We start from the raw sequence: 57185 nt of genomic DNA, 5'->3' as shown, positions 1-57185 counted from the left end.
GAGATTAGTCGCCGTTTGAATTCGCACAAAGTCATCTACAGAGGAGGATGCGATGACACCGAAACAATCCGCAAAAGCCCTAAGCGCGGCGCTTGCCGTTGGGCTTGCGTTAACAGGGTCTGCCTATGCGCAGACTGATTACCAAAAACAGTTCGAGGGTATCGAACTGAATGTGATGAACCCTGCTTTCCCGCAATTTGCGGCTCTGTGGAAATTCCTGCCGGAATTTGAAGAGCAGTATGGGATCAAAGTGAACGTGGACGAGATCCCGTTTGACCAGCTCCGCCAGAAATCACTGGTTGAAATGCAGCAAGGCACTGGCCGGGTTGACGTTTTCGCCGTCGACGTGATGTGGCTGGCCGAATATGCCGCAGCAGGTTTCCTTGAGCCGGTCATGAAATACGTCGATGACCCGAACCTGACGCAGGACGGCTATGAGCTCGACGATTTCCTGCCGCGCGTACTGTCAGGTACCGGCGTTTACAATGACACGCTTTTCACCATCCCGATCGGTGCCGGCCCTGTGGGCACCACGTTCCGCTCCGACATCGCCGAAGCTGCGGGTATCAACCTGCCGGCCAAGTTCTCGGACGAATTCACCACCGACTACATGTATGATGTGGCGTCGAAAGTGCACAATCCCGAAGCAGGTATGCTCGGCTTTGCAAACGTACCGGGCCGCTGGTTCTGGGGCGTGACCTATCTGCCCTATCTCTACGCGTTCCAGACGCCCGAGACCAAAGGGGACGAATACGTTGGTGAAGATTGGAAGATCACCATCAACAACCAGCATACCATCGACTCGATCGACTACTATGTTAGCCTGAAGGACTTCATGCCTGCCGACAGCGCCAACTGGGGCATCGGTGAAGCCACTCAGCTATACCAGTCGGGCGGCGCGTTTGGCCTATGGAACTACCAGGACTTCATTCAGGGCTTTTTCGAGGACGGTTCGAACCCCACGATCAACGGCAAGAATGTGCACCTGCACACTCCGGCCGGTCCGCATGGTGTGATCGACCCCTGGTTCGGTTCCTGGGGCATGGGCATTTCGGTTGACACCGAAAAGAAAGAGGCCGCCTGGACCTTCATCCAGTGGCTGACTTCGAAAGCAATTCAGGAGCGCGCCATTGAATTCGGTGCCGGTCCGTCGCGTCACTCGACCTACAAGTCAGAAACTGTTGCCAATCTGGCGCCCTGGTGGGTCGACACGTATGAGTTCATGCTGAACGAAACCAACCCGGACGAGCGTATCCGTACGCCGGAATGGGCCGAGATTTCGGATGTCATGGGTGAAGAAGGAAACCGGGTTTGGATCGGCGAGATTGACTCCACAACCGCGGCTGCCAACATGGAAAAGCGCATGACCGACGTGATGCGCCGTGGTGGATACTATATCCCCGGTCGGGACGATCTGCCCAAACAACTGTGGCGTGATCTGACCTACTACGATCGCCTTCCTTCCGAATGGAATTGATTTGAATCGGCGACCCCCGGCTCCAATTCCCCGGGGGTCTGCCAAATTGCGACGAGCATTGTTTCTTTACCCCACAGTACACACCCATCCGGGGGTCAAGCCATCAATGCTTGGGAAGCATGAGAACAACATCCGTGGGCCGGTAATGCACCCGGCGACCACGGTGGCAGGAGGATATCATGGTTGACGCATCACTAGAACGTGCACCGGACCGCAAAAGGGGCGTCGCAGGTCGCTTCGGCCCGTCTAACAAAAAGGTTTTTCCCTGGGTTCTGATGGCACCCACACTGATCATTCTGGTCGGTATCGGGATCTATCCGTTCCTTTACGCGCTGAGTATCGCAAGCCAGAACATCATTCTGTCCAAGCCTTACATTCCGCGTTCCTTCGTCGGCCTGTATCAATACCAAAACCTCATTCAGGACCCCGAGTTCTGGCACGCGCTGAAGGTGACTCTGATCTTCACCATCGAGGCCGTATTCATCGAGTTCTGGTTGGGATTGGGGCTGGCACTTCTGTTCCAGCGTTCCATTCGCGGCAAGAACACGATCCGGATACTTGTGCTGATCCCCATGATCCTGCCGCCGCTGGTGGCCGCGCTGATCTGGCGTTACATGTTCTTCCCCGGAGCCGGGCTTGTAACCCACTACATCGGGGGGCTTTCAGAATGGCTGGGGTTCGGGCAGATTCCGTTCCTGTCCAACCCGACCATGGCGCTGCAAACGCTGATTTTCGTGGATGTGTGGCAATGGACACCGTTCATGTTCCTGATGCTGTCCGCTGGCCTGGCCTCAATTCCGCGCCAGCCGTATGAAGCCGCTGAAATTGATGGCGCCTCGGCATGGCGGGTGTTCTGGACGATCACCATGCCGTTGCTGCGCCCTGCGATCCTGATTGCTGTGGTCATCCGCACCATGGATGCTTTCCGTACCTACGAGCTTGTCGTGGTTATGACCCGCGGCGGACCCGGGAACGCGACCACCACGCTGAACGTGCTTTTGACCAAGACGGGGCTTGAGTTCTTCGACGCCTCAAAGGCGGCGGCCCTGTCACTGCTGATGATGATGGTCATCATCGTGCTCAGCTTCGTCTTTATCCGCGCATTCCGCTCGCGCACCGAAGTAGCCGAATAAAGGAGACCCTGACAATGTCGCACAGCGAAATGTACAACGTAACGTCTCCCGCAGCGCCGGAAAGACAGCGCAACTGGTGGGTCTATGGGGTCCTGGCCCTGGTCTGCTTCGTAAACTTCATGCCCTACCTGTGGGTGGTCATGACCGGGTTGATGGACCGTGAGGCGGCGACCGCACCGACACCAAGCTGGATCTTCACCCCGACGTTCGAGGCGTTCCATTTCCTGATCTTCGAAAAGGGGATCATGGCAAACTTCATGAACTCGGTGATCGTTGCGCTGGGCTCGACCTTCTTCTCGGTCACGATCGGAATGTTCTGCGCCTATGCCTTGGCGCGGTACGAGTTCACCGGGCGCGACGATGTCTCGTTCTGGGTGCTGACCAACCGGATGATGCCGCCCGTGGCGATCCTGCTGCCGATCTTCATCACCTTCCAGACACTCAAACTTCTGGATACTCTGACCGGCCTGATCCTGCTTTATACGGCGATGCAGCTGCCCTTCGTGGTCTGGATGCTGACCGGCTACTTCCGCGATATCCCCAAACGGTTCGAGGAATCGGCGATGGTGGATGGCGATACCTGGTTCCAGGCGTTCCGCAAAGTCACGCTGCCGCTGATGATGCCGTCGATCACCGCAACTTCGATCTTTGTGATGATCCTCAGCTGGAACGAGTTTGCCTTTGCGACCTTCCTGACCTCGACCGAGGCAAAGACGATGCCGCCGTCGATCATGGCCTATTCCATCGGCGCTTCCATTCAGTGGAACATTCTGGGGGCCGCCGTCATCCTGATCACCGCACCGCTGGTTCTCTTTGTTCTGATCATGCAGCGACAGTTCATCAGCGGCCTCTCGCAAGGGGTGGTGAAAGAATGACCCGGCGCGCCTACAAAGCAACTCTCACGTCAAAGGAAAACGACAATGGCTGACGTGCAAATCTCAGGTCTGTTAAAGAAGTTCGGTGCGTTTACCGCCGTGGAGGATGTGAACATCTCCGTTGAAGATGGCGAGTTCGTATTCCTGCTGGGCCCCTCGGGCTGCGGTAAGACCACGACACTGAGGATGCTGGCCGGTCTGGAGATGCCGACCGATGGTGAGATCCAGATCGGGGGGCGGAACGTCACCTATCTGCGGCCCCGCTTCCGTAATGTGGGCATGGTGTTTCAGGACTACGGTCTGTACCGGCACATGACGGTTTTTGGCAACATCGCCTATCCTTTGCAGGTGCGGAAACTCCAAAAGGCCGAGATTGAGGCCAAAGTGAACGCCGTTGCCGAAACCATGCAGATCACGGCGGTGCTCAACCGTAAGCCCGATCAACTTTCAGGCGGGCAGTTGCAGCGTGTCGCCATTGCGCGAATGCTGGTGCGCGACGCCGATATCTTCCTGATGGACGAGCCGATGTCGCATCTGGACGCGCAGTTGCGCGGCCATATGCGGGCCGAGCTTCGGCACCTGCAAAAAGAGATTGGTGTCACGACTCTGTTTGTGACGCACGACCAGCTAGAAGCGATGACGATGGCCGACCGGATCATAGTGATGAAAGATGGCCGGATGCTCCAATTCGCCACGCCGCGCGAAATCTTCGAAAGGCCGTCTACCGAGTTCGTCGCCACGTTCGTCGGGGAACCACAGATGAATGTGTTTGACTGTACTGTGACCCGCTCGGACACGGGCTATATGGCGCAATGCGCCGGGTTTGACGTGCCGCTGCCTCAAAGCTGGGTTGACTCCGTCGGCGCAGCCTCCGTTTTGGGCCGCCCGCTCCGGCTTGGCGCCCGCCCCGAGCATGTTTCCGTGCGTCAAACCGCAGATGCCGATCACCCGATTTCGGCCAAACTGTTTGCCTTTGAACCGACGGGCGCTGAAAACCTCTATGTCATGAAATGCGGTGGCACCGAGATTACCACCCGGACGTCCACAACCGAATCCTCGGGCTTCAGCAAGGAAGAAGGCGCAGGTTTTGCGTTGGGGTTCGATCCGGGTTGGCTGTACCTGTTCGACAAGTTGTCCGGTGACACAGTGGCATATGCCGCTTCCAGCGAGGAGAACTGATATGCGTTCTTGGATGGTACTACTCATTATCCTAGGTGGGCTTCTGGGTGGATGTACGGCGCTAGCCGGAAACCTGTCACATTGGCCATCGTCTCTGGCAGCGATTGCTATTCTCGTTCCGGCGAAGTGGTTGAACGACCGCTATCAGGTGCTTGCATGGCCGATGGAGTTTCTTCTGGCTTCAGGCGTAACGATGATCGTGTTCAGCCTGATCCGACTTTACTTCACACCGCTGCCATACTGAATATGCCGGGCGCATCTGACGTTTCGCTGGCGCTCGAGGCCAAGGGACTTTGCAAGTCCTTTGGCGGCGCGCGGGTCGTAGATGACGTGGATTTGGCTGTGCCCGAGGGCAGCATCGTCGGGTTTCTCGGACCCAACGGCGCAGGGAAGACGACAGTCATGTCGATCCTTGCGGGCCTGCAAAAGTCCGATTTCGGCAGTGTTTCGCTGTTTGGGGTCGCCAATGGCCAGGCGCGGCGTGCATTACGCAAGCGTCTTGGGTTTATGCAGGAAAAACCCCGCGTCTACCCCGACATGAACGCGCAGGACTATTTGCATTTCTTTGCAGGACTTTATGGGGTTCCGGACCGTCAGAAAAGGGCAGAAGAACTGCTTGAGCTTCTGGGGCTTGGCCAGGTCGGCCGCAGGCCGCTGGGAACTTTTTCGCGGGGTATGCAACAGCGTGTCTGTCTGGCACGTGTCCTGTTGCCGGACCCCGATATCCTGATGCTTGACGAACCGACCCTGGGGCTAGACCCGCTTGGGGTTCGGGAAATGCGCGAGATTTTCATCGAACTCAACGCGCGCGGGAAGACCCTGTTTTTTTCGTCGCACCAGCTGGCGGAAATGGAGCGTGTCTGCGACCGCGTTGTTATGATGCAATCGGGGCGGATAATCGCAGCAGGCCGGCAAGAGGAGTTGCTGCCGGACTGGTCAACCGCTGACGAGTTTGAGGTAGAGCTTTCTGCTTCCTCCGAAGCGATCCCGACCAAAGTCCGCGCGCTGCCAGAGGTTTCAAACGTACGGACCGGCCCGCGCGGTATGCTGTCTGTGCGTATGAAGGAAGGAACGGCAGACCGGGCAAATCTGTCCCGGGCATTGACTGCGGCGGGCTTGACTGTTCTGTCCGTCACCCAAGCCAGAAAGTCGCTGGAAGATGTTTTCTTTGACCTGACGTCGGGCCGGGTGCCCGCGTTGGAAGTATCGGACTGAAGGAAGAAAAAATGGATCTGAAATACGATGGTAAAACCTGCCTTGTGACCGCCTCGACCGGTGGGTTGGGCTATGCGATTGCAACCTCGATGGCGAAAGAGGGCGCGACCGTCGTCGTCAACGGCCGGTCGCAGGAAAAGGTCGATGCCTCGATCGAACGCCTGCAGGCCGAAGTGCCGGACGCAAAGCTGCGCGGTGCGGTCGGGAACTCGGCCACCGCAGAGGGCTGCCAGGAACTGATCGCCGCCTGCCTGGATGTCGATGTTCTGGTGCTTAACCTTGGCATCTACGAAGCCGTGGATATCTATGAGGCTGGCGATGACCGCTGGCAGGAGCTGATCGAAATCAACGTGATGAGCGGTGTGCGCCTGGCGCGGCACTACCTGCCCAAGATGCTGAAGGCCAATGCCGGCCGGGTGATCTTCATGGCCAGCGAAAGCGGCGTGAACCCGGCCCCTGAAATGCCGGCTTACAGCGCGACCAAGACGATGCAGTTGTCGGTGGCCCGTAACTTTGCGGAAACCACGAAGGGAACCAATGTCACGGTCAACTCGGTTCTGCCTGGCCCGTGCAGCACCGAAGGCGTGGCCGACCTGATCGCCGGTCTGTACCCCGGTGTGGAAACCGCCGACGCGCAGCGCCAGTTTGTGGCCGATGTGCGCCCGACCTCATTGATCCAGCGCCTGACGCGCCCCGAAGAGATCGCTGATTTCGTCACCTACCTTGGCAGCCCGCGCGCCGCGATGATCAACGGGGCCGCACTTAAAATTGATGGGGGGCTGATCCGCACAGTGGTGTGATGGATCAGAAACGGCGTATGAAAATCGAAGGTCAAATCATTGCGGGGAACGAGCGGAGTAACATCCGCGTTCCCGGGCCTTTGCATATTCTTGCGCTGCTGGTGCGTCGCGAGATCGGTGGGCGGCTGACATCCGTGTGGATGTGGGCCGTTGCCTCGATCGCGTGTTTGATTGCGGCAGTTTTCGGGGCCGGGTTTGTCCGGTCGTTTGAAACCGAAACGGTACTTGTATCGGCTGATCCGCTGCAACCGCTGAACGCCAGCATCCTTGCGTTTCTGGCGACGGTGCTGGGCCTACGGCTCAGCACGTCCCTGAGCTGGGAGCGTGAGCACAGGACCCTCGAAGTATTGATGGTCGCACCGGTGGGGCAGGGGGCATTGGTGCTTGCCAAGTTCCTGGCAGAACTGGTCGTGCTGGGCGGTTTGCTGCTGGTGTATGCTGTCTATCTGATGATTGGACAGCCCCTGGGCTTCGGCACCCTTGGCCTTGGCGATCTGATGGGCCTGATGGTGGCCGTGCCATTTGCACTGCCGATGATCGCGTTTGGGCTGCTTGTTTCCTCAGCTTTTAACTCTGTGCGGGCCAGTGTCGTGACGTTCCTGACCTGCGCCGTATTGTTGGCTTCGGCACAGATTTTGACGAGTTGGTTGGGCGCCCAGGCGCCGCAGGATCTGAGCCTGCCTCTGCTCTATGTCAGATCGGGGCTACAGGCTGCCGACGTCGTGCTCAAAGTCGTTTCGCCGCTGTCCTATCTTTCCGACCTGTTTTCATCCGCGGCTGGCGTTGCCTTCCTGTCCGCCACCCGTTGCGCGCTCGCGTTGGGCGTAAGCCTCGCGTTTCTGGCCCTGGCGGTCGGGGTTACGCGCCAAAAGGGGGCGATGTGATGATGCTGCGCGTGTTTACTCAGGTTCTGCTCGTGCTTGTCGTGATGGCAGGGCCGTCCTATGCCATCGAGCCCGAAACGCGGGAGGTTGTCGTCACCCACAACCGCGTCTGGGATGGCGACGCTTATCAGGAGAATTTCATTCCCTCGGATACGGGTGAAATGTGGCTGCTGCCCAACTATGACAATGCAATCTCTTTTGTGCGGACGCTTGAATACTACTGGCCGCTTGCCCGTCAGAAATACGTGGCGTTCGAGCGCTTGCGCGAAGAGCTGACGGGGACGTTGCAGATTTCGCAGGATGGCCGGATTTTGGCCGAGATCGAAGCGGCACCCTATGTCGTCGTTTACCCCAACGGCGCGGTCAACGGGGATGCGCGGCTATTGTGGGGTGAGGCGGCGACTGAGGCTTTCGCAGATCACCAGCAGGCGGAACGCGACTTTGTGCAGGAATTCACGGCGGCAAAAAGGGCGCATTCCCGCTATGAAAGGGCTTTGCTGGAGGCCGGGGCGGCCCGCATTGCCGGGCAGGACGTCCAGGACGTGCCACCGCCACCACCTTTGCCCGAGCCCAGCTTGCGGCTGGTCACAGAGCCCGGCATTGCCTTCCGGGTGAACCTCGAACCGGGAAAGTATCAGATGGTTGTGGTGCAGGACGGGGTTGAACTGGGTGAAACGCGGGAAACCCTGCATGTAACCGATGGCGGGATGCGGGATGTCGTGGTTGCCAATGTCATCCCCGAGGAACGCTGGACGCGCCCTCTGCCGGCCAATACCTCGCGGGACCGGGTCTTCATGCGGCCTGGTTCTGTGTTTTATGCCACTCTGGATCAGGCCAGTGAGGTGGGCGAAGCCGAATTTACGCGCATAACCCGCCCGCAAAGCGCCTTTGTCGAGGGGCGGCGGACTTATGTGACCCGGCGACCCAATCCGCAGGATGAAGCCATATTGGAATGGCGCGTCGGGACCCCGGAACCCCTGACCCGAACCGCGTTGAAAGTGGATCAGACGCGAGGGTCGGATTATGGCTATGTGGTGCGCGCGGCGACCGAAGGCGAGAGTTCGGATATTGATGCGTTCGTCGTTTCCGCCCCCAACGGCGCGCGCCGCGGCACGCTGAGCACTGAAACCGGATTTCAGCGAGAGATCGTCGTTGTCCGGCCACGTTTGGCGGGCTTAAGCTGGGGTCTGGCCTTGTTGCCGCTGGTGATTGGCCTTGGCTTATCGGTTCTGCGCCGAGGCAAATGGCAAGCCTAGGCCAATGCGCTTAGCCGCGCAGAAACCTCCCATACGGTGCTTCGCGCCACCTCATAGGCTTCCAAATAACCCAGATATGTAGCGCGGAGTCCGGGGTCGGGGTGAACCGGGCGCCGATGATGAACGATCCGCTCGACCGAAGCGCCGATATCGGCGTCTACGCCCAGGCCGGAAAACGCCAGCGCGGCACATCCCATCAGGCCGCATTCAACTTCGGAAACGGGTATGAACGGAAGGTCAAAAACGGCTGATTTCGTGGCCAGCATCAGCTCCGATCTTGCGCCGCCGCCCGCTGCAACGATGTGATCGGGGCGTGCGACGGATGCAAAGACCGGCTGCGCGGCGGAATGCAAAGCCATTGCAATCCCTTCGAAAACGGCCCGGAACATATGTGCTTTGGTATGCCCGGCTGTCATGCCGACAAAAGCGCCCCGGCTGCGGGCACCGTGGCCCAGCCGTTCGCCCGTTAGATATGGTAGAAAAATGAGGCTCTCGGCTCCCGGCGGCGCTTGGCTGGCAATGGCTTCCATTTGATGGAAGCTCAGGGTGCTATCCCCTAGTTCGCGCCGCGCCCATTGCAGCGACTCTCCGGCTGCATCGACAACACCAAAGGTCGCCCAGTAGGTTTCCGGTGCGGCGGCGTTCATGACATTCGGGGCCGACACAGGGTGGTTGCCCAGCACCGAAATCAGCGCCGAGGTGCCGCTGATGTCCGATGCATCCCCGCTTCGGTACACCCCGGACCCCAGCACCGATACCGGGAAATCACCGCCGCCGACAAAGACAGGAATGCCGCCGGGCAAGCTCGTGGCTGCGGCTGCCGCGTCGGTGACGTGTCCGAGAACCGCATTTGGGGCTAAAAGGGGCGGCAGAATCGACGGTGGGATGTCGAGCGTAGTCGCCAAGGCGGGGTTCCAATCCTCGGTCTGGGTGTTGAACAGAAATGATGACCCCGCCTCGGTCCGGTCTTGGGCTATCTGGCCTGTTAAGCGAAAGTTGATGAAATCCTTTGGCATCAGGACGACCGCGGCCTGTTCCAGGACGTCAGGCTGATTGTCGGCAAGCCATTTCAGTTTCAGACCGGGCCAGGCCGATGTCGGCGGATTCCCGGCGGCGGCAAAGCGCGGATCGCCATCAAGCCGGGCCGCGATGGAGCCTGCCCGCTTGTCATTCCAGAGCTGAACTGTTGGCGTCAGCAGAGTCTGGTTGGCATCCAGCAGAACGGGTGCGTGCATCTGGCCACATCCACATATGGCAACGATCCGGTGGCTGCGACCGAACGGGGTGTTCAGCACGTTGCCGATCGCAGTGCAAAGCCCGCGCCACCAGGTGCCGGGCTCTTGTTCGGCAAGGCCGTGGCCGGGAAAGCTGGTCCGATGGGGCTCGGCCCACTTTTCCAGCACTTTACCCTCGCGGTCGATCAGACCGACGCGCGCGCTGCCGGTGCCGATATCGAAGGCCAGAACGACGTCATTGATTCTCACGAGTTGCCCCCGGCGTCAGGTTTGGTTGCGTTTAATATCGAATTCATTTGTATAGCACTGGGTAATAAAAAGAAATAAATTTGATTATTTGTTGCGTAGTAAAAAATTTAATTTTATATTCAGAGCGACTCATGAGGGAGGGTTTCATGACCTTAGGTGGCAAACCGGATATCATCTCTGCCATTGCGCAATGTGGGGTTCTGCCCGTGGTCGTATTGCGTGACGAAGACCATGCGATTCCTCTTGCGGAGGCTTTGGTGGCTGGCAACCTTCCGGTGGCCGAAGTGACCTTTCGGACAGATGCGGCCGCAGGGTCAATCCGCCGGATCGCGCAGGACCGGCCAGATGTTCTTGTCGGGGCCGGAACGGTTCTGACCGAAGATCAGGTGGCAATGGCACATGACTCGGGTGCACGCTTTCTGGTGTCGCCGGGCTTCAATCTCAAGGTCGTGGCGAAGGCCGCCGATCTTGGCCTGCCAATCGTACCGGGTGTCAACAGCCCAACCGACATCGAGATGGCGCTGGACTTTGGCCTGAACCTTCTGAAGTTCTTTCCGGCTGAGGCCAGCGGCGGCGTTGCAATGCTGAAGGCCCTGTCCGGGCCCTACGGCAATGTGCACTTTATCCCGACGGGCGGGATCGGAATGAAGAACCTTGCAGATTACCTGGCCCTGCCGAACGTGATTGCATGCGGTGGCTCTTGGATGGTCGATGCCAAACACATGGCCGCAGGGGCCTTCGACGAAATTTCATCGCTATCGCGCGACGCAGTAGCGCTCGCGCAAGCTTTAAGAAACTGAGCCCGATTGGGCAATCAAAGGAGTGAGAGATGTCCGCGAACGGATTGAAATACGACATGTCACTTGAAGGAAAAGTCACTATTGTGACTGGCGCTGCCTCGGGCATCGGTGAAGAGGTTACCCGTGTTTATGCGGCCAATGGTGCCAAAGTCGCAATGGTCGACTTCGACAAAGAGCGTCTGGACCGGATCGCGGGAGAGATCGCCGCCGACGGTGGTGACGTGCTGCCGATTTACGCGGATGTGACCGAAGAGGACACCGTGCGCGCCTTCTTCAAGCAGGTGCATGACAAATGGGGTCGGATCGACGTTTTGGTCAACTCGGCTGGTCGCGACAGCCTGGCTCCGCCGCTGGAGAAAGTGACTCTGGCCGAATGGAACAAAACCATTGGGCCCAACCTGACGGCTGTATTCCTGTGCTGCCGCGAAGCGTTCATCTACATGGAGCCGCAGGGCGGTGGCCGCATCATCAACATGGGTTCGTCGTCGACCCGTGTCGCTTCGGGCCCGGGCCATAGCCCCTACCGTGCATCCAAGCACGGCATGATCGGTTTCTCGAAGAACATCCTTCTGGACGGCCTGCCGAAGAACATCGGCGTTACCGTTCTGAACCCGAGCCACGTCAAAACCCCGATGACCGAGATCATCGACAAAGGGCTTTATGACGGTGATCTTGAGGCCTACACCGATGGCTGGCTTGACGAAGCCGAAAAGGAAAAAGGCATTCACGCCATGTGCATCGACGTGGAAAACGTCGGCTGGCTTGCCCTTTACGTGGCGACCCGGACCCCGGATGTGACGATCCCGACGATCTCGCTCTATCCGACGCACAAAGCCCACCGCTACGGTATGGAGGTCTGAGCCAGTGAAAGCCACCGTCTTCAATGGCCCGGGCAAGCTGAGCCTTGATCAACGCGAAACGCCCACTCCGGGCGCAGAAGAACTGCTGGTCAAGGTTCATGCGGCTGCGATCTGCGGGACCGATCTGAAGATCTACCGTGGAGGGCATTTCCGTGTGGGCGAGGGCGACCGTGTCGTCCTTGGCCACGAACTGGCCGGTGAGATCGTAAAGGTCGGCACCCATGTGTCAGGCTGGTCGGTCGGTCAACGCGTATCGGTTGTCCCGAATGTCGGATGTGGCCGGTGCGATATGTGCCGGCGTGGTCTGAACAATATGTGTCCTGACTACGATGCCTTCGGCATCAATATCGACGGCGGCTTTGAGCAATACATGATTGTCACGGCCGCGGCTTTGTACGGCGGGAATCTTTTTGAGATTCCCAAGTCGATGGACTACGAAGCCGCTGCCCTGATCGAACCCCTGTCGTGCTGCTTCAACGGCTGGAAAGACCTGCACGTCACGCCAGAGGACCGTGTGCTTGTCCTGGGCACTGGCCCGATCGCGGGGTTCTTCCTGCAACTGGCCAAGGCTTACGGTGCGAAACAGGTCATTGTCGTTGGCCGCCGGGATTCGCGTCTTGATGAGATTGCGGCGCTTGGGGCCACTGACACGGTGAATTCGTCCAAGGTGGATGTCGTCGACGAAGTCATGCGCCTGACCGGCGAGGCCGGTGTTGATGTCGCGCTGACCTGCGCCCCCGCGCCAGAGCTTCAGGTGCAGGCGATGGCCTTGCTGGCCCGTTATGGCCGGATGAATTTCTTCTCGGGCCTGACCAAGGGCACCACCGTCGAGATCGACACCAACAAGGTACACTACTGGGGCCTGAAACTGCTCGGCTCCACCGGTTCAAGTGTCGAAGACTATGCCCGCTCGTTGCGTTTGGTAGAAAGCGGCCAGATTGACGTGAAACGGATTGTGACCAGCCGGTTCGGCATGGATCAGGCGCTGGACGCCTTCGATCATGCGCTGGCCGGAAAAGGGTTGAAAACCATAATTCTGCCTCAGGAGGAGGCTGCGTAATGAAAGCCGCCGTATTACATGCCCCGGCCGATCTGCGGGTCGAGGACGTTTCAGTTCCCTCGGACCTGGCGCCGGATGAAGTTCTGATCAAAGTGATTGCCTGTGGAATCTGCGGATCGGACATCGGTCGCGTGATGACCACTGGCACCTATTCCTTTCCAACAATCCCGGGCCATGAATTTGCCGGAGTTGTCGAGAAAACAGGCAGCAATGTCACCAATGTGGCCGTGGGCGATAAAGCTGCAATTGCGCCGCTGGTGCCCTGCTTTGATTGCCCCGAATGCGAGGCAGGCCGCTACTCGCTGTGCGACAACTACTGTTTCCTTGGCTCGCGTACGGACGGTGCCTTTGCGCAATACGTCAAAGCGCCGTCGATGAATGTCATGAAGGTGCCCGAGGATGTCAGCCTTGAGGTCGCCGCAACCATTGAGCCTGCAGCGATCATTCTGCACGGTATCCACAAGGTGGACCTGAGTCTGGGCGATGCGGTCGCTGTGGTGGGATGTGGCGCGTTGGGATACTTCGCGCTGCAGTTTGCCAAATTGTCCGGCGCGCAGCCGCTGATTGCGATCGATGTTGATGAAAGCAAGCTCGAGTTGGCCCGACAGGTCGGGGCGGATGTTTGCATCAATCCGATGAAGGAAGATGCCGAAGCCGCAATTCTTGCCGCAACGGGCGGTCGTGGCGTCGCCCTTTCGATTGAATGCGCCGGGAACGCGCCCGGGCGCGACTTGTCCATTCAGGCCGCCGCAAAGCAAGGCAAGGTTCTGCTGTATGGCACCGCGTATGGGGACGTAACTTTCCCGCACGCCGTCTTTGAAAAGATCGTACGGCAGGAGATCGAGGTTATCGGCTCGTGGAACTCTTACTCAGTTCCGTTTCCGGGAAAAGAGTGGTTTGACATCATCGAGTTGCTGCGCAACGGGCGGTTGCTTGTCGAACCGCTAATCACGCACCGGGCCAGCCTGGAGGAAGCGCCGGAAATCTTCAAAAAACTCAAGGATCGGTCTTTCGGTCCCTATCACAAGATCATGTTCAAGCCCAACGAAGCGGGCTGAAAGTAAGAAAAATGGGGGAGGAGCTAATGTCGCAAACTTATGTATTGGCGCTTGATGCTAGCACAACCAGCGTCCGTGCTATAATCTTTGACAGCTACGGTAATGATGTAGCTATGAGTCAGGAGGAATTCACTCAGTACTATCCCAAACCGGGTTGGGTCGAACATGACCCAAAAGAGATCTGGGAAAAGCAGCTGAAGGTTGCACGCGAAGCGATTGAAACATCGGGAATCAAACCCGAGAAAATCGCGGGCATTGGCATCACCAACCAGCGCGAGACCACTGTCATATGGGATCGTGAAACGGGTCGTCCGATCCACAAAGCGATTGTTTGGCAGGACCGGCGCACAGCCGGTGTATGTGACAAAATGCGCCCCCGTATCGAAGACTATGTGGCCGAGAATACCGGTCTTGTGGTCGATGCATACTTCTCGGGGACCAAGGCGCAGTGGCTTCTTGACAATGTTCCCGGTGCGCGTGCGCGCGCGATGAATGGTGAGCTTGCATTCGGCACGATCGACAGCTGGTTGATCTGGAACCTGACCGGCGGGAAAGTGCATGTCACGGATGTCACGAACGCCTCGCGAACCTTGTTGTTCAACATTCGCACGGTCGATTGGGACGAGAAGCTGCTGACCGAGATGAATGTGCCGCGCGAGGTACTGCCCGAGGTCAGAAACACGTCCGAGGTGTATGGCCATACCTCAACGGAACTGTTCGGGGTCGAAATACCTGTGGCTGCTGCTGCCGGGGACCAACAGGCCGCCTTGTTCGGGCAGGTTTGCTTTGAAAAAGGCATGGCCAAATGCAGCTATGGCACAGCCGCCGCGCTGATGATGAACACGGGCGACTACCTGGCCAAACCGGCGCAGGGTCTGATTTCGACAATTGCCTGCGGTATTGACGGCGAAATCCAATACGGCGTCGAAGGCGTTTTGTTCATCTGCGGCGCTGCGGTGCAGTGGCTGCGCGATGAAATGAAGATCATCAAACACGCTGATGAGGCAGTTTGCCGGGTTGATAGCACCAACGGTGTGTACTTTGTGCCTGCCTTTACCGGCATGTCGGCCCCGTTGTGGGACCAGTACGCTCGCGGCGCGATTGTGGGGCTGACCCGTGGCGCCAACCGGGAACACCTGATCCGTGCGACACTGGAATCCATGGCCTACCAGGTGCATGACGTTGTGCGTGCCATGCATGAGGTGTCGGGCTTCCCGCTGCTCGATGTCAAGGTGGACGGCGCTGCCTGCCAGAACGATTTCGTGATGCAGTTCCAGTCCGACCTTTCGAACATCCCGGTCCTGCGTCCGCGCGTCACCGAAAGCACAGCACGGGGCGCGGCCTTCCTTGCGGGTCTGGCCACCGGTGTCTGGAAGGATCGTCAGGATCTGGCGAACTCGTTTGAGCTTGAGCACAAATTCCTGCCCCGAATGGATCGGGCAAACGCAGAAAAGCTGTATGCCGGCTGGACCAGAGCCGTGCAGCGCGCCCTGGATTGGGCCGAAGAAGAGGATTGACCTTAATCATGGCGAACTATCAACCAGCCGCCCAGAAAACGATGTACTTTGTCGGGGTAACAACCGGCAAATCTTCGATCATGAGAGTGTTTCCCGCCTGGGCGGAACACCTGGGCCTGAACGCGGTACTGCGTGGGATCGACTTTCCTCCCAACAGTGATCCGGCGCAGTACCGCAAGGCGGTGGAGTTCATCAAAAAAGATCCCCTGTCTCTTGGCGGGCTGGTGACGACACACAAGGTCAACCTTCTGAAAGCCTCGAAGGATCTGTTCGAGCATCTGGATCCCTATGCCCAGACGCTGGACGAGATCAGCTCTATTTCGAAGCGCGATGGCCGTCTGATCGGGCACGCGAAAGACCCGATCTCTGTGGGTGTTTCCCTTGAGGCAATTGTCGAGGATGGGTATTGGGCCAAAAGCGGCGGCCAGATGCTGATTTTGGGCTCGGGCGGCTCGTCGCTCGCCCTGACGCTCTATCTGCACAACAAGGCCCGCGATGGCGGAGACGTGCCGTCGAAAGTCATCGTGACCGCCCGCCGCGATGCTAGCTTGGACGAAATGCGCAAGGTTCACAAAGAGATCGGGTTTGCGATCCCGGCTGAGTATCGCCTTGCCCCATCGCCGGAAGAGGCGGACGTCGTGGTGGCCGAACTCCCCAAAGGGTCGATGGTTGTGAACGCGACAGGTCTGGGCAAGGACGGTCCGGGCTCTCCTACCTCGGATGCTGTTGTCTACCCCGAGAACGGGATTGCCTGGGAGTTCAACTATCGCGGCGATCTGGTCTTCCTGGATCAGGCCAATGCACAGGCCGAGGCTCGAAATCTGAACGTTGTCGATGGGTGGGTATACTTCATCCACGGTTGGACCCGCGTTGTGGCTGAGGTCTTCGACATCGACATTCCAATGTCCGGTCCCGAATTCGACGAATTGGGCCGGATCGCAAAAGATGCCACTTCCTAAGAAGGATTACTGCCATGAATGACATGATGCCAACTCTTGTTGATTTTGACGTTGTCACCGGCGCGTCTGCCACGAAAGAACCGATCGCCCGCCCGCTGTCCACTCTCAAGGGCTACTTTGCCGATGCCGAGGCTTTTGACACAGCCGTGGCTCAGGACGATGAGATGGTCTACGAATATTTTGACATGGGCGTGCCGGAAACCAGCGGCAACGTCGCCTACGGCACCACCCGTATCCGCCCCGGCAAGATCGGTGACGAATACTACATGACCAAGGGGCATTTCCACACCGTTCTGGACACCGCAGAAGTCTATTACTGCTTGTCCGGTCACGGCGGCATGATGATGGAAACGCCCGAAGGCAAGGTCGAATGGCGCGAGATGAAAAAGGGCGATGCGGTCTATGTTCCCGGTCGTTGGGCGCACCGGTCGATCAACATCTCCGACAGCGAAGATTTTGTGATGTTCTTCGCGTTCCCCGGCCATGCCGGACACGACTATGGCACTATCGAAACCAAAGGTTTCCGCAAGCTGCTGGTTGAAAAAGACGGCAAGCCGACGCTCGTCGACAACCCTCGCTGGGGCGGCTGAAGTCTGGCCATGCAGGGTAAGATTGCAATCACGCCGCGCTCGCTTTCGGGCGCGGGCCACCCGGCGCTTTCGGCACTTACTGAAAGAGGCTATGAGCTGGTTTACCCCAATCCGGGGAAAACGCCGTCCGAGGCGGACCTGTTGGCAACCATTCCCGGCTGTGTCGGCTGGCTGGCTGGCGTAGAGCCGATCAGCGAAAAGGTGTTGGAGGCCGCGCCGGAACTGCGTGTGATCAGCCGCAATGGCGTTGGTGTGAACAATGTTCCGATGGCCGCCGAGACGCGGGGCATTGCCGTGAAAAAGGCCCTTGGTGCCAACTCGCGCGGTGTCGCCGAACTGACGATTTCACTGGCATTGTCTGCATTCCGGCATTTGCCGTGGTCGCATAAGCATCTCAGCAATGGCGACTGGCAAAGGCGGATTGGCCGAGAGGTGCAGGGTCGTACCCTGGGGCTCGTCGGGTGTGGCGCGATCGGTCGCACCGTGGCGGAACTGGCGATCGGTCTGGGAATGAAGGTCATCGGATATGACCCGTACCCGCCGAAGGGGTTCGCGCCCGAAGGGTTCAGAATGGGATCATTGGACGAGGTTTTTGAACAGTCAGATGTAATCTCGCTGCACTGCCCCCCGACGGACAAACCGCTGGTCGATGCCGCTGTCATATCCCGCCTGCTGCCCGACGCAATTATTGTCAACACGGCCCGCGCCGAACTTGTGGACGAGGCCGCGTTGCTGGACGGATACGCCTCTGGCCAGCTGGGTGTTTATGCAACGGATGTGTTCCTGAAAGAGCCCCCGGAGATGACCGAGCTTCTGCGCCACGAGCAGACCATTCTGTCCCCTCATGCGGGCGGTTTCACAACCGAAAGCGTCGATCGGGCAACGCGCGGTGCAGTGGAAAACATCCTAGAGATTCTGGAGGATTGATTGTGTTGCGAACTCTGGACGCTGTTGATTGGAACGGCGGGGTCCTGCCCGAAACGGGCGCATCTGTTTCGTGGCTGGGTCAGGCAGGATTTCTTCTGTGTATCGACAGTCAACGGGTCGTGATCGATCCATACCTGTCGGACTCGCTGGCCGAGAAGTACAGGGGTAAGAAATTTCCCCATACGCGCATGATGCAGGCCCCGGTCGCACCGGATGAATTGCGCGATATTGATTGGGTATTGTGTACCCACGGTCATACCGACCATATGGATCACGGCACCTTGCCTGCGCTGCTTGAGGCAAATCCGCAAGCCCGTGTTCTGGTGCCGCGCTCGGAACGGGCCAAGGCAATTGAGCGCGGAGTGCCCGAGGCGCGGATTGAGACGATAGATGCAGGCGAAACCCTGCGGTTTGGTCCATTGTCCTTCACCGCAACCGCGTCCGCCCATGAGGAACTGGCGCAAGACCAGAACGGTCAGTATCTGTTTTTGGGCTATGTGATTTCCGGCGGCAATGTCCGTGTCTGGCATTCCGGCGATACGATCCCGTATCCGGGTCTGGCGGAATATCTGGCCCCTCTGGCGGTTGATCTCGCCTTGTTGCCGATCAATGGGCGGGATACGGAACGGGCCGAGAATGGTGTCCCCGGCAATCTGACCATTGATGAAGCGCTGGATCTCACCGACAAAATCGGTGCCTCTGCGATGATCGGGCATCATTTTGGTATGTTCGAGTTCAATACTGCTGATCCGGTACAGGCGCAGTCCGCGATTGATCGCGTGGGGCTGGCGGCGGATGTGCGCCTTGCCCAGTTGGGCAGGACCTATCTTGTCGCCCCAGCAAGACAGGTGTCCATGCGCCGGATTCTGGCTGTCTGCCGCGGCAATATCTGCCGCTCGCCTACGGTAGAGGGCGTGTTGCGTCAAGCTCTGGACGGGTCGGACTTCGAAATCGACAGCGCGGCGATCATGGACTGGAATGTCGGAAAATCCCCTGACCCGCGCAGTGCAAAAGCCGCGCAAGCGCGTGGCGTGGACATTTCGGGGCAGGTCGCGCGGCAGATCGCGCCAGAGGATTTTGACACCTTCGACCTGATCCTGGGTATGGACGCCGCCAATATGGAAGCGCTGGTACAATTGCAGCCCGACAGCGCGCGGGCACGTGTTCTGCATCTTGGTGCATTTCTGGAACCTGGCCGGATCGAGGATATCCCCGATCCATATTATGAAGACGATGCGGCTTTTGACGCTGTTTTTGACAAGATCAAACAAGCGGTCGAAGGCTTGACGCGGCAACTGTCCTAGTGCCGCTTGACGGGAGGATAAAATGACAAAGTTTGGCGCACATGCCCTGATTTTCTCTGATGAATGGACGGCGGAATCCGCAAAGCGTGCCTGCGATACGGCGGCACGCGTCGGTTTTGACTTGATCGAGGTATTGCTGTTCGATCCGTGGTCACTGGATGTCGAGATGACGAAACGGGCCGTGGCCGATGCCGGGCTGGAGCCGCGACTGGGGATGGCTTTGGGGCCGCAAACGGATTTGTCCAACCTTGATGCGGATGTCTTCGAGGCCGGCAAGCGGGACGTTTTGCGCGGGCTGGAAATTGCCGGTGAGCTGGAAACCCCCGCGGTCAGTGGCATCACTTATGCGGCGTTCAACGCCTATACGGCGCGCAACACCCAAGAACAATATGACCAGGTGGTCGAGGCATTCTCTGCATTCGACCGCCGCGCCGGAGAGCTTGGTGTCAAGCTGGGGATCGAACCCGTAAACCGGTATGAAAGCTATATGATCCAGACACTGGATCAGGCCACACAGCTGATCCGTGACGCCGGGGCCAAGAACAGCTTTGCCCACATGGACACTTTTCACATGAACATCGAGGAAGGCAATGTGCCTGCAGCCATCGCGCGCAATGCATCGCATCTGGCCTATGCGCATGTCGCGGAAAATGACCGCGGTGTCCTTGGGGCAGGCAGCTTTGACTTCGCCGCGTTTTTCCGCGCGCTTGCTCAGGCTGGCTATACCGGTGATTTCACCGTTGAGAGCTTTTCGCCAGTGGTCATGAGTGCCGAAACAGCTGCCGCGATCCGCCTGTGGCGCGCGCCTTGGGAACAGGCCGAGGACGCGGCGCAGGTCGCTTTAGCATTCATGCGCGATCAATGGGAAAAGGCCTGCCGTTCAGTTGAAACCTGGTAGATCCGGGAACCTGACCATGCAACGGAAAGTGGGTTGAAGAATAATCGTGTAAGAAATGCCAAATCGACCAGCTGAAGGGGGAAGGCATGTCAGCGATCGCGGTTGTCGATATCGGGGCGACAAACAGCAAAGTCATAGTGTTCGATCAGGAGTTTCGCGAGCTCGACAGCCGCAAGACAGCTACCGGGCATATTGACGGGCCGCCCTACAAGCATCTTGATTCCGACCGGCTGATGGGTTTTTTGCTGGAAACGCTGACAGATTTTGATGCGCAGAACCCGATTGACACCATTGCGGTCAGTGCTTTTGGCGCGACTGTCGCGTGTCTGGACGATGCTGGGCAACTGGTCCTGCCTGTCATGGATTACCTGGCCGAGGCCCCGCCTGACGTCGACGCGGGCTATGCCGGGATCGCGCCACCCTTTTCCGAGGTCTACTCCAACGTCTCGCCCGGGGCATTGACGATCGGAAAGCAGCTCTACTGGCTGGAGACACAGTACCCCGACGCCTTCGCCCGGACCCAGGGGATTGTCCCGTTCAGCGCCTTCATCGGCCAGCAGCTTGGCGGACAACCGGCGATGGAACTTTCCAATCTGGGTGTATTCACCCATCTTCTGGATGTGAAGGCCAATGAATATTCAAGCCTGGTCAAAGCGCGGGGGTGGGAGTCGAAGTTTCCGCCGCTGAAGAACGCCTGGGATGTAATCGGTCGATTCAAGCCGGATGGCTTTCGTGGCAAAGGGGAGATTCTGTGCGGCATTCACGACAGCAATGCCAACTGGCTCAGGTATCTGGCGGGGCATGAAGGGGCGTTTACGCTGTTGTCGACTGGAACCTTCGTGATCGGGTTCGACAGCGAAACCGCACTGCATCAACTCGATCCCAACTCGGATGTGTTTTCGTTCACCGACATATTCGGAAAGCCGGTGGCCTGTTCGCGCTTTTACGGAGGGTACGAGTTCGATGCGCTCCTCGAAGGCGTATCGCCCGACCTTGCCTCGGCACCCGTTGTGGCAGAGCTGGTCAGCAACGGTGTTTTGCCCTTCCCGCGTTCTCGGATACGGGCGGGCCAATCGCCGGATGCGGCAACCGGGGAAAGATCTCGGGCCCCTTCGACGAGACACCCGAGCGCCGCGCCGCGCTGGCTACGCTTTATGTCGCCCTGATGATGGATGCTTTGCTGGACACGCTTCAGTCGCGTGTCGACATCATCATTGATGGTCCGTTTGCCCAGAACGAGCTGATTTGCAGCCTGTTGGGGCAATTGCGTCCCGATCAGCGAATCCTGACATCGCAACTGCGCGATGGCACGGTTATGGGTACGCTGGTACTTGGCGCGATAAAGGGGGGGCAGCCGGTGCCGCGCCTTCCGATTGCCATGACGGGTCGCGAAGCGGCGGCTATCCCCGATCTCAAAGCCTATAGCCGCCAGTGGCGGCAAGCAATCAAGGAGCGCGACGCCGCATGACCCTTCATTTGTCGCTTAGCACGAACCCGTTGATCAATCGCATTGCGGAACCGGAAGACATGGTACGCATATGCGCGGACGAGATTGGTATCCAGCGCCTTCAAATCAGTAATGAATTCATCAACCCCGGCTGGCCGGCAGAAGTCCGCAAAAGATTCGCCAGCCAGTTCACCAAAGCCGGTGCGCGGCATGGGCTGCGCGCGACCTCCGTCATGACAGGCGCGCAAGGCAGGCAGAATAACATGACTCATCCAGACGCCGAGGTTCGCGCATGGACCGTGGACTGGATGAGTAAGCTCGGTGAGATTGCTGCGGATCTTGGGGCTGTTTGCGTGGGATCACAATACGGGATTATGACCTGGCGCGACTACAACGATTCGACCCGCCGGGACGCCCTGATCGAAGAGGCACTGAATGGCTGGGAAGACGTCTGGAACAATGTCAGCAAACTGGGCCTGGAGTATGTCTATTGGGAGCCAATGTCGGTGGGCCGCGAACTGGGCCACACCATCGCTGCGACCGCTGCCCTGAATGAACGGGTCAAGGCGCGCGGGCTGCCTTTGAAAATAATCCTGGATGTGGACCACGGCGACCTGCAAAGCGGTAATCCCGACGACACCGATCCATACAAATGGATCGAAGCTCTGGCTGCCGATAGCCCGATGATCCATGTCAAGCAAAGCCATGCGATAAACAAAAGCGGGCACAACCCGTTCACCGAGCAATTCAACGCGGAAGGGCGCATCCACGCCACTGAGCTTGTCCCGGCCCTGCAGGAACACGGCCCGGACGGGATGGAGATTTGTCTGGAGCTTTCATTCCGCGAGCGGCAGCCCTGGGACAATCGAGACCATGTCGTCGATACAATTCGACGGTCAGTTGAATACTGGGCGCCTCACGTGTCGCGTGATTGATCAGCAGGTTGTTGAGCAATACTGGAACGCTCGCGATGACTCGGCTGCCACGGTGTATGGGACTTAGCGGCCCATCGACCGTTAAGTCCCACACGAAACACGCCGATTACGACAAGAACGGCTGTGTGGTAGCGTGCGCGAGTGGAATGTTTGCCTTCGTTGGGTTTGGAACTCTGCTGGGGTAGCCGGGCGTTTTCTGTTATTGCCTGAATCGTAAATTTCAGTATGGACTGCTGCAAAAAATGCATGAATTGGCGCAGACATGAGATCTTGCCGCCTTTGTGGCGGTCATCGAAGGTGGCGGGTTCTCGGACGCAGCGCGACGGTTGAACACGTCGCCTTCGACCCTCAGCCGTACAATTGCCAGGCTTGAGCAAACGATTGGGGTCCGGCTGATCCGCCGCACAACCCGGTCTATCGACTTGACGCCAAGGGGCGCCGAAGTCCTGAAGATCGCGCGAGACATGCTGTTGCACGCGGACCGCTTCGTATCAATGCCGCCGTACCGTTTATGCTGCATGTTCTCATTCCGGCCCTGCCGGATTTTCAAAAACTGTATCCGGAAATTGATGTCACACTGACGATGACCGATACGGTTGTCGATCTGATCGGCTCTCATGCGGATGTGGCGATCAGGTTGGGAAGCCTTGAAAACTCGGAGTTGCTGGTGCGCACGCTCGGCCTGTCTCAGTGGCGTCTGGTTGCTTCGCCCGAATATGTCGCGCGTCTGGGGATGCCCAAGTCAGACGAAGACCTCCAGCACATGCAACAGGTGCGTTTTCTGTCTCTGCATCACCTCAACGAGTTGCGGTTTCACGATAGATCGGTACCGCTCACCCTCGCAACAGCGGTTGTAGCCGATAATGGCGAGGCAGTGCGTCACCTTGTTCTGCGTGGCATGGGAATTGCTCGGCTGTCCGATTTTCTTGTGGATGCGGACATCGAGTCCGGGCGGTTGATCGAACTGTTACCGGGTCATCTGGATTGCACGCCTATGGAGGTTTCCGCAGTTTATATGGAACCAATATCGGGATCGCGCCGATTGGCGGTTTTTCTGGATTTCCTGCGGCAGCGGCTTAAAAGCTAGAACCTGACGGCTATACCGTTTTTCGTGGATTCTAAATCGAAACTATTGCCAAATTGGCACAGGTCTTTTGCACAAAGGCCGGTTTTCAGGTGCGCGAAACAGGTCCATTTATAACTCACCGTACAGAAATCAATGAGGCAACGTTTTGATCCCGAAAAAGCTAAAGCTCGTAAGCTACGCAATTTGCCCCTTCGTACAGCGTGCAACACTGCTGATGGAGTTAAAGGGGCTCGACTATGAGATCGAGTACATTGACCTGGCGGAAAAACCGGACTGGTTTCTGGAAATCTCTCCGATGGGCAAGGTTCCCTTGCTGATGGTAGGAGACACCGTACTGTTCGAGTCGCAGGCGATTCTGGAGTTTCTGGACGAGGCTTCAGGGGAAAGCCTCCACCACACTGATCTTGTTACGACAGCCCGTGATCGCGGGTTGGCGGAACTGGCATCCAACATGATCTTCAGCCAATGGGCGATGCTGACGGCCGAATCCCAGGAAGAGGTCGCAGGTAACAAGGAAAAACTGCTGGGGCAGTTGGCATATCTTGAACGCCAGCTCGGAGAAGGTCCGTTCTTTCACGGCGCGCAACCGCATCTGACCGATGTGGCATTCGCGCCGATGCTACAACGTCTGGTTTTTGCGGCCGAGGATTTTGTAGGCGACCTGTTTGTCGATACGCCAAGGGTGGCAGCCTGGGCGAAAACTCTGCTGGAACTCAAAGCCCTGGAACGTTCGGCCAAACCTGAACTGCGCCAACTGATCGCGGACCGGATCGTCGCAGAGCAGGGCTACTTCGCGGAGAAAGCTGCATGAAAAAGGCGGTCGTAACCGGTCATTCCAAAGGTCTTGGCCTTGCGATGACCAGACAATTGTTGGAGCGCGGCTATCAGGTTCTCGGCCTGTCGCGCACCGGTGTGGACGATATCGCCGGGCTGCACCAGATGTCGCTCAACTTTGCCGATACCGGCACGGTGATCGAATTCGCAGGACAGCGGCATTTGCCCAACTTTCTCGAAAACGCAACGTCCGCAGTGCTGATCAACAATGCTGGTGTCGTCAAACCCGTGGCACCGACAGGTCGGCAGGCTCCGGACGCGATAGCGGTTTCAGTGGCGGTGAACGTCACGGCGCCACTTGTTCTTTCGAACGCTTTCGTATCGGCGACCCACAACGCCGGGGACCGGCGGATCATGCACGTTTCCAGCGGCGCGGCGCGAAAGGGCTTTACCGGTTGGGGTATCTACTGCGCGACAAAGGCGGCGCTTGACCTACACACCGAGGCGACCGCGATGGACAACGTGCCGAACTTGTGCGTTTGCAGCCTAGCCCCGGGTATTGTCGACACGGATATGCAGGCGACGCTGCGCGATACGCCAAAAGAGGACTTCGCCCTATTAGAGAAGTTTCAGGGGTTCAAAGCGGATGGGGATCTGTTGACGCCGGATGCTGCCGCGTCCGCCATGGTCGGGAATCTTCATGACGCGCGGTTTGGCAGTGTGATTTGCACGGACATCCGCGAATTGTGATGACTGCGCCCGCGCAACTGTAACCTGGGCGCGGGCAAAGAAACTGTGAAAGGGCGCGTCAGACTGGTTCGCCCGCCACCGCCGCCAGCCCAAACAATTCTGCGATTTCGTCAAAGCTGCTGAGTTTCGTCACACCGTTTGGTGCCTTCGATGGTGAAGACGGCACCAGAAACGCTGTCATGCCAGCGGCAACGCCCGCTTTGGCGCCGGTCGGGCTGTCTTCCAGAACAATTGCGTCCTCGGGCTGCACATCCAAAAGCCAGGCCGCACGCAGATATGACTCGGGGTCAGGCTTGCCTTTCCGGACGTCGTTGCGGCTGACCGTGACCATGCGCGGTGCAGTCAGATCAAGGCTTTTGAGGTTTGTATCGACAAGCAGACGATCGGAGTTCGAGACAATTGCCTGCGGGACACCGGCTTTCGCCAACTCGTTCCACAATGCAAGGGCATCGGGAAATGCGGCGATTTCCTTTACCAGCCTCATGTAATTGCCGTACTTCAGCCGAAGCCATGTGTCGAAAGCCTCGGCAAGGCCAAAGTCTTTCTGTAGCCACGCGTATACATTCTCGGCGGACATGCCGGTCGCAAGCAGATAAAGGTCTTCGGGGACGGTCAGGTCGTGATGCGTCATTGCCTCGGCGAGGGCCTGAATGTGCATATGCTCGCTATCGACCAACGTGCCGTCCATGTCCCACAGCACAGCTTTTTTCGCCATTTTCGCCCCTTGATTCCGCGTGCAACTTTCAACTAGAAAAAATTAACTACTGGCGTTACTATCGTGAAAGCAAATTCCTTTCAAGCTGATAGCTTCACTTGGTAGTGAAGTAATCATTTGACAACTTGGGCTTTGCACGATTGATGGCAGGAGGTCCAATGGCATTAATGACGGAAACTTCACTACTGGACAATGGTGTCATCGATCGTATCCGGCGACAGATGCCCTACTTGAACCCGGCCCTCAAGCGGATTGCTGAACAAATTCTGAAGTCGCCAGAGGAAGTCAAATCGATTTCAATCAAGGAACTCGCCGAGAAGTGCCGGGTTTCGGAATCAACGGTTACGCGATTTGTACGTGAAATAGATGTTCACAACTTCCAGCAGCTCAAGATTTCTCTGGCCGAAGAACTGTCGCAGGCGATCGCAGGGGCCAAGCCGGTTGTCCCCAATCGAAATGTCTATGAGGACATTACCGCCGACGACGACACCAAGTCTATCCTCGAGAAGATTTCCGCGCGTTACGCTATCACCATTGATGACACCCTAAAAGGGGCCAACGCGGAAGAGATAGAACGCGCGGTCGAGGCTATCGACCAGGCCCAGACGCTTGCGTTTTTTGCCATGGGGTCGTCGATCATCTGCGTTGAGAACGCTCTGGTACGCTTTATGCGCGTCGGCAAGTCCTGCCAGTTTTTCCGCGATCAGGGGGTGCGCCATATCTCAACGGCGACTTTGGACGAAACCTGCCTTGCCATTGGTATCAGCAATTCGGGCCGGACGATCCCCACAGTTGACGCCTTGAAAGCGGCGCATGAACAGGGCGCCAAAACCATGTGCATCACCTCGTTCCCCAATTCTCCGATTACCTCAGTGTCAGATGTAAAGCTATTCACCAGTACCATAACTGCGGCGACGGGGTCCGGCGACTACAAGGAATCAATGGTGTCCAAGATCGCGCAGTTGCAGATCATTGATGTGCTTTACTCGATTTACGCGGTGCGCAACTTCGGTCACGCAATTGAGACGTTGAAGGAAACTGACGCGCTTACGCAATCGACGCGTTACTGAATGCGTTCAGGGATGGCAACGCGGCGAAGGGTGCGTCCCGGAAGCTGACGGAACCATCCGGTCAGTCGTTTAGCCGCTGGTTCGCACGCCCTCGACCACGTGGTCGATAAAGGCCCGGATGCGGTTTGAAAGATGCGCATGGTCTGCGTACAGCGCGTGGACAGGCTCGGTGTCGCCGGGATTGAAGTCTTCCAGCAGCGGCACAAGCGCGCCCGTGGCGATGTCGTTCTTGATGTGAAAATCGGATAACCGCGCAATGCCGACGCCTGCAATTGCCATCTGCCGCATCATTTCCCCGTCACTGGTGGTCAGGTTTCCATGTACGTTTTGATCATGGCGCTGTTGCTGCGGGCCTGAGAAAGGCCACAGATCCAAGCCTCTGCGAACATTCAGCCCAAGGCAGTTGTATTGCCGCAAATCTGAGGGATGGGTGGGCACACCAAAACGCTTCAGATAGCTTGGGGCAGCCACAACTTTGCGCGGCGTCTCCATAAGCTTGCGTGCTTTCAATGCGCTGTCCGGAAGATGGCCGGTGCGAATGGCGATATCCGTGCGATCATAGATCAGGTCGACCGGCAGGTCGGTCTGGATCAAATCCAGCGATACCTCGGGGTACTTTCTCAAAAACTCCGGGATCAGCGGCAGCAGATGGTGTTGGGTGAAAGGAATATTGGCATTCACACGAAGCGTGCCGCGCACGTCATCCGCTGCGGCGGCGACCGCGCGTTCCGACTGGGCGATCTCGGCCACGATGCGTTGCGCCCGCTCAAAGTAAGCCTCGCCCTCGACCGTCAGTTTCAGTCCTCGGGTCGAGCGGATGATCAGCGGAACCCCAAGTCTGTGCTCCAACCGGGACATCAGTTTGGAGATGGCGGACGGTGTCAGGTTCATCGCGCGGGCCGTCGCCGAGAACGAGCCATGCTCGACCACGCGCACAAACACCTCCATTTCACCGCCTCGATTGATCATGAAACCTCTGTATCATCCCTTCAGCCGTAACGTATCGCGGATGGACTGGCCTGTGAATTTTTTTCACATTTGATGTGATATTTTTGCTCTACAGGCATAGTGCCTTGCATGTCATTCTCGCGGCAACGCCGAACGGAAGTCATATGGGGAAAACCGATGTATAAGAAACGCGCGCTGATTGTCGGGGCAACCGGTATAGTCGGAGCGAACCTAGCCGAGCGGCTGCACGCCGAAGGCGACTGGGAGATTCACGCTCTTTCGCGCCGCCCGCCGAAGGGGTGTTCCTGGATGACATCGCACGCGGTTGATCTTCTGGATCGCGCAACTGCGCTTGAAAAACTCGTACCGCTTGCGCCGACCCATATCTTTTTTTGCGCCTGGACGCTTGGCGATACCGAAGCCGACAATATCAGGCTGAACGGCGGCATGTTGCGTACCGTGCTGGATGCCTTCACCGAGAGCCGATGCATCGAACGGCTAGCGATTGTGACCGGAACCAAGCACTACCTCGGGCCGTTTGAAGACTACGGCAAGGTAACACCTGTGACCCCGTTTGCAGAAACGGCACCCCGGCTGGAGAAAAGCAATTTCTACTATGAGCTTGAGGATATTGCGGCGGAATACGGCGCAGCGCATGATTTCGGCTGGACCATTCATCGCAGCCACACGATCATTGGCTATGCGGTCGGCAATCTGATGAATATTGGCGCCACCCTGGCCACCTATGCCTCAATCTGCAAGGAAACCGGTGAGCCTTTTATCTTTCCCGGATCACCCACTGCCTGGGCCGGGGTGAACGACATCACCGATGCCCGCCTGCTGGCTGAGCATATCGCCTGGGCCGCGACCGAACCCAATGCGCGCAACGAAGCCTTCAACGCCGCCAATGGTGATGTCTTCCGTTGGGAACAGCTCTGGCAGTTGATTGCCGACTACTTTGAGGTCGAGGTCGGCGTCTATCCGGGCGCTTACAACTCGCTGGAAGATCGCCTGAGGGAAAAAGAGGACATCTGGAATGCCATTGTCGAGAAACACGACCTTCAGCGCACCCCTTTCAGTGCGATGAATTCAGCCTGGCATACAGACCTCGATCTGGGGCGGCCGATGGAATGTTTCCACACCATGAGCAAAAGCCGCAAGCTCGGGTTCTCGGGCTATCAGGATACGCCGCAGGCGTTCATAGATACATTCGACCGGATGCGCAGAGAGCGGATCATTCCCTGATCAAAAAGTGGTTTCGGCTGATGGAGGAGGCCTGAGGATGCAGGATTTGAGGGGTAAAGTCGCAGTCGTGACCGGGGCCAGTTCTGGCATCGGCCTGGAAACGGCGCGGCAATTTCTTTTGGCGGATGTACGTGTTGTGGGTGTGGGGCTTGACATTGGTCCATTCGCCGAACTGGGCGGGGATGCGGAAGTCTGCGCTCTCGAAGTTGATCTGACCAAACCGGCTGCGGCTGACCATGTGGTTGAGGCAGCCCTCGGTGCCTTCGGGAAGCTCGACATCCTGTTCAACAATGCAGGCTCGGCGCCAGGGCGCGACAGTTTCGCCGATGTTACGGACGCCCAGTGGCAAGCGACTTTCGACCTGAACGTAATGGGCTATGTTCGTATGGCCCGCGCCGTAATCCCACCCATGCTGAAGAATGGCCAGGGGGCAATGGTGCATTGCGGTTCTGAAGCAGGGATCATGCCTCACCTCATTCTACCAGACTACAACGTTTCAAAGGCCGCAGTGCATATGCTGAGCAAAGCTATCTCGCGTGAGTATACTTCGCGGGGCATCCGCTCGAACGTGGTCGCCCCGGCACACATTCGAACGGAGCTCTGGGACACTCCAGGCGGTTTTCTGGATGCGCTGGCCGACAAATACAATGTTGCGCGTCAGGACAGGGATGCTGCCGTGGCAGCATTTCTTGCGGACAGCAAACTGCCAGCTGGACGCTTGGGGCAGCCGGAAGATGTCGCACGCGCAGTGCTGTTCCTGGCTTCCGAAGCTTCGGATTTCATCAGTGGCGATATCATCCGCGTCGACGGCGGCGTCGTTCCCACTGTGTAGTGTTTGGTTTCGGTGACTAACATGGCTAATTTGAATTGTGACACACAGATCAACGGCAACCCCGACTGGTCCGAAGAAATTCGCGCAGATTTGGCAAAGAACTTCCTAAACGGCAGAGTCGGGCATGAGCTTTTGTCCGAAACGGACGAAGTGCGGATTTGGCGTGTTAGCCTCAAGCCTGGAGAGCGCATTGGGTTCCATCGGCATGTGTTGAACTACTTCTGGGTGGCTGTGAATGCCGGTAGCTCCCAGTCCCGCTTCGCTGACGGTAGAACTCTGAAATCGGAATATGAAGCGGGCACAACCCGGCATTTTAGCTATGACCGGGGTGAGTTTATGTTGCACGATCTTGAAAACATCGGAGAGACCGAACTGATTTTCACCACGGTAGAGTTCAAAGACTCTCCCAACTCACCGCTGCCTGTTTGAACGATTCCTGATGGATTTGTTTCGTTTTGATGGCGCCAATGCCTTTGGCACCGCGGCTGCCAGCGGGTTGGGCCAAGGCTATTGGGGAACTAAACATGACGGATTACATGCCTGCTCAAGAACCTACGATGTACTTCATAGGAGTGACGACACAGAAATCGTCCATCCAGAACCGAACTCTGAAGCGGCTTGGATGCTCGGTCAAATAACAGACAGTCAGAATGAAGTTTTTGAACGATCTGTTCGAGCAGGAATGTTTTTCATTAAACGGCAATTCTCTAGCGCCAAGACGTTTGGCTTTCAGCTGTTTGCTGAGATCGCAGGATAGGTGTGTCCAGTAAGACGCTAGCTTTAATTCACTCCAAAAGTTTGCGATACATCCGGAACGGGCCTTGACCCTAGTTGTGCCATTGCATTCCAAACCCTGGCGGTCATTTTGCCATCCAACAACATCTAATAGCGGCCAACCCGAACCCAACAAGTATCAATGCGTCAATCACGATCAGTGTAGCCGCGACCGGGCGCTCAAGGAATATCCAAAAACCATCGCGGGAGATTAACAGCGATCGGCGCAGGTTTGCCTCAAGGATTGGGCCAAGGATCAAACCCAGTACGATTGGCGCGAGTGGGTATTTGGCCAGCCGAAACAAGATGCCGATCAGCCCAAATCCAAACATGACCCATAGGTCAAATACCGATCCCTGTAAGGCGAACGTTCCGATGCAACAAAGGATCAGGATTGTCGGGATCAGATACACCTTTGGAATCGACAAGACCCGTATGAACAACGGCGCCGCAAGAATACCCGCAAAGAGCAACATCACATTCGAGGCCATGTAGACAAGGAAGATTCCACCTACAAAGTCAGGTTGCGTCAGAAACATCTCTGGTCCCGGAATAAACCCGAGGATTAAAAGCGCGCCAAGAAGCATCGCAGACGACGCATCCCCTGGAATGCCGAGTGCCAGTGTCGGGACAAGCGTACCGCCAACCGTTGCATTATTGGCTGCCTCAGTGGCAATGACTCCGCCTTCGGCACCCTCGCCAAACTTCTCTTCTGGTTTGGAAAAGGATTTGGCCACTGCATATGAGCTAAACGAACTTATGTCACCGCCTGCACCTGGAAGCGAGCCAAAAAACACACCGACCAGGGATGACCGGATCAGATTCTTCCAATTTCGCAGGGTCTGTATAACTGCCCTAAGACTTGGTCTGGCGATTTCAAGCTTTGGTTCGTCCATCAAGCCCCCACCGGCCATCTGAAATGCCATCTCTGAGATCGCAAAAAGGCCAACGACCACTGCTACTATGTGAAATCCATTCAGCATATGGTGCGACCCGAAGGTGAAGCGGTAGCCGGTCGAAAACTCGTCTGTCCCGATTGTCGACAGAAGAAGGCCGAAGCAGCAGGCCAACAGGCCTTTGACAAATGTCCCTTCCGAGATCAGCGAGATCGTGAGCAAACCGGTTATGGCGAGCATGGCGTATTCAGGAGGAGCAAAGCGACTGGCGAAGCCGGCTAGGATTGGCGCGGCTACAATCAAGACGACGCCTCCGATGAGCCCACCAAGCGAAGAGGCCGCGAGCGCTAGACCGATGGCTTTGGACGCCTTGCCCTTTTGAGCCATAGGATAGCCGTCAAGTAGGGTAGCGGCCGCGATAGGTGTTCCCGGTATTCGGAGCAAGATGGCCGAGACCGCGCCGCCGCAGGAGCCGCCGACGAAGATCGAAATGAGAAACCCCATGCCCGCAAGAGGCGGCAAGCTGATCGCAACAGGCAAGAGCAAGATAATACCCATTAGGGGACCAAGACCGGGGAGCGCTCCGACAAGAAGGCCGATCAGGACGCCTGCAAGGCTCAGAAGCAAGGTAAACGGCGAAAAAAAGAGATCAAAGCCGTCGATGATGGTTTCAAACATGCGCGCCTACCACGGGATATTCAGGCCGAAAACTCCGCCCGGTAGAACGACATTCAGGATTTTTTCGAAAGCGAATGCCAAAGAAAAAGCGATGACAAGCGCAACGGCGAGGGTCTTCGGAACGTTTCGCAAACCGCATAGCCACATGACCACAGCGGCCATCCAAGTGGTTGCCAAATGATATCCAAGCCAATTCAGGCATGTGAGGTAGATCACAAAGATCACTAGGAACCAAAGGCTCCTCCGTACTCCGGACCAAGGTGGAGTTTCGCTCGTTGAGTCGCCACCGAAGACGAAGGCGCGGATAAGCTGCACGGTGAGAAGGGCGCCCATAAAGATCGCGATGCCGCGCGGATAGCTGGCCGCGTTGTCATAGGGACCGCCGGAGGCGATCCCCTGTTCGGCCATCGAAGTCGCAATCTGTTGGAATACAACGGCGACAAGCGCTCCTAAGAACGCCAGCGCTCCCCATTCTGCAAGTCTGGCTGGCACAACCGAACTCTACTGGAGTTTTTTCAACTCTTTTTCTTCCCAAGTAAGTGCATTGCCCATGGCAGATAGCTGATCTTGCACAGAGCCGACGACTTCTTCGTATTGGGTGTGATCCCACTCAAGCGGCACGAAACCGATTTTTGCGATCGCTTCCTTAACGTCATCGCGCGCCATTGCGGCACCCATAGCGGTGCGAAGCTTTTCGGTAACATCGTCTGGCGTGTCAGGGCTCACGATCCACCAGGTCCAACCCATAGGACCGAGTTTGGAAAGACCGACATCGACCTGGAGATCAGCAATTGTCGGCGCGCCATCGAAGGAAGCTTTCGATCCCGGAAGTTCGGACAGAACCATCATGATGTTGAATGCGGACGGATCTGATTTGTAGTTTCCAACATTGATGAACGAAAAGTCGAGAACGCCCGATTTCAGGTCTTTCACCGCATTCCCATCCTGCGTGTAGGGCACGTTTTGGGCCACACAATCGTATGACTGCAACGCCTTGGCGATGACCATATGGGGCAGGTTGTTGCGGGAACCCGAGGAATAGCGCAGTTCTCCTCTATTGGCCTGGCAATAGTCCATCATTTCCTCGAAGGTCGACCAACGAGTCTCACCCGTTCGGCCACCGATGGCAAAGGCATTGGAGACGGCCGAGTGCAACGGCTTGAACTCCGAAAAATCCCAATCGGCGTTCCCGAGGATTGGTTGCAATACTAATGGTGCAACGTAGCCATCAAACACCGTGTAGCCATCTGCCGCTTTGCCCATCGCTGTTGTTTGCGCTTTGGTTCCGGCTGCACCGGGGACGGAAAGAACTGGCATGTCGATGCCGAGTTCCTCGCCCATAGCCTTGGCGATGATCTGGCTGACCGCCATGGCGTTACCAGGTCCCCAAGGGTGGATGAGTTCGATTGTCCGCTCGGGGAACTCAGCCGTGGCTGCGGTCGCGGTCAGCCCCGCAATAGCCGTTGCAGCAATTGTTCTGAGTGCTGTTTTCATATCTTGGGTCTCCTCCCGTCAGTGTGTTTCTCATGCCTTTGGTGGATTGTTTCTTCGAATTCGGATGTCGCCAACCCAAACCGCTCATAGATTTCTGGCGGCGCGTCATGCCTCTGAAAATGAGCGGAAACAAGTGAGGTCAATCGTGCTACCACAGCGGCGTCACGTATTGGCTGTGTTTGACCTGGATCGGCGTCGAGGTCGTAAAGCGCGGTTTCACAATCTTCGAGTGTCTGTCCATCTTGTCCAACCTGGCTGTTCTTCGGGTCAAGCTTGAGCTTCAGAAGTGGGACGCCATTGGTGAAATCGAACGGCCCAGCAAGCTCGGCAGTGCGCAGTTCACTGACGTTGAAAGCCCCCGTCATGTGGGCAGGCATCAACGTATAGATGCTGAGATCGGTGTTGTTGTCGTTTTCGGGGTAGAGGAAGTAGCTATAGCGTCCGTCGGCTATGCACACCGGCCCGCCGAACATCCCAAAAGCGACCGAGGCGTGTCCCGGAACGTCGCCGGTCAGGGAGGGAACCAGTGACGTCCCAGTAACACAGGGAGGAATCTCGCAGCCGTGGATGTGAAGCATCGTCGGCATCAAGTCGGGCGTTTGCGATAGTAAAGTGCGCCGGGTGCCTGTGTCGCCGTCTGGGTGCGCGATCATCAATGGGATGTGAGAGATTTCCTCGTAGTAGGGCATGCGGTTCTTGCCCCACCAGTCGTGCTCGGAAAGCAAAAAACCGTGATCTGTTGTCAGGATAAGGCAGGTATCATTCCATAGCGCATGATCATCGAAATAATCCAGCAGCTTGCCGAAATACTCGTCACACATGGCCACTAACGCAGCGTAGTTACCGCGGATCTCGGCAATTTCTTCTGCGGAGTTTGTTGCCTTCTCGTAAATCGGCCAATCAAGAATCTTCCCGTCATATCCACTTTGATAAGCTTCCTTGAATCGTTCGGGCGTTACGAAGGGCTCGTGGGGGTCGAAACACTCAAGTTGCAATAACCAGTCGTTGGCATTGCGGTTGAGGTCAAGGAACTCAAACGCTGCCGAGAAACACTTGGCTGTAGGAAAATCCGCCTCTGTTTCGAGGAACCGGGCGTTGATGGCGGCTCGAGATTTTTTCCATGCAATCTTAGAGGTATTGCCACGGGTCGCCGTGCCTTTTGGTAGGCCATCGAGTGGATAATGCCGATTGTCATAGGTCTCGCGCAGCCGGTCGACCGGAGGAGCCACCAGCACCTTCAGCGGGTCGTATTCCTGTCCTCGGATGAAATCCCAGCTGTCGAAGGCGTTTGCATATCCCCATCCGCCATCCTCGAAGTAATGCAGATGATCAGAGATCAGGTGGGTATAAGTGCCGTTCTGGCTGAGAATGCGAGCATAGGAATCGTCGAACGGCTCAAGCGGCCCCCAGTGTCGATGCATGAAGTTGAGACGACCCGTGTGCATATCACGCCGCGCTGGCATGCAGGGAAGACTGCCGACATAATGCTTGTCAAAGGTTACAGCGCGGCGGGCGAAACGGTCGAAGTTGGGCGTTGCGATGGCCGTGCCACCGTAAGCACCAAGTGCCAGACGGTTAAGCGAGTCAAAAAGGACGAAAACCGTTCGCATTTCCCCTCCCAAAACATCGCAGCGGCTGGCCACAGATTGCACGACGGAAGCAATTCTGTAAAATCGAAGTATCGACTAAATGCATTCGGGAAAGGAATACCTTGGAAAGAAATCTCGCCGCCTTTCTCGCCGTCGCGTCGCACGGATCGCTAACAGAGGCGTGCAATACGCTCGGCGTCACGCAGCCTTCCGTCACCAAACGGATCGCAAACCTAGAAGCAAGCTACGGTACTCCGCTTTTTGAGCGCGATCGGCGGGGTATGCGGCTGACCGAAGCAGGCAGGATGCTGCTCGAGAATGCTGAGCAGATCGCACTGGAGTACCAACAGTCGCGCGAGAAGATCGGAGCCATCGCGTCTTCAGGTCTTTCGGTTCTCCGCGTTGGCGCTGGTCCGCTCTTTCATCTCAATTGTGTGGCCAACCTGTTCACCCGGCTCAAATCCCGTTTTCCCGACCTTCGGCTCGATCTAAAGACCGATTTGAAGCAATTGGCGAGCGAAGCCTTACTAAGTGGCGAGATCGACCTTTACCTCGGCGTGCTTGATGAAGCAGGCGCTGAGGCAGACATCTTGTCTACGACAGTGACCGAAGTAGAACACGGTGTCGTCATGCCACCGGACCATCCGGCGGTAAGGTACACCGCGATCGACGTTTGCGATCTCGTCGGACAGCAATGGGTTATTTTCGGCAACGATCCCGAGACCGAAGCGAGACTGCGCGAACTGCTTGGAGCTACTACAGCAACCCACGAGTTCATTGACGTCCGAACAACGTCTTTTACGACTGGCTTGCAACTGGTTCGTGACGGACCGTTCGTCATGTCTGCTCCATTGCAACTGGCCTCGCGTGTAGCGAGAGAGGGGCTTATCATTCGCCCTACCAAGCAAGGCCTGCCGCGGCGAAAAGCAGGCGTCCACTTGCGTCGGAGTGCGATAGACTATGGTGTGATGAAGGCCAGTGTCGCATTTTTTTCTGAATTTGAATTTCGATAGCGGACATTGGTTGCGCCCGCAGCATTTGATAAGTTCGGCTCTTAGGAATTGCTAGGTTCTGGACCAATTTATTTGATTGCAGTTATCTCGGCTTCGTGGTTCAAGCCCTTGAGTTTCAGGGGTATATCATGAGCATTTTAATCTAGATGACCAACCTGCAGATGAAGCGCCTTCATCCTTACTTTCCAAAGTACCAAAGCAGGCCTTGGGTTGATGATTTCCAGGTATTGAAAAGCATCATTTTCATTAACCGCAATAGGATACATTGGCCCAATGAGCTGTATCAGTATGGGCCGCAAAAGTCGTTTTGCAAACGCCGAAATCGATGGGGCGATACGACTGTGTTTGTTCGAGTATGAACGGGCTGGTAACTGATGGCAAGCATCGCAATACGATCACGAATGACGCACCATACCCCAAAGCGCATCGTACGGCCTCAAGTCTACTATAGGAAAAGGGGCCGCGGCAGGCTCTCCAGATGCACCAAATGTGGCCTGAACACGAAACCGCCTGTTGTTACTGACAGTCTCGGACGCTCTATCAGATTCCCCATTCTAGCAGGGCAAAGGATTTCCTCTCACCTGCCACTCTCGTTGCTTTGATCCCATTCTGGCTTTAATTCAACGAGGCTGGAAATCAGGCAACCTGACTCACGTGAGTACTCAAGTAAACAGGGCAAAACAGTGCTGTCCTTGCTGTCGTTCGGCCTCCATTTTACATCTCGGGCTGCAAATGCCAATTTTATTTGACATATGACACTATTAATCAATAAAAGGAACTCGGACGCCTTGGATTCCAACCGGCATCTTGGCGAAGGGGTAGTTCGACCATGGAACTCGTCCATTCGGTCTTTTGAGAAGCACTTGAGAAACGGACCGACGTATCGTCACCGCATCGGTCGAAAAGGAGGAAAACATGTCAAAAGATGATACCGCTTATGAAATGACAAATCCTAAGGGTCTTAGCCGACGCGATATCCTGCGTGGCACAACCGTCGCGCTTGGTGCAATAGTGGCGGGAGGTGGCGTTAATCTGCTGAGGCCAACCACCGCATGGGCCCAGAGCTATGATCCGAATGCTGTAAAATTTGCTTTCTCCACACCGTTTTCAGGTCAGGATTCGTTTACCGGTACGATTGGTGGCCTCAAAGTGAGCATTGAGCAGTTGGGGGGAAAGCTTTCAATCTCTGACGCCAGCTTCGATCTCAAAAAGCAGAACGACCAGATCGGCGCAATTGTGGCATCCAAACCTGACATCTTCATTGTTCTTCCGGTCGATCCAGTGGGCTGTGCCAATGCCATCCAGAAAGCAGTTGATGCAGGTATTCCGACATTCGTGCTAGACACTACGATACCGGGCGTTGCAACAACACAAAACTCGTTCCACGATAACTTTGGAATGGGTGTCGTGACGGCACGTTGGTTGGCAGAAAAGCTCGGAGGCAAAGGCAAGATCGCGGCGATGCAACTTCCGATCAACGAAACCTGGAACCAGCGTGACATGGGCATGGCGTTTGCTTTGCGCGAATTTCCAGAGATCGAGGTTGTAGACACTTGGGCCTTTGATCCGACGGGTAAAGTCACACCGCGCGCGGCTGCAGATGCATTCTTTACTGCAAACCCAGACTTGGCCGGAATATGGTCGGCATGGGACAATGCAGGTATGGAGGCCGGGCTGGCAGCGCTTGCCGCAGGCCGACCTGATGTTATCATCACAGGGATTGATGGAGGCGCGGCAGCATTTGAGAACATCCGTTCAGGCGGTCCTTTTAAAGCGACGGTTACTCAGTCGTTTTTTGCGCAAGCTGCGGAACCAGTCTATTATGCACATCAACTTTTGCAAGGCAATCTGGTACCCCGCATTCTGCTACATCCATCCTATTTGGTGACCGCAACGGATCTGGAGGGTCACGATCCGGATTTGGCGGCGAGATATGATGAGCCGGGTGTTGCTGAAGCACTTGGCTGGAAGCGCGTGCTTTAACGTACAATGACTTCTGTTCTGGAAATGAGCGGGATCGACAAACGCTTCGGTCCTGTTCACGCGTTGTCGGGCGTAGATTTCAATTTGGCCCACGGTGAGGTTCACGCTCTTCTAGGTGTCAACGGCGCGGGGAAATCCACGCTAATGAAGATTCTGTCGGGTATTTACACGTCAGATGCCGGAGAGATTCGTATTGACGGGCGGAGCGTATCGATCCGCTCGCCCTCAGCAGCGATTGACGCCGGCGTTGCCTCGGTTCAACAACACCCGGAACTGGTTGAAGATCTTTCGGGCTACGAGAACATATTCCTTGGTCAAGAAGGTCACGGCCGCGGTGTATTCCGTCCCGTCGAAAGGGGCAGCATGAAGCGACAGGCGGAAGAACTTCTAGAACGGTTACCAGTTGACATCGATCTCAGTGTCCCGGTGCGCAAACTGTCCGGAGTGGGTCGCGAGCTTGTCGCAATCTTGCATGCACTCAAGCACGAACATGTCAAAATCCTGATCTTGGATGAACCTACCTCGACACTTACGAAGGTTGAGGCCGAGCAATTGTTCAGTACGATGGGCACGCTGAAAGCCGCCGGGGTTTCGATCATTTACATCACGCATCGTCTTGACGAGGTTTTTCTCGTAGCCGACCGCTTTACGGTTTTTCGGGGTGGGCAAAAGATTGCAACCATGACTTGTGAAGAGGCACACGCCAATAACGTTTCTATCCCGGAGCTTATGTTGCAGGAGGAACTTGGAGAACTTTACCCCAACAAAGCAGTGAATGAACCCGACAGCCCTGCAGTGCTAGAGATTCGCGACTTTACCGGGCAGGGGTTTGAGGGCATCACCCTGTCCGTTCGCGTGGGTGAGATCACGGGGCTTTTTGGCTTGGTTGGGTCGGGCATCGATGAGTTGGCAAAGGCGATCTTTGGTGTGAAGGCACCGACCAAGGGGGAAATCTGCTTGAACGGCACTCCGGTACGCATTCGGTCTACTGCCGACGCGCTTAAGAACGGTATCTTTCTTGTGCCCGGGGACCGGCGTACTGAAGGTTTGGTGATGACAGATCACGCGGTGTTTAATGCAGCCATTGCAAACCCCACGCGCGCCTCTGGCTTAGGTGGCTTTCTGCTTTTTCGTCGCAATTTGGCCGATGTGCGCGAATTGGCCGAAAAAGTAGACCTGCAACCGCCAGCAGTGACCCGCCCCGCCTCAGACTATAGCGGCGGTAACCAGCAGAAAATCGTGATTTCAAAAGGGCTATACAGCCAGGCCAGCATCTATCTGTTTGTCGAGCCAACGGTTGGTGTCGATGTTGGCGCGCGCGCCAAGATCTATGCATTGATGCGAGAGTTGAGCCGGGATGCTGCAGTCATGGTGTTATCGTCGGACTATGATGAAGTGTTTGGCGTGGCCGATCGTATTGGTGCGCTTTATCGCGGCCGATTGGTGCTTGCGCCAGATACGGGCATTGGCCGGGATACACTGTTAGCTGCCGGAATTGCAGGAGTGTAACGTGTGTTGAACTCCCTTCCGCCGCTGGCGCGTAGATTGCTGACTCTGGTTGGCCTTGTCCTGGTCATCGCCTTGTCTTTTCGTAGCCAAGTCGATGTTTATCTGAGTAAAACGAACTTTCTGGCGATGCTGCGGGCCATGTCGATCAACGGGATCGTGGCAATTGGCCTGACCTTTGTCATTGTCACGCGGAAGTTTGACCTCTCTCTTGCCGGAATCGCGTCGCTGTCCGCAATGACGCTTGGGTTTACTATGGCGGCTAGTAACTCTTTGTGGATGACGATTGTTGCGTCTGTCGCTATGGGAACTGCAATCGGGCTGGTCAATGGGTTGTTGGTGGGCAAGGGCCGTTTGCCAGATGTTGTGACGACAATCGCAACCGGCTCCATCGCTTATGGCCTTGCTTTTGCCTTTAATGGCGGTGCCGACTATTCAAAGAACTTCTTTTCTTCTGGGCTTGTAACAATGAACTTCAAAACGGTTCTTGGCCTGCAAATTCCGGTTTTTACACTATTGATCGTAGCCGTTTTCAGTGCCTGCCTACTGCACGCGACCCGCTACGGAAACTCGCTGTTCGCAACAGGTGAAAACCCAGTAGCAGCGCGTTTCTCCGGCATCAGGGAATGGCGGATTCTGGCGCTGGCTTTCTCAATCTGCGGCATGATGATTGGCGTTGCAATGATCCTGCATGTCTCTGGCGTAGGTTCATCACGCGTAACGGCGGGTAGTCAGATCCTGCTCCCTGCCTACACAGCGGTTTATCTTGGTTCGGCGCTATTGGGCAGAGCCTCAATTGGTGCGACGCTGGGAGGGGTCGTAGTAATGACCATGCTGCTGAATGGCTTCACGCTGATGTCTATACCCTACTATTACTCGGATGCGGTTGTTAGCTTGATCCTGATTTTGGCAATCACTGTGTTTGATCCAACGATCTTCCGGCGACTTCAGGAAAACCTGAAACGCGTTACGTCGCGAAAGGCTGTGTAACATGAGCCAGAGCACTTTCGACACTCCGGCCAAGGCCAGCAACGGCTTCAACTCTCATGGCATCATCCGCGTGTTCGGCCTGCCATTTTTGCTAGTAGTGCTGTTTGTCTATTTCTCAGTCGCCACGGACACGTTTCTGACAACTGAAAACCTGTCCGGGATGATGCAAAGCTGGGCGATTTCCTCGATCATGTTTCTCGCGTTAACCTGGGTTTTCACAGTGGGAGAGATGGAGGTTAGTTTTGTTTCTATCGCTGCCCTTGCGAACATGATCACGGCAGGACTGGTGATCGCTGGGTTTGGCTGGGGCATGGCTGTATTCGCGGCCATAATGGCGAGTCTGGCCGTAGGGGCACTCAACGGGTTTTTGATTGCCCATTTGCGCCTGCCTTCGCTGGTTACCACGATTGCCACGGGTGGAATGGCCTCCGCCTTGGCGGCGGCAATCGGGCTGGGATCGTCCATGCCAATTGCGCAGGACACCTCGCTGCGAGTTTTTTTCGACGCGAAGCTGCTGGGCCTGCCCCTGATCGTTTACCTCGCGGTCACGCTGACACTTCTGGCCGTCTTCATCGAGAACCGCCTGCGTCTGGGCCACTACATTTTCGCCATGGCCACCAATCCCCGCGCTGTGCTTGAGGCGGGTGTGCCAACAGCAGCGATCGTGCTCATGCTTTGCGTAGTGTCGGCTTTTTTCAACGGCTTTTCAGGTGTGCTGATTGCTGTTGAACTGTCGTCTGGCCAGCCTTCTATTGCTCAGTCATTGTTTCTCGATGGCCTGACGGCCGTATTACTAGGCGGCACAATGGTCCGACTGGGTAAACCTAACGTTCTTGGGACGGTGACGGCTGTTCTTATCATTGCGGTGCTTGTACGCGGCGGTGCCCTTCTTGGTTGGAGCGACGCAGCCTTTCAGGTTATCAAAGGTCTGCTGCTAATTGTCGGTGTGTCAGTGGTAATCTGGTCCAATCGCGATAGTTGAAAACCACTTCACAGGCTTTTTATATAGGTGTTTTCCTGCCGCACCAGCAATTCGTCCCACTCGTCAGCGTTGGCGGCATCAGGGGAGATCTGCCCTTCAAAATGGACCATAGCGTCGGCGGCTTCGCGAAAGTCGCCATACCACCCGACCCCAACCGCACCAGTGATCCCCGCACCAAGCGCAGATGCTTCCAGCGTGGCGCATTGCACGATTGGCACGCCCGACGCGTCCGAGATCATTCTGGTCCAAAGCGTGTTTGAAGCACCCCCACCTACGGCAATTATTTTTTCGGGTTTCATACCTTCGCGTTCAGCAGCCCTAAGGTAACGTACAATTTGAAGCGTTGTTGCCTCCAACGCCGCACGAAAGATATGTACAAACCTGTGGTCCGGCCCCAACCCATGGATCGAGGCGCGGGCATCGCGGTTCCAGTGCGGATCCATGCAACCCATAAGGTAGGGTGACATTGTCACTCCGTCTGACCCGACAGGCAATTGAGCCGCCGCCTCTTCCAAAGACCGAAACGTGTCCGACGACGTTTCTTGCCCACCGATATTACGCGTAAGCCAGTCGATGAGGAAGGTGCCCGCGCGTTGACATCCTTCCAAAAGATAGCCTTTACCAAGAGGTGATGTGACTGTGCGCCAGTACTCGCTGATCCAAGGCGTGTCGGTGATGATCCCGGCGATGATCGCGGTGCCCAGATTCAGATAAACTGTCCCCGGCGAAATCGCGTTGACGCCAAGCGCTGCGCATTGACCATCCCCTCCCGCGACAACAATAGGCAGGCCTTCGGGAAGCCCCGTCACCCGCGAAGCGCCTTGCGTCACTTGGCCAGCCAAAACGCCAGGCGCGCGAATGCCCGCGAAGTGGTTCGGTGTCAGGTCAAGATGCGCAAGAATTGAATGTGACAAGCGCATTTTGTCGATGTTGTAGACGGTGAACGCGTCGACCGTTGTGGTGCTTGCCACAGGTGTTCCGGTCAGCTTACCCGTCAAAAACCCATGGACGTCGAGAAAGCGGTCCGTCTTGGACCATATGTCTGGCCGGTTACGTCTCATCCATGATAGTTTGTGCACGGCAACTGTCGCATCGTTGGGAGGCCGTCCGGTGATACTATGTAACTTTTCGCTGCCAAATTCTTTGGTTAGCAACGGGATCTCTTCTAACGCGCGGTCATCCAGCCAGGTAACAGCTGGATGTGTTTCCTGCCCCTCCCTATCAAAGAACCCAATTGTTTCGCGTTGGTTTGAGATCGCGAGCCCCGCCAAGCGTTCAGTATCCAACTGATAGGTCAAACTTCTAAGTGCCTTACATGTCGCTTGCCACCAGTCCGCGCTGTGTTGTTCGGCATATCCCGGCCGCGGGTGCAGAAGATCAAAGCTTGCCCGGCCTTCCGCCACGGCGTTGCCTTCGCGGGACCAGGCAATCGCCTTAGTCGACTGTGTCGAACTATCCAGCCCGATTATGAGGTCTTTCGCCATGTTCCCTCACACTAGCAGTCTATGCTTCTTCACCTGAAAGAAGCAGTTCTGCCGTTTCGGTATCTATAACCAGATGCGTGCAAAGCCCTGCCTTGAGAACAGCTCGGATTGCACGCGTCTTGTACGTCCCGGCCCCGACAAGGATACGTTGTGGAATGGCCTGCAAAGTCTTCATTGAAATTCCGATTCTGCGTTCGGACAGGGGCCCATCCACAACTTCGCCTTCCGCGTTAATAAACCGACCTACCAGAACGCCGACCGATTCGTTCTGCGCGTAAGCCTCCAAAACGTCTTTTTGCGCGAGATAGCGGTCACCCAGTTCCTTTGCTTCTTCAAATGCACCCACACCGAAAATCGCGATGTCACAGGTCTCCAGCCGTTGGAAGTAATCGCGCAGACTCGGTTCCAGCAGCAATAGATCACGAAGCTCCCGTGTCGAAACGATGGATGGCGCGCTGAAGTTCAACGACCTGGCATCCAACGCCTTGGCAATAATGGCGGTGCAAAATTCCGGAGAATTGTCTTCTTCATTCAACATCGACCCGGCGATTTGCATAACACTTACATCTTGTATGCGCGCCTTTCGCAAAACCCGCCCGACATCCAGCATTGTGCGCCCCCAAGCCACGCCCAGCGTGTCGCCATCCTTCAACAAAGCAAGCAGAGCTTCAGCACCGGCAATCGCGGCGCGGTCTCTCAAATCGTGACCATCGGAAGTTGTCTGTGGAATAACGAACACGTCTTGCAGGTCAAAACGCTTTCGCACCTTGGTTGAAAGGGCTCCCATGGACAACAGGTGAGGTGAGACCGAGATTTCGACAAGCCCACGCTCTTTTGCTTCGGTTAGGTAGTTGCCAACCGTGGCACGTGACACGCCGAGTTTCCTTGCTGTTCCTTCCTGCGTCTCATTTTCCACGTAGTACAGCCAAGCGGCCCAGGCCACCATGTCGCCCGTGAACTGAAGGGGGATCGTGCTTTTCTTGCTCGGCACCTTTTTTTGAATAGCTTTTTGCATAGTCGGTGACATGGCCTCCCTTGCTTACATTACATATGCCATATTGATTTGACAATTGACATCATCTCGATTTAGAAGTTCTTCAGATGATAGAGACGCGATCGTTGCTAGTCGATATATGCCTGCCACTAACTCAGGTAAAACGAAGGCTGACGGGTGCGCCAAGTAGAATTTTGCCGTTGGAGACGACTGATGGCCGGGACGATGCGCGCTGCCGTTTACTATGGAATTGACGACATTCGGATTGAAGATCGCCCAATCCCCGAAATTGCGGGCGATGAGGCGTTGCTAAAAACCCTAGCCTGTGGCCTTTGTGGCGGTGAGGCCATGCCTTGGTACAAGAAATCCGACGGCAAGGTTCTTGGCCACGAACCAATAGCTGAAGTGGTGGAGTGCGGTGAAAGTGTCAGGACTTTCAAACCAGGTGATCGGATTTTCGTACACCACCACGTCGCCAATCTAACGTCTCACTGGTCGCAACGTGGTCACTTTACCCGCGACCCGCATTTCGAAAAAACCAACATCGTTCCTGGTGGGATGTGTGAATACTTCAAGGTGACCAGGGAGCATCTGGAAAAAGACGCCTACCTGATCCCAGACCATATCAGCACGGAAGCGGCGACAACGATTGAGCCCATGGCCTGCGTAATTGGCGGACTCAAAACCTGCGGCATTCAGCCTGGCGACACTATCGCCATAGTTGGTGCGGGTTTCATGGGACAGGGTTTTATTCACCTCGCGCCCTTCTTCGGGGCTGGTAAAATCTTTGCATTGGATTTCTCTGATTGGCGGCTTAATAGGGCGCTGGAGGTTGGCGCTACCCATGTAATCAACCCCAAGAAACAGAATGCCGAAGAAGTAATCCGGCAGAACAATGACGGATTGTTAGCAGATGTTGTAATTGTCATCGCACCATCTGCCGTCGCGTGGGATTCGGCTGTTAAGCTCGTTGAGAAGGGCGGCACCCTGCATCTTGGCGCCCCCCTTGCCCCCGGCACGTCTTGGACTCGGGACGGAGCAGAAGCCTACTTTGACGAAGTCACGGTGACTTCAAAATTCTCTGCAGACCACAACGATACTTACCAGTACTTCCGATTGCTGAAATCTGGTCGAGTTCACCCTGAAAAACTGATTTCCCACCGATTTGGCATCGAAGATGCGCCTGAAGCCTTTCGCATGCTGGTGGAAGCGAAGGACTCACTGAAAATTATCATCTACCCGCACGACTGCTACAGCTGAGTTGAATCTTCCGCTGCGATTCAATGGATTGGAGAACTCTTTGAAGAACGAAAAATCTACCGAAGAAGTGGCTCTTGGGATCCGCCGCCGAGTGTTCGAACACGCCATGCGAAATAACGGTGGTTACTTAAGCCAAGCCTGTTCCGCAGCTGAGCAATTGGCGTGGCTCTACAATGAGGAGCTTAACTTCGGCGACCCGACCCTGCCAATGATCCCAAAACCCTTTGGCGGCGTGCCGTCGCCTGCCAATGCCGATTATCACACTGGTGCCGGCTATAACGGGCCGTTCGAGCCACAATATGATCGGTTGTTTATCGCGCCCGCCCATTACGCACTTGTGGCCTATGCAACCTTGATCGAAGTGGGCCGCATGGCACCCGAGGGTTTGGAAATGTTCAATCAGGACGGTTCCAGTGTGGAAATGATCGGGGCGGAGCACTCACCAGGTATGGAAGTGCACAACGGCACGTTGGGTATCGGGCTATCGACTGCCGCGGGGCTGGCCTATGGACGCGATCTGCGCGGCGATACTGGCAATACATGGGTTTTCATGTCCGACGGCGAGGTTCAGGAAGGCCAAACCTGGGAAGCTGTGCAGGCCGCTGCCTATCACGGGGTCGAGGTCAAGGCGATTATGGATGTTAACGACCAACAATGCGACGGTGCGATGTCGTCTGTCATGGAAGTCGGCGATATTCGCACCAAGTTCCTCAACTTCGGGGCCGCTTGCATCGAAGTGGACGGCCACGATTTGAGCGCGATCCGCGATGCGTCACAGGAAAGCCACGACGGCAAGCCGCTGATCATCCTTGCGCGCACCAACCCGTTCCACGCGATGTCGGTCCTTAAAGAACGTTTCCCGCGCCTGCATTACGTGCGCTTCAAATCCGAAGACGAACGCGCGCGCTTCAACATCTCGATCGCTGCCGATCTAGGTGTCGATCCCATCGACTACGCACATTAAGGAGCCCGACAATGGTAGAAATGGTTTCGCGCCCCTATGCGAGCGCCTTTGAGAAATTTGCCGCTGGCAATCCAGACATTCTGTGCCTCTCTGCGGATTTGACCTCATCGTGTGAAATCGACGGGTTCCGAGATCGCCATCCCAGTCAGTTTCTGTCTCTCGGCATGGCCGAACAGAATATGATGAGCTTCGCCGGTGGTCTTGGCCTGGCAGGCTTTCGCCCCTTTATACACACATTTGGGGTGTTCATGTATCGCCGTCCCTATGATCAGTTGATGGCCTCCATCGCTTACCCGCGCCGCAGGGTCCGCCTAATGGGTTTTCTCCCTGGTGTCACCACTCCTGGCGGTATGACCCACCAGTCTATTGAGGATATCAGTGTTATGCGGTCTATTCCAAATATGACCATCCTGGAGACTGGTGACGCCACCGAGGTAGAGAGCATTTGCGAAGCCGCCGACAGTATTGACGGGCCCGTCTGGTGCCGAGTGCTGCGAGGGTCGGTTCCTCGCCTATTCGATACGCCGATAAAGGTGGGCGAAATGCGTGAGTTGTCCGATGGCGACGATGTACTTGTCGTGACCGCAGGCATTTGTACCGAAGAGGCCATGCGGGCGCGAGCCGCATTCTCGAAGGCGGGGCTTTCGATCCGACATCTGCACCTTCACACGATCAAGCCGTTCGACTCCAATGCGCTTCTGGATCACATTGGCAGCGTAAAACATGGTGTTGTTACTCTAGAGAACCATGTCACCGAAGGTGGCATCGGCAGTCTTGTGGCCGAAACTATGGCTGACGCGGGCGTCGGCAATCGGCTTGTTCGTCTGGGCCTAAAGGACACCTATGCCCACGGCGGATCACGCCCTTATCTGATGAAATACTACGGCCTGGACGCCTCAGCCCTTGTGCGCGGTATTGAAGATTTGATGGGCCAAGAATTCGATATTACCGAGGACGACCTTGCTACGGCACGCTTCGATGATGTGCATTCGCTGGCGAAAGCAGAGGCACTATGAGCGATGCAAAGTCGCTTAGAACGAAGTCGCAGCGCGACCTGCTGACATCCGCTCATTGGGGAACCTATCGGGTTGAAGTTGAAGGTGGAAAAGTCAAAGCCCTGCATGACTTTGCGGAAGACCCTTGCCCGTCACCAATCGGCCACGGCATCGTTGATGTTTTGGATGGTCCGACGCGCATTAGGCAACCGATGATAAGGCGCGGGTGGCTTGAAGGTGGTCCCGGCGCGTCAACCGAGTTACGGGGCGCCGACGAGTTCATTCCGGTCGATTGGGACAAAGCCAACAGGATCGTTGCTAATGAACTGAAACGCGTGATTCAGGAATTTGGGAACCGCGCGATCTATGCTGGTTCCTATGGCTGGGCCAGCGCGGGGAGGTTTCATCACGCCCAAGGGCAGTTGAAACGGTTCCTGAACCTCTTAGGTGGGTCCGTGCGCTCGGTGAACACCTATAGTCACGCCGCAGCCGAAGTCATCACACCCCATGTTATGGGCGATTTCGATATGCTTGTGCGATCGGCAACCAGCTGGGCGTCAATTGCCGAACATGCAGAATTGTTCGTGGCATTTGGAGGTATCCCCGTCAAAAACGGGCAAGTGACCTCAGGTGGTGTTGGGCGACATCTTCAATTGTTGGGGATGCAGCAAGCCCAACAACATGGCGTGCAGTTCGTTAATGTTTCCCCGCTACAATCGGATACACACCACAGCCTGAACGCGGAATGGATCGCACCACGTCCGTCCAGCGATACCGCGCTCATGCTCGCGCTGAGCCATAGTTTGTTGGTGGATAACCTTCACGACAAAGCGTTTCTTGCACAATACACAACCGGCTTCGATCGCTTTTCCGCTTATCTGCGCGGGGACGGTAGCGAACCGGAAAAATCAGCCGACTGGGCCGCTCAGATTTCTGAGCTAAGTGCCGACGCTATCCGAGATCTAGCCCGCCGCATGGCAGACAAGCGCACCATGATTGGGGTCTCCTGGTCCCTGACAAGACAGGAAAACGGGGAGCATGCCTATTGGGCGGCAATTTCATTGGCAGCGATGCTGGGGCAGATAGGTCAGCCCGGCACAGGGATCGGCTTTGGATATTCAGCCGAAAACTTCGTGGGTGGATCTGCGCGCCAATTGCAAATGGCGCGGATGCCGCAGGGTAAAAACCCAATAAGCGACTTCATTCCCGTGGCCCGGGTAACCGAAATGCTCGAGAAGCCCGGCAGTCCTTACGACTTCAATGGCGAGCGACGAACTTACCCTGATATCCGTTTGATATGGTGGGCCGGCGGTAATCCCTTTCACCATCATCAGGACCTAAACCGTTTCCGGCGCGCTCTAAACAAATGTGAAACCTTGATCGTGAACGAATGGTGCTGGAACGCTACGGCCAAACACGCTGATATCTTGCTGCCGTGTAACACAACACTAGAACGCCAGGACCTTGCTCTTAATCCACGTGACCCGATCCAAGTTTTCATGGATCAAGCAATTGAACCTGTAGGTCAATCCAAAAGCGATCACGACATCTTCAAAGGCATCGCGGCAAAACTGGGTGTTGAAAAGGCATTTACCGAAGGGCGTAGCACTGAAGAATGGTTACGGCACCTGTATGATCGCACACGCGATATGACCGCCGAAGCTGGCGTTGTACTGCCAACCTGGAATGAATTTGAGGATATGGGCTGGTTTGAAATTCCGGCGCTGGAAGACGAAAATGTTCTTCTGGCTGATTTCCGCAAAGATCCTGATACCCACGCACTAAGTACGCCGTCTGGTAGGATAGAACTGTTTTCGGAAAAAGTGGCAGGTTTCGGTTACACGGATCATCCCGGCCATGCAGCTTGGATCGAACCAACCGAATGGCTTGGAGCAAAACGCGCCGGGGAGCTTCATCTGATTTCAAACCAGCCCAAGGCGAAGCTGCACAGTCAGTTGGATCATGGTAGCGTCAGTCAGGCGGCGCGCGACAGGGGCTATGAACCATTGCAAATGCACCCGGAAGATGCGTCTTCGCGAGGGTTGGAAAACGGTGCATTAATACGGGTCTTCAATGACCGTGGCGCTTTCCTTGCAAGATTGAAAACCTCGAAAAAAATACGACCTGGCGTGGTGCAGGTCTCGACTGGAGCTTGGTTTGATTGGGAGCGAAACACCTGTAGTGCGGGAAATCCAAATGTGGTGACCCGTGATGTTGGCACGTCTCGGCTTGCACAAGGCCCGTCAGCACACACTTGCTTGGTTCGGGTAGAAGGTGCGGCGGAACTGCTCTGAAGGGCCTGTTGCGTAAAACCGCTCGTTTGCCCAGCTTTTTTGGATCTAAGTGTCGTCATGCTGCGTAGATCTCCTTTCAAGTACCGTCGCAGTCATTCTTTGGGCGGTTCTGTCGCAAACTTTGTTCCCACCTGTCAGGTCAAGCTTAGTTTTGGTAGCGCATACTCCAAACTACAGGAGCGGATCGTGGCAATCTCATTCAAGGGTGCACATTTTCCGAAGGAAGTGATCTTGTATGCTGTTTTCTTCTATCTTCGATACGGCGTATCTTACCGGGATCTGGAAGAAATCATGGCGGAACGTGGCGTTGAACTGGATCACGCAACGTTGAATCGATAGGTGACCCCCAGCCGGATATCCCCTCCGGTTGCGAACCATGTGAGCGTGTAGACGGACCCGTCAATCGCCGTTGCATTGGCAATATCAACCGGTGCACCGAAACTCATGTCGTCCGAGATGAATTTCGTCACCTCATCCTGCTGAATTGTGCCATCCTCGTTCACGTCCTCGATGCGATAGATTACATCCGTCGCAACCCCGGCCAGATCGCTGAGATAGGCAATATCGCCATCGAAACTCAGGTCAAATGGCACGGCGGTATCGACAATGGACTGCACATCCAGCCAAAGCGTCGCTTCGCCCTCGTCGTTTGCGTCGCCGTCGCCATTCAGATCAACAGTACGATAAATCGCGTCCCGAGGCACCGAGCTTACACCAGCATTTGCGATATAAATCGCACCATCGTCGCTCTCGTGGATGCCGCTAGGCGTGACCGTCGAAAACCCGGCCAAATTGTCGGCAGAAAACCAGACATTCGCCTCTCCGGCGTCCTGCGCGTCACCGTCATTGTTGAGATCGCGCAGGCGATAGACTGTATCGGTGGTGCCGTCACCGGCATGGACGGATTTGTCTGACGCCTGATGGATCGTGAAGACATTGGCGGTCGGATCAGCTAGTCCCGATGCATTTTCTCCATCAAAGAAAACGGTCGTTTCACCAGCGCCGGATGCGGTGCCGTCACCGTCGGTATCCTGAAGTAGAAGGATCTGATCTTTGCGTTGATCACCAACAAGCACGCCGTTGGGCGCGCGGGAGATAACTCTTGCCATGTGTGTGGCCCCCAAATTCAAGTTGCAATGAGACCTTGCACACTCGCTGGGTTCACGGCTTGTTAACCTGCCGCCTTAACCTTGTCCAGTTGGTTGCTGGTTGTGCGATACCAGCATTCGGGTCAAAGATACTTGAACTGCGACACCAATTCATTCCGAGGGTAGGGAAACTGGTCTAATCTCATAGTTGCCATACTGTATTATGTTAAGATCCGTGATCACAAGGCATTCGACGAAACATGAGGATCACTTTCTCAAAGACGAAGTCGCGCTGACGGAGAAAGCTCGACCACCTTTAACTCGCTGTTAGATGCGACGCTTACCTGTCCGTTGTTCCAAGCATAGACAAGCACCATTGTTTTGCCGGTACGGGCATCCTGCACCTCAATGATCGGTTCGGCTCTCTTTGCACGCTCGTTTGGTTGCTGTGTCTGCATTTTCGCTCCTTGGTGTCCTACAAGTCCATTCCTCAAAATCCAACGTCAACCGGAGAGCAGGGGACTTTCGACTGTTAGACTTTTGCGATCCACCCCAAGAGATGAAGCAGGAAATCGCTCAACTTATAGATGAGTATCCGGGCCCGTTGACAATCGCACGAAACGAAACGACACAGGACGAAATGGAACGAAACGAAAGCGTGGAAGCCATTGACCAAGCGCGGAAAATATTTTGTTCCTCCGCCGAAAAACGGCAGCGACATCAAAGAACTCTTTAAGTACTTGATGTCAGTCGGTGCTGGTCTACCGACTGACCAGACCGGACTACCTGTCGGCTCTTGGACGCCAGAACTTCTTGCCAGCACAATCTCGCAATTCGAGTCTAACAAAACAGGCGTTGACCTTCGGACAGTCCAGCATTGGTTTCAGGACAATGACAAAGGGATTAGCGCCGACAACATTCATTGGTTGGCGCGCGTCTTTGGCTGTGACAATCCTGACGCCATCACCGCGTGGAGAGCGGAGCTCAATGCTGCCAACAGGCGTTTGGCAACAAAGCGGCGAGAAAGGCGAAGCATTCAAAAGCGCAACGTGAAGCATTCTGCAAGCACTACCGAAGACGGAGGCCAAAATCCGCCAGAGAGCACAACGAAACGCGACAAGAAGGTGGAGCCAAAGAAAATCCAATGGCTGGCCGGACGAACGGAGGCAATATTCAGCACCCATTCACCATTAGGCTTGCCGGCCGTTGTATTCGCTGCAGCTACCGCACTGGGGCTTATGTCCTTTTCGTTGAACATTCACAGCGTTGTTTTTTCATCCCCAACCGGCCCCACTAAGCAAGTCGGTTTTTTGTGGGCTCCAAATTGGACGGTAGTTTTCCTTGTACTTCTGCCAATCTACTTCGCAGTACTGATCAAATTGTTGCGGCTTTGGAAAGAAGAACGGCGCTCCGACTTGGTTAGAAAGTCGTGTTCCACACCATCACCAACAAGTTGGGCGAGCAGGGTTGCAGCGATGTCCTATGTGTTTTGGGCGGTATTTGTTGTGACCGTTCTGATAGCCTCAGCTTTTAACTGGGTGGAAACACATCTGATCCCGTTGCTAACTGGGGATGTTGGGAACTGGCCGGTCGACTGGGGAAGAATTGCGATCTTCCAACCTAATCTGGTTTCAGTTCCGAATGCCGTTGTGTTCTCCGGGCTCGTCTTTTTGCTGAATGCTCTTGGGTCCTATCTGTTTTTTGCTGGCCTGATCGTCCTCTATACTCTGACCGATGATTTCGTCGATTTTTCTGCAGGCCTTGTCCGAGACGGGGCTGAAGAACAGCGTCGGCTTCTTGCGAGGATCGGCGAGGAGCTGATGGCTGGCGTTTTCCGATGTTGTTCATTGGGCCTGATGATCACCATTCTGATGAAGCTACAGGCGAGCTTCCTGCTCTCGAACGGCAGGGACATCGTTGGTTGGCTGGCAGCCGATCTACTGGCTCCTTTTCAGCGTAGCGGTTCGCATTTGGACGGGTACGGCTTCCACCAGAATGTGCCGGGTTTCTACTACAGCTTCTTCTGTCTGCTAGTGATTGTCGGGATGTTTGTGATCTGCACGGCCAAAATACGTAAAGCGGTCACCAGCCTGGGCCTGCTGAACGGCGAGAAAGCGGAAAATATATCCTTGATGGCGATGTACGGGATCCTGCTCCTGTTGACGGTGACCTATATGCTAATTGGTATGTTTCCCGGCTTCACGATCATTTTGATTGCCGCCCTGGTCTTGGCTGCATGTTTCCTTACACGTCCCACCTTGGGTCGGCTGAACGCAACAAAAACGAGAGAATTAGATGCTTAAGACGATTGTTCTGGATAAAGCCCCCATTCATCCCGATGTCGCAGAAGGCCCACCCGATGTGCGCGCCTATTGGGCGCATGCCGATGACAGTATTCGTCTCAGGGTGGCTCATTGGCCAACCGAAAAATCCTCCAAGGGCACTGTCTTCCTGTTTCAGGGGAGAACGGAAAACATCGAAAAATACGGACGAACCGTCGAGTATCTTCATTGCGCCGGCTACACTGCCTTCGCTGTTGATTGGCGCGGTCAGGGACTTTCCGACAGGCTCACTGAAGATCCGATGATGGGACATGTTCTCAGGTTCTCTGACTACCAGAAGGACGTTGCTGCTGCGGCCGATGTGGCTAAGTCCCTTGATTTACCGCAGCCCTGGTACCTCATCGGGCATTCTCTGGGTGCATGCGTCGGCCTACGTGCGATAATCGAAGGTCTTCCAACTTCAGCATGCGCGTTCACGGCTCCCCTGTGGGACATTAACTTACCGACATTGCAACGGCTCGGGGCATGGCCTCTATCAGGCGCGTTTCAAGCTCTTGGAAAAGGTGCCACCTATGCTCCCGGTACCTGTGGCGAGAGCTATGTGCTGACAACGGATTTCGACGACAACCGACTGACACATGACCCTGGTATGTACCAGTATTATCAGAACGTTTCGGAATCCCTGCCTGACCAGCAGATTGGCGGGCCCAGTATGTCTTGGTTGTTTCAGGCCCTCAAAGAAACTCGAGCACTTTCTAAGCTAAAGTCTCCTGGCATTCCGTGTCTCACGTTTTGCGGCGCTGAGGACGAAATCGTCGCAATCCCCGCAATCAAGGAGAGAATGGCACGTTGGCCCAATGGGAAATTGGAGCTGATGCAAAACGCGAGACACGACGTCTTGTATGAGGTACCAAGTGTTCGCGAAAACGTATTGGCTCAAATTTGTGAGCTTTTCGGCTCAACAAACAAAGACATGCCGATAGCATCGTCCTCGTAGGTTAGCCGTGTTCTGGCCGCGCTCAGATAGCTACTGTGTGTGTTCGCTAGTACGGCACGAGCACATAGTCATAGCGGCCAAAAATGTCCGACCATTCGACACCCACGCCGCGGAAATAGCTTGGACATCGCCGACGCAAGGGTAGCCACGCAGGACGCGGACCAGGTGCGCGATCGGACCAATTGAAACTGGCGTTTTCGTCATACGATCCGACATCCATATCCAAACGGGTTTCGCACGGCCCTTCGCGTTCCCGCACTTTGTAGCTGTAGTGAAGGACGTGCCACACCCTTATGGACCTGACTACATCGAAATCAGGGGCTGATAGATTCACGTTTGCCAGAATAGGCTCAGGAAGGGTAGGGGACGCCGCGCCGATAGTTGCCAACGGTGTTTCCCTTACTCCAACCGTCGCCCATTTCAAGGCATCGGAGACATCGAGCATTGACCAAGAGTCCCGAGAGTAAGTGACATCTACAACTTGCGGGGTCTTGCCATACGTCCCGGGAAACTCAGGAAGCGGGTTGGCACTTGATGATTTGATGGCATCGAGACGCTGCATGGGTGACATGCCGGAAGAACCCGAGGTTGCGCCCATTGGGCATCGCCAGAGTTGAAGCGGCGGTTCGACCGGCAGGGGGGTTATACGCCGGATGAACTCGGCTCGAGCGGCATTGCAATCCGGTGAACTGGGCCACCCTCCAGCAAGGCATAAGAAAATCGCACAGTCGATTGGGTAGGCGTAAGCCGGAGCGGTGAGTCCAAGAGCGATAGCAGATGTGCATCCCAGTAGCTTCAGTCGAAACATGGTGTGGTCCTTTCGAGCAACGTGATTTCGTGGATCGTTTGCGCAAATTTCTGCAAAAAAGTTAGATCACTATATTTTCTGTTTTGCAAATTTAAAATTTTGCAGTATTGAAATTACCAGATCAGAACTTTCGGAGAATTCGAAAGAATGCAAGAAGTCGTCCTATAGGGGGACGACCATGCCGCACAGAAAGAACTTTCCATTGATCACCCAAGGTGAAGCACGAGACCTTGATGCATCAGGTAAGGACTATGAGTTTCGGTATGACCTAGTCGAGCTGGGGCAAAATGGACGTCCGCAATACATTTGCATTTACCGCTATGAAGGTAAGGACAACGTTCTCATTTCTGAGAGGGCGACATCTCAAGGGGTTGTTCCTCGAAGGCTGTCACTGTTTCCGGGCCTCTTCAATTTTCACAGCCGGTTCAGGCAGGGCAGCGATATTACTCTCCACAACGATCTTACCATCACGACAGATGGTGTGCGGGGGCAGATCAACCTGGATTTCGACAAGGAAGAAGACGAGGACTGAAGTCACCCCGCTTTCGAGTCGTTCCGAGAAGCGCATTGAACTGCTCCCAACGGCCGGTTTTATAAGCCAAGCTTCGCACTGGTCTGGTTTTGTTATTCCATCGGGAGGGCAAGCCAGATGAAAGAGCTTCTTTCTTTGACAGCCGTGCTACTCGGCGCGGCGATCCTGGTGGATCTGGTCGGGTATCGGAAATCGACATTGAAGGTGTCAGCCGCCGAAGTGCTCGTCATAGACGGCGACACCATTGACTATGGCGGTGACAGCTACCGGCTTGTTGGTTTCGATACCCCCGAAACTTACCGACCCCAATGTGACGCCGAAAAAGCGTTAGGTTTGCAAGCCACAAAACGGCTCACGGAACTCATCCAAACGGCCGGGTACATCGACCTTGAAATCGAAGACAACGTCGACAGACATGGCCGCTTCCTGGCGGTCGGTCAGGTGAATGGACGCAATATTGGCAAGATCCTCATTTCTGAGGGTCTCGCGCGGGAACACTGGGGCGGCAAACGCCGGTCCTGGTGCCCGTAAACTGAAAGATTGGAAACAAGAATACTGCAGGAGGAAGAAAACTAGATTGAGCAGTTAACGGCCCTGTCAGTTGCGCCAACAACTGACAGGGCCAGAGACGCCCCAAAGCCATCCGGGGCAATTCTCGCACATCAAGAGAAAACCGTAACGATGAAGAAAACAGCAAACCTTGATGCTGTCCCTAAAAAGGACAGCACAGCGGCGGAGTCAATTAAATTGACTTCCGTAAACCAAAACACGCCTCGGCCAGCTTTGAAGCCTCTAGTGGGCTCCGAAGATTGCAGGATGCCAATGTCGGCTAAAATGCTGGTCGACCGCGTCCCGTGTAATCCGTTTTATGTTAATTATATTCTGAGTTGATCTACAATCTTGATGAGTAAGCGACTAGTCGGCTTGAAAGAGATGGACTGTGCGCACGTTCAGACCATTGGCAATTTTGATAATCGTCTTCAGTCCGGGGTTTCTCTCCCCACGCTCGATTCCACCAATATATGTTCGGTCTAAATCTACCAGGTGAGCAAAGCTCTCTTGAGAAAGACCCTTTGCCTTTCTCAGTTCTCGAACGCGACGTCCGAATGCTCTTATCTCTGATTGCTCCGCCACACTTGCAAAGCACTTCAAATGACGACATATCGTCTACGGACTAATCGTATCTTTTTGAACGCAGACCGATGCAGATCATTACTCTATTCACGAGCAAAGGCGGCGCAGGCCGTTTTTTAACGACCCTGGCATTGGCTGCAGGCTATCTCTTTCTTGAGAAACGGGTACTTCTGGTCGACGCCAGCGCCAGTGTTCGGTCCGATCAATCGCGCAACTATCCGTCACTCGTCGACAGCTGGAAGGCGTGGATCGATCAAAACGAGTTGAATTCCTCTGACCTACCCAAGACAGTGAAGCATGGTAGCTTCGATGGCGTTGTCCGGCCGATGATCGAGATGGACGAGGTTCTGGCCCACGCCATGCTCCCGC

At 55.8% G+C, this 57185-nt stretch carries 57 protein-coding genes and 3 pseudogenes (1 of these 60 running past the window's edge); 46 read left to right on the top strand and 14 right to left on the bottom strand.

Features of this window, described 5'->3' with window-relative positions; all coding sequences use genetic code 11:
- The 10 genes from ACR0K5_RS16225 to ACR0K5_RS16180 form a co-directional block, all read left to right on the top strand.
- A protein-coding gene (locus ACR0K5_RS16225) for an ABC transporter ATP-binding protein (protein ID WP_480630698.1) crosses the window boundary here: on the top strand, positions 1 to 19 show its 3' portion. Its footprint begins 1139 nt before the window's first position; 19 of the gene's 1158 nt are visible here — the last part of the coding sequence; its start codon lies beyond the left edge, outside the window; its stop codon occupies positions 17 to 19.
- A gap of 33 nt (positions 20 to 52) precedes the next feature.
- Positions 53 to 1477 carry an ABC transporter substrate-binding protein gene (locus ACR0K5_RS16220; RefSeq protein ID WP_480630697.1) on the top strand — a complete coding sequence of 475 codons (1425 nt, stop codon included), beginning with the start codon at positions 53 to 55 and terminating at the stop codon, positions 1475 to 1477.
- 179 nt (positions 1478 to 1656) lie between these two features.
- Complete coding sequence (locus ACR0K5_RS16215) at positions 1657 to 2610, top strand: carbohydrate ABC transporter permease (RefSeq protein WP_480630696.1); 954 nt, start codon at positions 1657 to 1659, stop codon at positions 2608 to 2610.
- 14 nt (positions 2611 to 2624) lie between these two features.
- Complete coding sequence (locus tag ACR0K5_RS16210) at positions 2625 to 3485, top strand: carbohydrate ABC transporter permease (protein WP_480630695.1); 861 nt, start codon at positions 2625 to 2627, stop codon at positions 3483 to 3485.
- A gap of 45 nt (positions 3486 to 3530) precedes the next feature.
- Entirely contained in the window at positions 3531 to 4664 is a 1134-nt protein-coding gene (locus ACR0K5_RS16205; RefSeq protein ID WP_480630694.1) for an ABC transporter ATP-binding protein, read from the top strand.
- Position 4665: 1 nt separating this feature from the next.
- The gene (locus ACR0K5_RS16200) at positions 4666 to 4908 is read left to right on the top strand and encodes a hypothetical protein (RefSeq protein ID WP_480630693.1); all 243 of its coding nucleotides are present in this window, start codon (positions 4666 to 4668) and stop codon (positions 4906 to 4908) included.
- Between the two features lie 2 nt (positions 4909 to 4910).
- A complete protein-coding gene (locus tag ACR0K5_RS16195) occupies positions 4911 to 5879 on the top strand; it encodes an ABC transporter ATP-binding protein (RefSeq protein WP_480630692.1) in 969 nt (322 codons plus the stop codon).
- An 11-nt stretch (positions 5880 to 5890) separates the two neighbouring features.
- On the top strand, positions 5891 to 6679 hold the full coding sequence (locus tag ACR0K5_RS16190; RefSeq protein WP_480630691.1) for an SDR family NAD(P)-dependent oxidoreductase: 789 nt from the start codon (positions 5891 to 5893) through the stop codon (positions 6677 to 6679).
- On the top strand, positions 6679 to 7563 hold the full coding sequence (locus ACR0K5_RS16185) for an ABC transporter permease (protein WP_480630690.1): 885 nt from the start codon (positions 6679 to 6681) through the stop codon (positions 7561 to 7563). The genes ACR0K5_RS16190 and ACR0K5_RS16185 overlap by 1 nt, the downstream gene beginning before the upstream one ends.
- On the top strand, positions 7563 to 8819 hold the full coding sequence (locus tag ACR0K5_RS16180) for a hypothetical protein (protein ID WP_480630689.1): 1257 nt from the start codon (positions 7563 to 7565) through the stop codon (positions 8817 to 8819). Before ACR0K5_RS16185 ends, ACR0K5_RS16180 begins: the two co-directional genes overlap by 1 nt.
- On the opposite strand, the gene ACR0K5_RS16175 is transcribed toward ACR0K5_RS16180, so the two are convergent.
- A complete protein-coding gene (locus ACR0K5_RS16175) occupies positions 8816 to 10303 on the bottom strand; it encodes a xylulokinase (RefSeq protein ID WP_480630688.1) in 1488 nt (495 codons plus the stop codon). The two genes, ACR0K5_RS16180 and ACR0K5_RS16175, sit on opposite strands and share 4 nt — an antisense overlap.
- Positions 10304 to 10449: 146 nt before the next feature.
- On the opposite strand from ACR0K5_RS16175, the gene ACR0K5_RS16170 reads away from it, so the two are divergent.
- The 16 genes and pseudogenes from ACR0K5_RS16170 (at position 10450) to ACR0K5_RS16095 (ending at position 25269) form a co-directional block, all read left to right on the top strand.
- Entirely contained in the window at positions 10450 to 11103 is a 654-nt protein-coding gene (locus tag ACR0K5_RS16170; RefSeq protein WP_480630687.1) for a bifunctional 4-hydroxy-2-oxoglutarate aldolase/2-dehydro-3-deoxy-phosphogluconate aldolase, read from the top strand.
- Positions 11104 to 11132: 29 nt separating this feature from the next.
- The gene (locus ACR0K5_RS16165; protein ID WP_480630686.1) at positions 11133 to 11963 is read left to right on the top strand and encodes an SDR family oxidoreductase; all 831 of its coding nucleotides are present in this window, start codon (positions 11133 to 11135) and stop codon (positions 11961 to 11963) included.
- A gap of 4 nt (positions 11964 to 11967) precedes the next feature.
- Positions 11968 to 13023: a zinc-dependent dehydrogenase gene (locus tag ACR0K5_RS16160; protein WP_480630685.1), complete on the top strand. Its 1056-nt coding sequence runs from the start codon at positions 11968 to 11970 to the stop codon at positions 13021 to 13023.
- A complete protein-coding gene (locus ACR0K5_RS16155; RefSeq protein ID WP_480630684.1) occupies positions 13023 to 14081 on the top strand; it encodes a galactitol-1-phosphate 5-dehydrogenase in 1059 nt (352 codons plus the stop codon). The genes ACR0K5_RS16160 and ACR0K5_RS16155 overlap by 1 nt, the downstream gene beginning before the upstream one ends.
- A 26-nt stretch (positions 14082 to 14107) precedes the next feature.
- A complete protein-coding gene (gene glpK / locus ACR0K5_RS16150; RefSeq protein ID WP_480630683.1) occupies positions 14108 to 15598 on the top strand; it encodes a glycerol kinase GlpK in 1491 nt (496 codons plus the stop codon).
- An 8-nt stretch (positions 15599 to 15606) separates the two neighbouring features.
- Positions 15607 to 16557, top strand: coding sequence for a shikimate dehydrogenase family protein (locus tag ACR0K5_RS16145; RefSeq protein ID WP_480630682.1), 951 nt, complete (start codon positions 15607 to 15609; stop codon positions 16555 to 16557).
- 14 nt (positions 16558 to 16571) lie between these two features.
- On the top strand, positions 16572 to 17147 hold the full coding sequence (locus tag ACR0K5_RS16140) for a glucose-6-phosphate isomerase (RefSeq protein ID WP_480630681.1): 576 nt from the start codon (positions 16572 to 16574) through the stop codon (positions 17145 to 17147).
- 9 nt (positions 17148 to 17156) lie between these two features.
- Positions 17157 to 18074, top strand: coding sequence for a phosphoglycerate dehydrogenase (locus ACR0K5_RS16135; protein ID WP_480630680.1), 918 nt, complete (start codon positions 17157 to 17159; stop codon positions 18072 to 18074).
- Positions 18075 to 18076: 2 nt separating this feature from the next.
- A complete protein-coding gene (locus tag ACR0K5_RS16130) occupies positions 18077 to 19378 on the top strand; it encodes an arsenate reductase/protein-tyrosine-phosphatase family protein (protein ID WP_480630679.1) in 1302 nt (433 codons plus the stop codon).
- A 22-nt stretch (positions 19379 to 19400) separates the two neighbouring features.
- The gene (locus ACR0K5_RS16125; RefSeq protein WP_480630678.1) at positions 19401 to 20276 is read left to right on the top strand and encodes a sugar phosphate isomerase/epimerase family protein; all 876 of its coding nucleotides are present in this window, start codon (positions 19401 to 19403) and stop codon (positions 20274 to 20276) included.
- 86 nt (positions 20277 to 20362) lie between these two features.
- A pseudogene (locus ACR0K5_RS16120) lies at positions 20363 to 21744 on the top strand (FGGY-family carbohydrate kinase).
- Positions 21741 to 22658, top strand: a complete 918-nt coding sequence (locus ACR0K5_RS16115) for a sugar phosphate isomerase/epimerase family protein (protein WP_480630677.1) — start codon at positions 21741 to 21743, stop codon at positions 22656 to 22658. The pseudogene ACR0K5_RS16120 and the gene ACR0K5_RS16115 overlap by 4 nt, the downstream one beginning before the upstream one ends.
- Positions 22659 to 22939: 281 nt before the next feature.
- A complete protein-coding gene (locus ACR0K5_RS16110) occupies positions 22940 to 23239 on the top strand; it encodes a LysR family transcriptional regulator (protein ID WP_480630676.1) in 300 nt (99 codons plus the stop codon).
- Positions 23170 to 23745, top strand: coding sequence for a substrate binding domain-containing protein (locus ACR0K5_RS16105; protein WP_480630675.1), 576 nt, complete (start codon positions 23170 to 23172; stop codon positions 23743 to 23745). Before ACR0K5_RS16110 ends, ACR0K5_RS16105 begins: the two co-directional genes overlap by 70 nt.
- A 145-nt stretch (positions 23746 to 23890) precedes the next feature.
- Entirely contained in the window at positions 23891 to 24556 is a 666-nt protein-coding gene (locus ACR0K5_RS16100) for a glutathione S-transferase family protein (protein ID WP_480630674.1), read from the top strand.
- Positions 24553 to 25269: an SDR family NAD(P)-dependent oxidoreductase gene (locus ACR0K5_RS16095; protein ID WP_480630673.1), complete on the top strand. Its 717-nt coding sequence runs from the start codon at positions 24553 to 24555 to the stop codon at positions 25267 to 25269. The genes ACR0K5_RS16100 and ACR0K5_RS16095 overlap by 4 nt, the downstream gene beginning before the upstream one ends.
- A gap of 58 nt (positions 25270 to 25327) precedes the next feature.
- Here ACR0K5_RS16095 and ACR0K5_RS16090 read toward each other — a convergent pair whose 3' ends face one another.
- Positions 25328 to 25984, bottom strand: coding sequence for an HAD family hydrolase (locus tag ACR0K5_RS16090; protein WP_480630672.1), 657 nt, complete (start codon positions 25982 to 25984; stop codon positions 25328 to 25330).
- Between the two features lie 158 nt (positions 25985 to 26142).
- On the opposite strand from ACR0K5_RS16090, the gene ACR0K5_RS16085 reads away from it, so the two are divergent.
- Positions 26143 to 27054, top strand: coding sequence for a MurR/RpiR family transcriptional regulator (locus tag ACR0K5_RS16085; RefSeq protein ID WP_480630671.1), 912 nt, complete (start codon positions 26143 to 26145; stop codon positions 27052 to 27054).
- Positions 27055 to 27123: 69 nt separating this feature from the next.
- On the opposite strand, the gene ACR0K5_RS16080 is transcribed toward ACR0K5_RS16085, so the two are convergent.
- A complete protein-coding gene (locus ACR0K5_RS16080) occupies positions 27124 to 28023 on the bottom strand; it encodes a LysR family transcriptional regulator (protein ID WP_480630670.1) in 900 nt (299 codons plus the stop codon).
- A 156-nt stretch (positions 28024 to 28179) separates the two neighbouring features.
- Here ACR0K5_RS16080 and ACR0K5_RS16075 point away from each other — a divergent pair, with 156 nt between their 5' ends.
- The 4 genes from ACR0K5_RS16075 to ACR0K5_RS16060 are packed head-to-tail and all read left to right on the top strand — an operon-like array spanning position 28180 to position 30836.
- Positions 28180 to 29247, top strand: a complete 1068-nt coding sequence (locus tag ACR0K5_RS16075) for an SDR family oxidoreductase (protein ID WP_480630669.1) — start codon at positions 28180 to 28182, stop codon at positions 29245 to 29247.
- 37 nt (positions 29248 to 29284) lie between these two features.
- Positions 29285 to 30079 (top strand): SDR family NAD(P)-dependent oxidoreductase, encoded by a 795-nt coding sequence (locus ACR0K5_RS16070; RefSeq protein WP_480630668.1) that lies wholly within the window; start codon positions 29285 to 29287, stop codon positions 30077 to 30079.
- 21 nt (positions 30080 to 30100) lie between these two features.
- A complete protein-coding gene (locus tag ACR0K5_RS16065) occupies positions 30101 to 30508 on the top strand; it encodes a cupin domain-containing protein (protein WP_480630667.1) in 408 nt (135 codons plus the stop codon).
- A gap of 10 nt (positions 30509 to 30518) precedes the next feature.
- Positions 30519 to 30836, top strand: a complete 318-nt coding sequence (locus ACR0K5_RS16060) for a hypothetical protein (protein ID WP_480630666.1) — start codon at positions 30519 to 30521, stop codon at positions 30834 to 30836.
- Positions 30837 to 30939: 103 nt separating this feature from the next.
- Here ACR0K5_RS16060 and ACR0K5_RS16055 read toward each other — a convergent pair whose 3' ends face one another.
- Genes ACR0K5_RS16055 through ACR0K5_RS16040 form a run of 4 tightly spaced genes read right to left on the bottom strand, consistent with a single transcriptional unit; the run spans position 30940 to position 35531 of the window.
- Positions 30940 to 32427 carry a tripartite tricarboxylate transporter permease gene (locus tag ACR0K5_RS16055; protein ID WP_480630665.1) on the bottom strand — a complete coding sequence of 496 codons (1488 nt, stop codon included), beginning with the start codon at positions 32425 to 32427 and terminating at the stop codon, positions 30940 to 30942.
- 6 nt (positions 32428 to 32433) lie between these two features.
- A complete protein-coding gene (locus ACR0K5_RS16050) occupies positions 32434 to 32919 on the bottom strand; it encodes a tripartite tricarboxylate transporter TctB family protein (RefSeq protein WP_480630664.1) in 486 nt (161 codons plus the stop codon).
- A gap of 9 nt (positions 32920 to 32928) precedes the next feature.
- Positions 32929 to 33921 carry a tripartite tricarboxylate transporter substrate-binding protein gene (locus ACR0K5_RS16045; protein ID WP_480630663.1) on the bottom strand — a complete coding sequence of 331 codons (993 nt, stop codon included), beginning with the start codon at positions 33919 to 33921 and terminating at the stop codon, positions 32929 to 32931.
- On the bottom strand, positions 33918 to 35531 hold the full coding sequence (locus tag ACR0K5_RS16040; protein ID WP_480630662.1) for a sulfatase: 1614 nt from the start codon (positions 35529 to 35531) through the stop codon (positions 33918 to 33920). Before ACR0K5_RS16040 ends, ACR0K5_RS16045 begins: the two co-directional genes overlap by 4 nt.
- A 101-nt stretch (positions 35532 to 35632) precedes the next feature.
- On the opposite strand from ACR0K5_RS16040, the gene ACR0K5_RS16035 reads away from it, so the two are divergent.
- The 5 genes from ACR0K5_RS16035 (at position 35633) to ACR0K5_RS16015 (ending at position 41984) form a co-directional block, all read left to right on the top strand.
- A complete protein-coding gene (locus ACR0K5_RS16035) occupies positions 35633 to 36523 on the top strand; it encodes a LysR family transcriptional regulator (protein WP_480630661.1) in 891 nt (296 codons plus the stop codon).
- Between the two features lie 915 nt (positions 36524 to 37438).
- The gene (locus tag ACR0K5_RS16030; protein ID WP_480630660.1) at positions 37439 to 38506 is read left to right on the top strand and encodes a sugar ABC transporter substrate-binding protein; all 1068 of its coding nucleotides are present in this window, start codon (positions 37439 to 37441) and stop codon (positions 38504 to 38506) included.
- A 6-nt stretch (positions 38507 to 38512) separates the two neighbouring features.
- Entirely contained in the window at positions 38513 to 40015 is a 1503-nt protein-coding gene (locus ACR0K5_RS16025; RefSeq protein WP_480630659.1) for a sugar ABC transporter ATP-binding protein, read from the top strand.
- A 3-nt stretch (positions 40016 to 40018) separates the two neighbouring features.
- Positions 40019 to 41002 carry an ABC transporter permease gene (locus tag ACR0K5_RS16020; protein WP_480630658.1) on the top strand — a complete coding sequence of 328 codons (984 nt, stop codon included), beginning with the start codon at positions 40019 to 40021 and terminating at the stop codon, positions 41000 to 41002.
- A 1-nt stretch (position 41003) separates the two neighbouring features.
- A complete protein-coding gene (locus ACR0K5_RS16015) occupies positions 41004 to 41984 on the top strand; it encodes an ABC transporter permease (RefSeq protein ID WP_480630657.1) in 981 nt (326 codons plus the stop codon).
- Between the two features lie 8 nt (positions 41985 to 41992).
- Here the strand turns inward: ACR0K5_RS16015 and ACR0K5_RS16010 are convergent, their stop codons facing one another.
- Positions 41993 to 43468, bottom strand: coding sequence for a xylulokinase (locus ACR0K5_RS16010; protein ID WP_480630656.1), 1476 nt, complete (start codon positions 43466 to 43468; stop codon positions 41993 to 41995).
- 19 nt (positions 43469 to 43487) lie between these two features.
- Positions 43488 to 44459 (bottom strand): sugar-binding transcriptional regulator, encoded by a 972-nt coding sequence (locus ACR0K5_RS16005; protein WP_480630655.1) that lies wholly within the window; start codon positions 44457 to 44459, stop codon positions 43488 to 43490.
- Positions 44460 to 44675: 216 nt separating this feature from the next.
- Here ACR0K5_RS16005 and ACR0K5_RS16000 point away from each other — a divergent pair, with 216 nt between their 5' ends.
- The 5 genes and pseudogenes from ACR0K5_RS16000 to ACR0K5_RS15980 all read left to right on the top strand — a co-directional run.
- Positions 44676 to 45722, top strand: coding sequence for a zinc-binding dehydrogenase (locus ACR0K5_RS16000; protein WP_480630654.1), 1047 nt, complete (start codon positions 44676 to 44678; stop codon positions 45720 to 45722).
- A 40-nt stretch (positions 45723 to 45762) separates the two neighbouring features.
- Positions 45763 to 46686: a thiamine pyrophosphate-dependent enzyme gene (locus tag ACR0K5_RS15995; protein ID WP_480630653.1), complete on the top strand. Its 924-nt coding sequence runs from the start codon at positions 45763 to 45765 to the stop codon at positions 46684 to 46686.
- 11 nt (positions 46687 to 46697) lie between these two features.
- On the top strand, positions 46698 to 47702 hold the full coding sequence (locus ACR0K5_RS15990; protein ID WP_480630652.1) for a transketolase family protein: 1005 nt from the start codon (positions 46698 to 46700) through the stop codon (positions 47700 to 47702).
- The gene (locus ACR0K5_RS15985) at positions 47699 to 49975 is read left to right on the top strand and encodes a molybdopterin-dependent oxidoreductase (RefSeq protein ID WP_480630651.1); all 2277 of its coding nucleotides are present in this window, start codon (positions 47699 to 47701) and stop codon (positions 49973 to 49975) included. The genes ACR0K5_RS15990 and ACR0K5_RS15985 overlap by 4 nt, the downstream gene beginning before the upstream one ends.
- A 186-nt stretch (positions 49976 to 50161) precedes the next feature.
- Positions 50162 to 50311: pseudogene (locus ACR0K5_RS15980) on the top strand (IS6 family transposase); the annotation flags it as partial.
- Here ACR0K5_RS15980 and ACR0K5_RS15975 read toward each other — a convergent pair.
- Both ACR0K5_RS15975 and ACR0K5_RS15970 read right to left on the bottom strand, forming a co-directional pair.
- On the bottom strand, positions 50293 to 51084 hold the full coding sequence (locus ACR0K5_RS15975) for a hypothetical protein (RefSeq protein WP_480630650.1): 792 nt from the start codon (positions 51082 to 51084) through the stop codon (positions 50293 to 50295). The pseudogene ACR0K5_RS15980 and the gene ACR0K5_RS15975 sit on opposite strands and share 19 nt — an antisense overlap.
- 254 nt (positions 51085 to 51338) lie before the next feature.
- Positions 51339 to 51521, bottom strand: a complete 183-nt coding sequence (locus tag ACR0K5_RS15970; RefSeq protein ID WP_480630649.1) for a hypothetical protein — start codon at positions 51519 to 51521, stop codon at positions 51339 to 51341.
- A 210-nt stretch (positions 51522 to 51731) separates the two neighbouring features.
- Between ACR0K5_RS15970 and ACR0K5_RS15965 the strand changes: the two genes are divergently transcribed.
- Together ACR0K5_RS15965 and ACR0K5_RS15960 are read left to right on the top strand one after the other, a co-directional pair.
- On the top strand, positions 51732 to 53366 hold the full coding sequence (locus ACR0K5_RS15965) for an RcgA family putative transporter (RefSeq protein WP_480630648.1): 1635 nt from the start codon (positions 51732 to 51734) through the stop codon (positions 53364 to 53366).
- Positions 53359 to 54342 carry an alpha/beta hydrolase gene (locus ACR0K5_RS15960; protein WP_480630647.1) on the top strand — a complete coding sequence of 328 codons (984 nt, stop codon included), beginning with the start codon at positions 53359 to 53361 and terminating at the stop codon, positions 54340 to 54342. The genes ACR0K5_RS15965 and ACR0K5_RS15960 overlap by 8 nt, the downstream gene beginning before the upstream one ends.
- Positions 54343 to 54388: 46 nt before the next feature.
- Here ACR0K5_RS15960 and ACR0K5_RS15955 read toward each other — a convergent pair whose 3' ends face one another.
- Both ACR0K5_RS15955 and ACR0K5_RS15950 read right to left on the bottom strand, forming a co-directional pair.
- Positions 54389 to 54787, bottom strand: coding sequence for a hypothetical protein (locus ACR0K5_RS15955; protein WP_480630804.1), 399 nt, complete (start codon positions 54785 to 54787; stop codon positions 54389 to 54391).
- 141 nt (positions 54788 to 54928) lie between these two features.
- Positions 54929 to 55150, bottom strand: a pseudogene (locus ACR0K5_RS15950) (hypothetical protein); the annotation flags it as partial.
- Between the two features lie 178 nt (positions 55151 to 55328).
- Here ACR0K5_RS15950 and ACR0K5_RS15945 point away from each other — a divergent pair.
- Positions 55329 to 55682: a hypothetical protein gene (locus tag ACR0K5_RS15945; RefSeq protein WP_480630646.1), complete on the top strand. Its 354-nt coding sequence runs from the start codon at positions 55329 to 55331 to the stop codon at positions 55680 to 55682.
- Positions 55683 to 55799: 117 nt separating this feature from the next.
- Entirely contained in the window at positions 55800 to 56213 is a 414-nt protein-coding gene (locus ACR0K5_RS15940) for a thermonuclease family protein (RefSeq protein WP_480630645.1), read from the top strand.
- A gap of 384 nt (positions 56214 to 56597) precedes the next feature.
- Here ACR0K5_RS15940 and ACR0K5_RS15935 read toward each other — a convergent pair whose 3' ends face one another.
- Positions 56598 to 56816 carry a helix-turn-helix domain-containing protein gene (locus ACR0K5_RS15935; RefSeq protein WP_480630644.1) on the bottom strand — a complete coding sequence of 73 codons (219 nt, stop codon included), beginning with the start codon at positions 56814 to 56816 and terminating at the stop codon, positions 56598 to 56600.
- Positions 56817 to 56884: 68 nt separating this feature from the next.
- On the opposite strand from ACR0K5_RS15935, the gene ACR0K5_RS15930 reads away from it, so the two are divergent.
- On the top strand, positions 56885 to 57185 hold a 301-nt coding region (locus ACR0K5_RS15930; protein WP_480630643.1), incomplete at its 3' end, for a ParA family protein.

It is taken from the genome of Ruegeria sp. AB9 (assembly GCF_056542585.1).
The sequence above is the reverse complement of the archived record's forward strand: the minus strand, read 5'-3'. Positions and strand labels throughout refer to the sequence as shown.

Coding starts and splice junctions, on each gene's coding strand:
- ACR0K5_RS16220 (WP_480630697.1), top strand. CDS start 53: ATGACACCGAAACAATCCGCAAAAGCCCTAAGCGCGGCGCTTGCCGTT.
- ACR0K5_RS16215 (WP_480630696.1), top strand. CDS start 1,657: ATGGTTGACGCATCACTAGAACGTGCACCGGACCGCAAAAGGGGCGTC.
- ACR0K5_RS16210 (WP_480630695.1), top strand. CDS start 2,625: ATGTCGCACAGCGAAATGTACAACGTAACGTCTCCCGCAGCGCCGGAA.
- ACR0K5_RS16205 (WP_480630694.1), top strand. CDS start 3,531: ATGGCTGACGTGCAAATCTCAGGTCTGTTAAAGAAGTTCGGTGCGTTT.
- ACR0K5_RS16200 (WP_480630693.1), top strand. CDS start 4,666: ATGCGTTCTTGGATGGTACTACTCATTATCCTAGGTGGGCTTCTGGGT.
- ACR0K5_RS16195 (WP_480630692.1), top strand. CDS start 4,911: ATGCCGGGCGCATCTGACGTTTCGCTGGCGCTCGAGGCCAAGGGACTT.
- ACR0K5_RS16190 (WP_480630691.1), top strand. CDS start 5,891: ATGGATCTGAAATACGATGGTAAAACCTGCCTTGTGACCGCCTCGACC.
- ACR0K5_RS16185 (WP_480630690.1), top strand. CDS start 6,679: ATGGATCAGAAACGGCGTATGAAAATCGAAGGTCAAATCATTGCGGGG.
- ACR0K5_RS16180 (WP_480630689.1), top strand. CDS start 7,563: ATGATGCTGCGCGTGTTTACTCAGGTTCTGCTCGTGCTTGTCGTGATG.
- ACR0K5_RS16170 (WP_480630687.1), top strand. CDS start 10,450: ATGACCTTAGGTGGCAAACCGGATATCATCTCTGCCATTGCGCAATGT.
- ACR0K5_RS16165 (WP_480630686.1), top strand. CDS start 11,133: ATGTCCGCGAACGGATTGAAATACGACATGTCACTTGAAGGAAAAGTC.
- ACR0K5_RS16155 (WP_480630684.1), top strand. CDS start 13,023: ATGAAAGCCGCCGTATTACATGCCCCGGCCGATCTGCGGGTCGAGGAC.
- glpK (WP_480630683.1), top strand. CDS start 14,108: ATGTCGCAAACTTATGTATTGGCGCTTGATGCTAGCACAACCAGCGTC.
- ACR0K5_RS16145 (WP_480630682.1), top strand. CDS start 15,607: ATGGCGAACTATCAACCAGCCGCCCAGAAAACGATGTACTTTGTCGGG.
- ACR0K5_RS16140 (WP_480630681.1), top strand. CDS start 16,572: ATGAATGACATGATGCCAACTCTTGTTGATTTTGACGTTGTCACCGGC.
- ACR0K5_RS16135 (WP_480630680.1), top strand. CDS start 17,157: ATGCAGGGTAAGATTGCAATCACGCCGCGCTCGCTTTCGGGCGCGGGC.
- ACR0K5_RS16125 (WP_480630678.1), top strand. CDS start 19,401: ATGACAAAGTTTGGCGCACATGCCCTGATTTTCTCTGATGAATGGACG.
- ACR0K5_RS16115 (WP_480630677.1), top strand. CDS start 21,741: ATGACCCTTCATTTGTCGCTTAGCACGAACCCGTTGATCAATCGCATT.
- ACR0K5_RS16105 (WP_480630675.1), top strand. CDS start 23,170: ATGCTGCATGTTCTCATTCCGGCCCTGCCGGATTTTCAAAAACTGTAT.
- ACR0K5_RS16095 (WP_480630673.1), top strand. CDS start 24,553: ATGAAAAAGGCGGTCGTAACCGGTCATTCCAAAGGTCTTGGCCTTGCG.
- ACR0K5_RS16090 (WP_480630672.1), bottom strand. CDS start 25,984: ATGGCGAAAAAAGCTGTGCTGTGGGACATGGACGGCACGTTGGTCGAT.
- ACR0K5_RS16085 (WP_480630671.1), top strand. CDS start 26,143: ATGGCATTAATGACGGAAACTTCACTACTGGACAATGGTGTCATCGAT.
- ACR0K5_RS16080 (WP_480630670.1), bottom strand. CDS start 28,023: ATGATCAATCGAGGCGGTGAAATGGAGGTGTTTGTGCGCGTGGTCGAG.
- ACR0K5_RS16075 (WP_480630669.1), top strand. CDS start 28,180: ATGTATAAGAAACGCGCGCTGATTGTCGGGGCAACCGGTATAGTCGGA.
- ACR0K5_RS16070 (WP_480630668.1), top strand. CDS start 29,285: ATGCAGGATTTGAGGGGTAAAGTCGCAGTCGTGACCGGGGCCAGTTCT.
- ACR0K5_RS16065 (WP_480630667.1), top strand. CDS start 30,101: ATGGCTAATTTGAATTGTGACACACAGATCAACGGCAACCCCGACTGG.
- ACR0K5_RS16060 (WP_480630666.1), top strand. CDS start 30,519: ATGGATTTGTTTCGTTTTGATGGCGCCAATGCCTTTGGCACCGCGGCT.
- ACR0K5_RS16055 (WP_480630665.1), bottom strand. CDS start 32,427: ATGTTTGAAACCATCATCGACGGCTTTGATCTCTTTTTTTCGCCGTTT.
- ACR0K5_RS16045 (WP_480630663.1), bottom strand. CDS start 33,921: ATGAAAACAGCACTCAGAACAATTGCTGCAACGGCTATTGCGGGGCTG.
- ACR0K5_RS16040 (WP_480630662.1), bottom strand. CDS start 35,531: ATGCGAACGGTTTTCGTCCTTTTTGACTCGCTTAACCGTCTGGCACTT.
- ACR0K5_RS16030 (WP_480630660.1), top strand. CDS start 37,439: ATGTCAAAAGATGATACCGCTTATGAAATGACAAATCCTAAGGGTCTT.
- ACR0K5_RS16025 (WP_480630659.1), top strand. CDS start 38,513: ATGACTTCTGTTCTGGAAATGAGCGGGATCGACAAACGCTTCGGTCCT.
- ACR0K5_RS16015 (WP_480630657.1), top strand. CDS start 41,004: ATGAGCCAGAGCACTTTCGACACTCCGGCCAAGGCCAGCAACGGCTTC.
- ACR0K5_RS16010 (WP_480630656.1), bottom strand. CDS start 43,468: ATGGCGAAAGACCTCATAATCGGGCTGGATAGTTCGACACAGTCGACT.
- ACR0K5_RS16000 (WP_480630654.1), top strand. CDS start 44,676: ATGGCCGGGACGATGCGCGCTGCCGTTTACTATGGAATTGACGACATT.
- ACR0K5_RS15990 (WP_480630652.1), top strand. CDS start 46,698: ATGGTAGAAATGGTTTCGCGCCCCTATGCGAGCGCCTTTGAGAAATTT.
- ACR0K5_RS15985 (WP_480630651.1), top strand. CDS start 47,699: ATGAGCGATGCAAAGTCGCTTAGAACGAAGTCGCAGCGCGACCTGCTG.
- ACR0K5_RS15975 (WP_480630650.1), bottom strand. CDS start 51,084: ATGGCAAGAGTTATCTCCCGCGCGCCCAACGGCGTGCTTGTTGGTGAT.
- ACR0K5_RS15970 (WP_480630649.1), bottom strand. CDS start 51,521: ATGCAGACACAGCAACCAAACGAGCGTGCAAAGAGAGCCGAACCGATC.
- ACR0K5_RS15960 (WP_480630647.1), top strand. CDS start 53,359: ATGCTTAAGACGATTGTTCTGGATAAAGCCCCCATTCATCCCGATGTC.
- ACR0K5_RS15955 (WP_480630804.1), bottom strand. CDS start 54,787: ATGCTCGATGTCTCCGATGCCTTGAAATGGGCGACGGTTGGAGTAAGG.
- ACR0K5_RS15945 (WP_480630646.1), top strand. CDS start 55,329: ATGCCGCACAGAAAGAACTTTCCATTGATCACCCAAGGTGAAGCACGA.
- ACR0K5_RS15940 (WP_480630645.1), top strand. CDS start 55,800: ATGAAAGAGCTTCTTTCTTTGACAGCCGTGCTACTCGGCGCGGCGATC.